Raw genomic sequence first — 57,671 nt, 5'->3', positions numbered from 1 at the left:
TCCTTCGAAGTCGGTGGCTATGACCTCGGCGCTCACGTCCCCTTCGACGATGTTGCAGATTGCAACGTAATGACGGTTGCAGTTCTCCGTGCCCCGGATGTTCTCTTTGGCCATCAGCGACGGGTTGGTCGTGACGCCATCCAGGACGCCCAGCTCGTGCGCCTTGCGGATCTGTTCCAGATTGGCTGTGTCGATGAAAAATTTCATGGTTCGAATAGTTTTAAGGTTCCCTAAAGATAGGAAGAAAATTTCGGAATATGGCAATGTCGGACGAATAAGATCGACGGAAGCAGTCCGACGGCCGGCAATCGGTCGTTTTTCCGGGAGGAGGTCCGGGGCCTGTTGCGACAGCCGGCGGACAGGGGGATGGATGGAATTTCGGGAAAATTTCGTAACTTTGAGATCGGGACACGGTTGAAGCCGTGGAATGTGTGCAATGAACAGCGGAATGTTTACCGGAGATTTTATGCAGGCTATTGGCCGGTGCTTTCACCGGGTGATGGCCCGGGGGCTCGTGTTGGCGGTATTGCTGTCGGGGGCCTGTATCGGGGAGGACGAACCTTCGCCCGGGGCGACTTCGCGGGTGCGGGTCGGAGATATGGCGCCCGATTTCGCGGTCGGGATGTTCGACGGCGGCCAAACCCGGCTTTCCGAACTGCGCGGCAATGTCGTGCTGCTGGTTTTCTTTGCCTCGTGGTGTCCCGAGTGCCGGCGGGAATTGGGGGCTGTTCCGGCCGAAGTGCTGCAACGCTTCGCCGGGCGGAAGTTCGTCTTGCTCGCCGTCTCGCGCGGGGAAAGCCGGGACGAACTGGCGGCGTTCCGGGAAGAGTCCGGGCTCGGATTCCCGATGGGGCTCGATCCCGACGGCGCGATTTACGGATTGTATGCCGGGAGGACCGTGCCCCGCAACTACCTGCTGGATGCCGGGGGACGTGTCGCGGCTCTTTCGGCGGGATACGACGCCGCCGAATTCCGGAACATGTTGGCTCTGGCCGAAAATCTGTTGCCGGAGGAGGGCGAATAGCATCCCGGGGCTGCTTTTTTTGCCAAAAAGACCGGTTTTTCCCTGCCCCTCATTTGGTGAAATCCCAAAAATATTTTTTATATTTGTTAATACATTGTAACGAGACAAGCGCTGTTCCTCTCCCCGGACTAAATTTTACGCTCAGATGATAAGAAAACTCGTCTTTACATTGCTTTGCGCTGCTGTCTGCCGGACGGTGTCGGCACAGGTGGCTGCCCCTTATGCCCCCTCGCCCGAGAACCTTCGGGCCAGGACGGAGTTTCAGGATGCGAAATTCGGTATTTTCCTCCACTGGGGACTCTACTCGATGCTCGGATCGGGCGAATGGGCGATGACTAACAACAACATCAATTATCAGGAGTACGCCAAGCTGGCCAACGCATTTTATCCGCATGACTTCGACGCTGCGGAGTGGGTCTCGGCCTTCAAGGCATCGGGAGCGGGGTATATCTGCTTCACGACGCGCCACCACGACGGATTCTCGATGTGGGACACCGTACAGTCCGACTACAACATCGTGGACGCCTCTCCCTATAAACGGGATATCGTAAAGATGCTGGCCGACGAGTGCTCCCGGCAGGACATCCGCCTGCATCTCTATTATTCGCTGATCGACTGGTATCGTGACGACTATCCGCGCGGGCGGACGGGGTGCGGAACGGGGCGCCCCGGGACGGAGGTCGACTATGCACACTATTACGACTTCATGAAACACCAGCTCACGGAGCTGCTGACGGGCTACGGTCCGGTCGGTGCCGTGTGGTTCGACGGGGTGTGGGACCAGGACCGAAATCCGGATTTCGACTGGAAGCTCCGCGGGCTGTACGACCATATTCATTCCATTCAGCCGGCATGCCTCGTGGGGAACAACCACCACCTCGAGCCGATCGAGGGCGAGGATATCCAGATTTTCGAGCGCGACCTTCCGGGCGAGAATACCGCCGGACTTTCGGGTCAGCGGATTGGCTCCCTGCCGCTCGAGACCTGTCAGACGATGAACGGCATGTGGGGCTATAAGATCACCGATCTCGACTACAAGTCGGCGAAGACGCTGATCCACTACCTCGTGCGGGCTGCGGGCCGTAACGGCAACCTGCTGCTCAATATCGGCCCCCAACCCGACGGAAAGCTGCCTGCGACGGCCGTCGAACGGCTGCGGGAGATGGGCGAATGGCTCGCCCGATACGGCGAGAGCATCTATGGAACGCGTGGCGGGGATATTCCGCCGCACGACTGGGGTGTGACGACGCGCAAGAACGACAAACTCTATGTGCATGTGCTCGATTTGCAGGACGATGCGCTCTATCTGCCGCTCGGACGGAAGATCGCTTCCGCCCGGTGTCTGAACAACGGCGAACGGGTGTCCTATACGACGCACAAGGACCGGGGGGTTGTCCTGGATCTGCGGAACGTTCCGCAGGATACGGATCGGATCATAGAACTTACACTGCGATGAAACGAAGTTTTTACTTATTGGCGGGTCTGCTGCTGCTTGCGGGCCTGCTGCCGGGATGTCATTCCGGCAACGACGGGTATATGCGGCGTGTGGAGGCCGATTTCTTCCAGAAGCGGGAGCTGCTGCCCCGGGGCGATCTGTTCCGGGTGTTCGACGGGACGATGACGCCGCAGGAACGCGAGGCCATGACGTTCCTCTATGCCTATATGCCCGTGGGGGATATTACGGACTATTCGGGCGATTTCTACCTGGAAAACGTGCGCGAGGCGCTGGCTGCCCGGGAGGAGATGCCCTGGGGCAGGACCGTCTCCGACGAATTGTTCCGGCATTTCGTGCTGCCCGTGCGGGTCAACAACGAGCATCTCGACGATGCGCGCCGGGTGTTTCGCGAGGAACTCAAACCCCGTGTCGAGGGGCTGTCGATGTACGACGCTGTGCTGGAAGTGAACCATTGGTGCCACGAAAAGGCCAGCTACCAGCCGTCGGATGCGCGGACCAGCTCGCCGCTGGCCACCGTGCGCACGGCTTACGGCCGCTGCGGGGAGGAGTCGACGCTGCTTGTCGCGGCCCTGCGGTCGGTGGGCATCCCGGCCCGGCAGGTCTACACGCCCCGCTGGGCGCATACCGACGACAACCACGCCTGGGTCGAGGCCTGGGCCGACGGACAGTGGTATTTCCTCGGTGCCTGCGAGCCGGAGCCGGTGCTCAATCTGGGGTGGTTTAACGCCCCGGCCAGCCGCGGGATGCTGATGCACACCAAGGTATTTGGTTATTACGACGGCCCGGAGGAGGTGATGAAAACCACGGCCAACTATACCGAGATCAACGTGATCTCGAACTATGGCGCCTGCGCTCCGCTCACGGTGACGGTCACCGACGCCGCCGGCGACCTCGTGGAGGGAGCGAGCGTGGAGTTCAAGCTGTACAACTACGCCGAGTTCTACACCGTGTCGCGCAAAACGACCGACACCCGGGGGCAGGCCTCGCTGTCGGCGGGTCTGGGCGATATGCTTGTCATGGCCGTCCGCGACGGGCGGTTCGGGGTCCGGAAGGTCTCTTTCGGAAAGGAGGCGGAAGTGACGCTGGTCCTGGATCATGCGATCGGCGATGAATTCTTCTTCCCCGTTGATATCGTTCCCCCGGCGGAGAATGCGTATTTGCCCGAGGTAACGGCCGACCAGCGTGCGGAGAACGACCGCCGCTTCAACCGCGAGGACGAGATCCGCAACGCCTATATTGCAACGTTCCCTGCGCCGGCTGCCGTCGCGGAGTTCGCCCGCTCCGTCGGCATGGAGCCGGACGATGTGGGCGGATTCATCGCCGCTTCGCGCGGCAACCACGCCGAGATCATGGATTTTCTGCGCCGGGCGAGCCGCGAGGGATGTGCCGGGTGTGCCCTGCAATTGCTTGCCACGCTGTCGGCGAAGGATCTGCGCGATGCGCCGTCGGCCGTGCTCGCGGACCATCTTTACCATACGGACCGGGATGCCGATGCCGCAACCGTGCTGGCTCCGCGTGTGGGCGATGAGATGCTCACGCCCTACCGGTCGTTCCTGCAGCGGGAAATTCCGGCTGCCATGGCCTCCGCTTTCCGCGACGACCCGCAGCATCTGGCTGCGTGGTGCCGCGACAGCCTGACCCTGCGTCCGGAACTTTGCACCGTCTCCACGACCATCTCACCCGAAGGCGTGTGGCGCAGCCGGACGGCCGACAAGCGCTCGCGGGCGATCTTCTTCGTAGCCGCAGCCCGTTCGCTCGGCATCCCGGCGTGGATCGACCGCGTGACGGGCAACCTCTTCTACCGCCATGACGGAAAGGATGTATCCGTCGATTTCGACGCGCAGGGGAACCGGGAACTGGAGACCGGGCGGCTGAAATTGAATTATGCGCCGATTCTGCGTCTCGACGATCCGGAGTATTTCCGGCACTTCTCCCTGTCGCGTTTCGGCGGGCAGGCGTTCTCCCTGCTGAACTATCCCGATTTCGGGAAATGGAGTGCGCTGTTCCGGGCTCCGGCCGATCTGGAAACCGGCTATTATATGCTCGTGACGGGCAGCCGGCTCGCCAGCGGCAGTGTGCTGGGCAACGTGTCGTTCTTCAATGTTCGTCCGGATGGGATGACCGAGGCGGATTTGGTGATGCGCGACAATTCGGAGGCGGTCCGCGTGATCGGGAGCTTCGATTCCGAATCGAAATTCACCGATGCCGCCACGGGACTTGAAACCTCGGTGCTCCTGACTGCGGGGCGCGGTTATTTCGTGATCGGACTGCTGGGCGTCGGCCAGGAACCTACGGACCATGCGTTGAAGGACATTGCCGCCAAGGCCGCGGAACTGGAGAAGTGGGGGCGCTCGCTGATCCTGCTCTTCCCCGACGAGGAGGCCTACCGGAAATACACGGCCTCGCCCGTGGCCGGACTGCCGGCGACCGTCGCCTTCGGCATCGACCGTGACGGCTCGGTCCGCAGGCGGATGCTCGACGCGATGCAGCTGCCCGGGAATGTTGCGCTTCCGGTCTTTCTGATCGGCGACACGTTCAACCGTGTCGTGTTCGAATCCCACGGCTATACGATCGGTCTTGGAGACCGTCTCCTGCATACCATAGACCAATTATGACCGGAATTTATGACGACTGAACTTTGTGCCTATACCTGCGATGCGTGCGATATAGCCCGGCGAACGGGCGTCACGCGCATCGAACTCTGCGCTGCGCCTCTCGAAGGGGGTACGACCCCCTCCGTCGGGCTGATCCGCTATGCCCGGAGGCTGCCGGGGCTGCGGCTGAGTGTGATGATACGTCCCCGGGGCGGGGATTTCTGCTATACGGATGCCGAGACGGCGCTGATGGCCGAGGAGATCCGCTTTGCCCGTGTCTGCGGGGCCGACGGGGTGGTCTTGGGGTTGCTGACCCCCGACGGAGCGGTGGACGAGACGCGCACGGCGCAGCTTGTCCGCGAGGCCGAGGGGATGGAGGTGACCTTCCACCGGGCGTTCGACATGACGTGCGATCTCGGGCAGGCGCTCGAAGCGGTTATCCGGACCGGATGCTGCCGGGTGCTCACCTCCGGGGGCTGCAATACGGCGCTGGAGGGTATCGGGACGCTGCGTGCTCTGGCGGCACAGGCGGCCGGACGCATCGAGGTCATGGCGGGGAGTGGCGTCAATCCGTCGAATGCGCGCGTGCTGGCCGCGGCGGGGGTCGATGCCCTGCATTTCAGCGCCCGCCGGGAACGCGAGGGGGCGATGCGCTTCCGCAATCCGCGGGTTTCGATGGGCGGGTGCGCCGGCGTTCCGGAGTACACCGTGACCGATGCCGACGAGACGTTCGTCCGGGAGTTGCTGGCCGCGCTGAAGGCATGACGGTCGGGCCGGAAGGATGTGCGCTGCCCGGAAGGGGATGTCGGTCGGTGGTGGCCCTGCTTTTTTTTATCCTGGCGGTTGGGTCGGAGAGTGTCGTGATGCTTTCATCGGCTTTCCGACGGGCCGGGCGCGGACGGGGCATATCCGTTCCCGGAGCGCGAATGTGTCGCTATACTGCATTTAACCTTGTTTTGCCTTGCGAAACCGTTTCGAAGCGGTTGTTCTTTCGTTTTTTTTGGCCGGTTCGGTGTGTTGGCATGTATTTAGCAGCGTGCGTTTTACAGGGATATTTCGGCTGTTGGGCATGTCGTGTGCGATGACTTTTTTTTCGGGAAGATGACCGGGATAGGATTTTTTTTCTATCTTTGTGACAAAGAGAATCCTTACTCCTCGGCAAAATGCGGGGAGGGAGGGGATTTTGCCTTGATGCCGTTTCCGTGCCAAGTCGATAGAATCCCGAAAACTCGATAGGTTATTTTCTGGAATTCGTTCCGGGTTTCATTAATTAGATTGTATCAACTGTTTTGAGCATGGTGTTCCATACTGCTTGTCATATATCCTATTGCCAAACCGGAAAACCGGTTCATTAAATCTCACCCTATGAAAAAAGTTGTACCTTTCTTTTTGGCCATGCTCTGCATGGCAGGAGTTTCCGTACTGAATTCGTGTTCGGACGATGATTCCAGTTCATCCGGCAATCCCGACATGCCCAAAAGCGGGAATGCTGTGATCTGCAACGATGTCGTGCGGGAAATTAAATCCGCCGTCTACACGGTCGAGACTCCCGGGAACGGCGAGAAGACGGCGGATTCGGCCCCTGTCTATACGATCTACCTCTCGCCGACGGCAGGGCTTGTGGATGTGGACGGTATGCTGATCGCCGAAGATGCCGTCAAGATCACGGTCAAACAACCGGCTGGAGCTGTCGATCTTTCGGTTGCCGGCAACGGAATCTCCTATGGGGAGCTCGACGTGAACTCCTCGAATCTCGGAGAGGCCTCGGTGGCGACTCTCTCGGTCGAATTCCTCTCGGCCCGCGTCGCTCGCATTTCTGCCGAAATCGAAGCCGGCGGGAAAACGCTGAAGGTCACCTATTACGGACTGTGCAAGGATTCCGACGCTTCGGAGGCGGGAGATGCCTCGAACAAGGTGATGCTGGATAAGGCTCCCATCGCGTGGTACCTCAAGAAGGCCCAGGGTGTGGAGTCGCACAACTATTATCTGGCCTTGACGGATGCCGAGTATACCTTGACCAAAGGGCAGGTGACGCTCAAGGAAGCTGGGTATCTTTTCGTGGCCGACCTTTATGCGCTCCCGGGCGAGGATGTCTACTTGCTCCCCGAGGGTGAATACATGGCCAGCCAGCTCAACGAGGATCATACGTTCACGGCGCAATATACCGGTGTGCAGTATACCGACGCCGAGGGCAATAAGAGCCAGCTGTCGCTGGTGCCGGGAGAGCCGGTGAAAGTCGCTCGCAAAGGTGATATCTGGAGTGTTTCGCTTCGTTTCGTCGATACGGACGGTATGGAAAAGGACATTGTCTATGAGGGACAGCTCCGGATCATTGATCAGCCGGAGGGCGGCGGCTTCTCCCTGCCGCAGATCGGTCGCGATGTGGAAGTAATCGGAGCCACTGCCGCCGCAACCTATTACGGCAACATGCTCCAGGCCGGTACGGGTATGATGCAGATCAATATTTTCGACGAAACCTACAACTCGAAAAAGGGTCAGGGCGGTCTCGCTGCTGCGCTCGTCGTATTCAACGATCTGTTCGGCAATCCGAAGGACGCTGCGATCAAACCCCACGAATATATGCCCAACACCTCGTTCCAGTGGGGAACGTGGATGCCCGCCGTGGAGGTTCCGATGGCTGCAATGACATTCCCGCTCGGTACTTATGTTCAGTTGGACGATGGAACCAACTTCGGACAATTCTCCTATGGAAAGGGAGGTACCATCAAGATCGAGGCTGCCGGTAATCATACGGACGAAGATGGTAATGTGGCACCGGCCTACAAGGTCGAGTTCAATCTCACCTCGAAGGACGGCTTTGTCCTCAAGGGATCGTACACCGGAGTCATTCCGATCACCGACGCGTCCAACGACAAGCCCGACGACGACGGCACTTCGACGCTCGAGCGCGACTACGACATGGATCTGACGAAGATCAAAAAGGCACATTTCTATACTTCGGATCAGATCTATATCCAGAACATCGGCTACAAGCCGATCAGTTCCTACAACTGCGGACTGCAGTTTATTAATATAGGTATCGAAAATGTCGGAGACCGCCCCGAAGACTTTACGGATCGCGAGCCGGGTGGCGACATCGTCCGCATGGAGCTCGTCACCGAGCCGGGTAAGGAGAACGTGATCACTCCGGGAACCTATAAGGTAGGCGAACAGCGCTGGCCGGAATTTGTCAAGCCCGGAGTCATGATGCGCGGCATCATGTTGAGTGGCGCCCTGAGCGGCAGTCGATGGATGCACCAGAATTACTCGATGAAGGATAATGGCCAGACGATTTTCGAATACATGGACGGACATGCTTTGATCTACGGCGGTCAGGTTACGATCACAAAAGTCGAGGGCGAGGGCAAGGAGAACTGGTATCGGTTCGAATTTGACGGCATCTGCGTGCGGAAACACCATGTACGCGGAGAGTGGGAAGGTCCTGTCGTAAGCCAGACGGGGCGTGCTGCGGCCGAGAAGGATCATCTCGAACCGCCCAGACTGCTCCGCCGCCTGCCGGCTCCGTCGGTCCCGATGAGCCGCCTGGCCGAAGAACTGCCGAACGTCATGTTCCAAAAGGCCGGAATGACCAAATAACAACAGAAAAACCGGATAGCGCGGGGTTTTTCCCGAACCCCGCGCTATTAAAACAATCGTTATGAAAAATTCGACCCATTACAGATTGCGCACGCTGGCGTGCGCTTTGCTCGCATCGGCAACCATGCTGGGAGCATGCAGTGACGACGATCCTAACGACACTCCCAATCCCGGGGTGAACCCTCCCGAAAAACTGGTCGATCAGATCCAGTACGACGGAGGTGATAAAGTCAACATCAAGTCGGCGATCTATGTCGTGGAAGAAGACGGCAACCATACCTTTTACCTCTCGCCGACCGAGGGGCTGATCAATGCCGCGCAGATGAAGCAGGCCAATGATTATCTGCGTGTTATGGTGAAGGATCCCAAGGGAACCGTGAATACGGCCGTTGAGCCGTTCGAAATCGAATACAAGGATATTTCGGTCAAAAAGACAACGATGACCGATGTCGCGAGCGTGGAACTTGCTGCCGATCTGGTGAGTGAGACCCGGCTCAATCTTTACACCTGTGTCAATCTGAAGAGCGGCAAGATGCTGATCGCCCGCTACCAGAATACCTGTACGGCGGAGCGTGACATCGAGCTGACGAACCAATACGAGATCGACAGCCGGATCACTGCCATCGGAAGTGTTGTCGAGTGGCGCAATGTCCGCGAAGGCAACCGTCGTTTCCATCTCTATGAGAAAGAGGGCCTGACCGCTCCCGAGGAGGGTGCTGCGGGCGTGGAGATTCTGCTTGCCGAGGAGTTGTTCAAAGGGTCGGAAATCGATCTTGCAACGGCCGATCCCGCGAAGGTGCAGATTCGTTGTGGTGAATTCGCGACGGGTGCCGGAACGACCGGAACCCTGACGGTGAAATACAAGACGGATAAATTCGGTACGATCGAGGGCCTTATCATCTCGATCGACGCTTCGAAAGACGGAAAACGCCTGCGTGCCACCTACAAAGGCTTGTTCGCCGGAGGTTATGCGGCCTCCAACACCATTAAGGTGACGACTACGGAGGCCGGCAGTGCAGCCGAGGCTCCGATTGCCGCACTCTTCTCGCAGGATCCGCAGGTCGGCAGCTATGCATTCGCTTTGGGCGACACCGAAACGGCCACAGCTCCGGGTGATCTGGCCAAAGGTCATTGGGGTGCATACGTGCGGGTGTTGGCGGCCAAGTTCGGCGGCGTGATCGACGTTGCAACGCAGACCTCCGATTACAAGTTCTGGCTCTACGACTACAAAGGCTATCAGACCCATTACGGCGAGAATTCCGGTCTGACCGGTAAGATCGAGACCCATCCCAATCCCGCCGGAGGCAAGGAGATTTATCTGCAGGTGAATCTGAAACTGAAAAACGGCATCGGGGTCGAAATCGAATACTACGGAGTGCCGACGCCTGCGACGGCCGACGCGATGAATGAAGAAAAGCTGAAGCCCGTCAAACCGTTTGAGCCCTATATCAAGTTCTTGGACAAGGATAACAAGGAATTGCAGGATTGGACCGTTACGGCGATGGAGGTACGGCATGATCCGACTTATCAGGACAATTATACCGGCGAGAAGTTATCGGGATATTGTTTCTATTTCCGGAATGATCACTCCGAGAGTATCGATGAGGATACTACCACTCCGATGTTTTTCCTGCCGGACAGCTATCTCCAGCATGAAGGTGAGATTGATCTGTCCGCAGAGGGCAAGAATTGCAAATGGAGCTTCAGTTTCAAAAGTTCGCTCCTGGCCTTATATTCACAAGGATACGGGTATTCAGATAAGGATAGGTACTGTATGCGGTGTCCCGAAAAGGCGACCGTGACTGTCAAGAAGGAGGGTAAGGAGTGGACGTTCAAATTCTCGATGGTCGATTGGGGGATATTCAATACATGGAATCCTAGTCCTATCGGAACCAAAAATACCCTGACCATCGAATTCCGGGGCAAGGCTACCAAGTATTCGGGGACGAAGAAAAACGACCTTGCGGCCGATTTCTATGAATAGATCCCGTTTTGGCCGATTCGCGGATCGGATCCACAGATGACACTCCCCCGTCCTCTCCGGATTCCGGAGAGGACGGGCGGAAAAAACAAGTGACGGCTCCAGGCCGGAACTCAAAGACACAAATTTCTTCAATCATTTTTTTACCAGGGTTAAAATGGCGCATTTATGACCAAAAAAATTTTACTATCATTGATGGCTGTTCTCGGACTGTTCCTGTCTGCTCATGCACAGGAACGGGAAATTGCGGGTTCGGTCAAAGATCATGCGGGGGCCGGCATCGTCGGCGCCACCATTCTGGTCGAAGGCACTACGAAGGGTACAACCTCCGGTGCGGACGGCAGTTTCTCGATCAAAGTCGCATCGAACGATGTGCTGGTCGTGTCGTTCATGGGTTATCAGTCCCACAAGATCGAAGTGGGAACGCAGACCCGGATCGATGTCGTGCTGAAAGAGGACACGCAGGCGATCGACGATGTGATCGTTGTGGCGTTCGGTACGGCTAAGAAGGAGGCTTTCACCGGTTCGGCGACTGTCATCAAATCGGACGACATCGCCAAGTCGCAGCAGTCGAACGTGGCGCAGGCTTTGGCCGGAAAAGTCGCGGGCGTGCAGCTGAGCAACACCTCGGGACAGCCGGGACAGAGCCCGACGATCCGTATCCGCGGTTTCAGCTCGCTTAACGCCGGCAACGATCCCCTCTGGATCGTGGACGGCATGCCTTACTCGGGAGACCTGAACAACCTCAACCCGAATGACATTGAGTCGATGACCGTGTTGAAGGACGCCGCCTCCAACTCGCTGTATGGTGCCCGTGGTGCCAACGGTGTGGTGATGATCACCACCAAGAAGGCCAAGTCGCAGGAGGCACACGTGATGATCGACGCCAAGTGGGGTGTCAATTCGCGTGCCGTTCAGGATTATGCCTACATTACCAATCCGGCACAATTCTACGAGATGCATTACAGCGCGCTGAAGAACTACTATATGAATTCGGACATGGGAGCCGGCGAGGCGCATTTGCGCGCCAATGAGACCCTGACGTCGTCGGCGAGCGGCGGCGGTCTGGGCTATATGGTCTATACGCTTCCCTCCGGACAGGAGTTCATCGGCACCAATGGCAAGGTCAATCCTGCCGCGACGCTCGGCCGCCATGTCGTCTACAAGGGCAAGGAGTACTACATCCGTCCCGACAACTGGACCGACGCCGCCTTCCGCTCTTCCCTGCGTCAGGAATACAACGCGTCGATCTCCGGGCAGACCGGGAACGCTTCGCTCTACGCATCGTTCGGCTACCTGAACAACGAAGGTATCGCCTACAACTCGGACATGGACCGTTATACCGCTCACTGGCGCATGGACTACCAGGCCAAGAAGTGGCTCAAATTCGGTGTCAACGCCAACTATGCGCATTTCCGCTACAACCAGATCGACGACAGCGGCGCCGGCAACTCGTCGGGCAACGTGTTCGCCTATACGACGGCCGTCGGCCCGATCTATCCGCTCTATATCCGCGATGGAGCCGGGAATGTCATGTACAATGAAGATGGAATCAAGCTCTACGACTACGGAAACGGAGACAATGCCGGCATGGAGCGCTCGCTCTTCCCCAACGGCAATGCCCTTTCGGATTCGCGTCTCAACAAAAAGGAGGCCGAAGGAAATGCTTTCAACGGTACGGGATATTTCGACGTTACGTTCCTCAAGGACTTCAAGTTCACGTTCAATGCCGGTGTTTCGCTCGACGAAACCCGTTCCACCTCGGTCCTGAATCCCTGGTTCGGACAGTTCGCCAGCGAAAAAGGTTCGGTTTCAAAAGGACATCAGCGGAATTTCGACCTCAACCTGCAGCAGATTCTCAACTATACCAAGCAGGTCGGCCACCACAACCTCAACGTGATGTTGGGTCACGAGTCCTACCAGAACCGCGTGTATGCGCTGTCGGCCTCGAAAAGCAACATGCTGACGCAGGAAAACGACGAGCTTTCCGGTGCGATCATCGACAAGCAGGGCGCCGGATCCCACCGGATCGAGTACAACAACGAGGGTTATTTTGCCCGCGTCATGTACGATTATGCCGGTAAATATTTCGCATCGGCATCCTATCGTCGCGACGCCTCGTCGCGTTTCCATCGCGACCACCGCTGGGGTAATTTCTGGTCGCTGGGCGGCGCATGGATCATTTCGAAGGAGAACTTCATGCAGAACACCTACGAGTGGCTCGACAACCTCAAGCTGAAGGCCTCGATCGGTTCGCAGGGTAACGATAACATCGGTGATTTCCGCTATACGAACACCTACACGATCGAAAATGCCAACGGCAAAGTTTCGACCGTTTTCAACAGCAAAGGTGCCAAGAACATCACTTGGGAGACCAACTCCAACTTCAATGCCGGTCTGGAGTTCAGCTTCCTGCGCGGGACGGTTGCCGGCGGTGTCGAGTACTTCCTCCGCAAGACGACTGACATGCTGCTGTCGTTCCCGGTCGCTCCGTCGCTGGGCTATCCGTCCTACTATGCCAATGTGGGTGACATGCGCAACAGCGGTATCGAAATCGAGTTGAACTTTACGCCGATTCGGCGGGAGCATGTCCAGTGGGACATCAACCTCAACATGACGCACCTGCGCAACAAGATCTCCATGCTGCCTCCCGAACGGCGGACCAAGCAGGTCGAAGGCTACTCGGGTTACGTGTCCGGGAGCACCTTCTTCGGACAGGGACTGCCGATGTACACGTTCTACATGAAAAAATATGCCGGTGTTTCGAATGAGGGTCTCTCGATGTGGTACATGGACCAGGTCGACAAGGAGACCGGAGCCGTGGAGCGCGTGATGACGACGGAATATGCCAAGGCGTCGGACTATCTCTGCGGGGACCCGATTCCCGATCTTTACGGCGGCTTCGGCACGAGCGTCAATTTCTACGGCTTCGACCTGAGCCTGGCCTTTACCTACCAGATCGGCGGTATGGCTTATGACTCGGGATACGCTGCGGCAATGTACTCGCCGGCCAACAAGACGACGGGTATGAACTGGCACAAGGACATGCTCAATGCCTGGTCGGCGGACAATGCGTCGTCGAACATCCCGCGTCTGCAATACGAAGACAAGGATCAGAACAACATGTCGGATCGTTTCCTTATGGACGCCAGCTACCTGAACCTGCAGAACATCAACTTCGGTTACACGCTGCCGTCGAAAATCACCTCGAAGATCGGAATCGAGAAAGTACGTCTCTATCTCTCCTGCGAGAATGTCTGGTACTGGTCCAAGCGTCAGGGATTCGATCCCCGCTACTCCTACAGCGGAGCGACAAGCCAGGCTACCTATTCACCCGTGAGAACGATTTCGGGCGGTATCAACATCCAATTCTAATCGGCCTCATTCACTTTACGACAAACGATATACTATGAAAAAAGCGAAAAACATAACGCTTGCGACGCTGGCAACGCTCTTGCTGGCAAGCAGCTGCATCAAGGAAGCCGAGCCCTATCAAATAGCTACCGAGGAGCAGGTGACCCTCGAAACGCTGATTGAGGGTATTCCGGCCTCGCTCGTACAGGCCGGTTCCGCAGGCTATGCCGAAAAGGGGCAGGCCTGGGACTTCGCCCTGCCGGCTATTCATATCGCTACGGAGTCCATGACGGGCGACATTGCCATAGGCGGCAATATCGGTTACGACTGGTTCGGGCAGTGGGGAACCAACGAAGCACTCGGTGCGGATTATGCCGTGGGTGCGCTCACGTGGGACAACTACTATGCGTGGATCATGGCGGCCAACAACGTCATCAAGCAGATCAACTCTTCGGATTTTGCGTCACTCGACGCGAAGCAGAAGTCCTATCTGGGTTTTGCCTATGCCTATCGGGCCATGTTCTACCTCGATCTGGTGCGTCTGTACGAATTCAAGGAGAACAACTATACCCAAGCCCCCGAGGTCCTCGGACTGGGTGTCCCCATCGTGCTGCCCGAGACCACCGAGGCCCAGGCCAAGAACAATCCCCGCGCCAAGGTCGACGACATCTACGATCAGCTGATTTTCCCCGACCTGGACAAGGCCGAAGAGCTGTTGAGCGGCTTTACGCCCTCCGACAAGTATACGATCAGCCAGGCGCTGGTCTACGGTCTGAAAGCCCGGGCCTGGCTTGAGCGCGGTACGGCCAAGAACGACACAGAAGCCTATGCTTCCGCCGCCGAGTTTGCCCGGATGGCCATTTCGGCCAGCGGCTGCACGCCCCTGACGCAGGAGCAGTGGGAAGATCCCTCGAACGGCTTCAACAGCGTTGCGGCGAACAATGCTTGGATCTGGGGTCTCGCCCTGCCGAGCGAAAGCGTTGCCAACCTGTTTAACTTCACGGCGCACATGAGTACGGAGAATGCGTGGAGCGCCTACGGAAACGACGCCTGCCGCTGCATCAACCGCAACCTTTATAACAGCATCGACCTGCGCGACTTCCGTCGCCATTCGTGGCTCGATCCCGACCGCAGGGATCCGGAGAAGGAGTCTTACGCCTACAAGAGCTGCCGCAAAGAGGGCAAGGCATACTTCGACGAGTTGCCCGATTATGCGAACATCAAGTTCCGTCCGGCACAGGGCGCCTATGAGGATTACAAGGTCGGTGGAGCCGCAGATCATCCTTACATGCGCGTCGAAGAGATGTATTTCATCGAGGCCGAGGCCAAGGCGCATGAAAATCTTAGTGAAGGTGTCCGGCTGCTCAATGACTTCATGAACAAACACCGCATCGTGGGCGGAGGTTACGACTGTACGAACGCCTCGTCGACGATCGAAAATTTCACCAACGAGCTGATGCTTCAGAAGCGCATCGAGTTCTGGGGCGAAGGTATCGTCATGTTCGACATGAAGCGGCTCAACATGTCCTCCCGACGGGGATATGTGGGAACCAACTCCCCGGCCTCGTACCGCCTCAATACGGAAGGACGTGCGCCTTACTGGAACTTCGTGATCACGCGCGGCGAGACGCAGAACAACCCCATCATCGCCACGCAGAACAATCCCGATCCTTCGCAAAAGGTCAAGCCGTGGAACGGTTGATGATCATCTGCGACCAAGCTGTCAAATTTAAAAACAAACTACCGTGAAGACATTCAAGCATATATTACCGTTCCTGCTGGCTCTCCTCGTCCTTGCCGGCTGCGAGGACGACGTGACCTATAAGCAGGGAGCCGCGGAGAATCCCGATTGCTACGGTGTCTACTTCCCCAAGAAGCAGGCTACGAGGACCGATCTGGAATTCGAACCGGGAACTCAGACCGAAGCGATTTATACGGTCAAACGGCGCAATGCCGTGGATCCGATCGTCGTTCCGATTGTCGTGACGTCCAACGTCGAGAATATTTTTGTCGTCGAGCCGATTGCGTTCGAAGCCGGAGAGGACGAGACGACCTTCAAGATCAGTTTCCCCGGGGCTCAAATGGGCACGACCTACACCTGCGACATCAGCATCGAGGATCCGCGCTATGCCTCGGTCTACGCTCCCGACAAGGTGAGCCTTTCGATCTCGCTCGTCCTGGCCAAATGGGAACTGGTCACCGATGAGAAGACCGGAGAGACCAAGGGCCGCTACCGCGACGATATTCTGGGCAACTTCGCGTCGATAAACAACCCCAATGCGAATCCGAATCCCGAAATCCAGCTCGAAATCTACGAGCGTTCGGACAAGAAGGGTTATTACCGCATGAAAGCCTACACGCCGGAGCTGATGAACATCTTCGCCGGAGGTCCCGTCAATCACGAGAACCGCGGTGTCTGGACCTATGTCGACGCCACGGATCCGGAGAAGGTCTATTATCCCTACCAATCGACCGGTCTGACCCTCTTTCCCGAGATGGGCGAATGGTTCATCGCGTCGCAGACGCCGGAGAATTTCGCTATGGACGGGGGTGCTGGTCAGTACGGCACGCTCAAGAACGGTGTGATCACCTTCCCGGCGCAGAGCATCCTGCTCGAGCCGAGCGAGGGCGAGAGTGCCGGAAAGTTCTTCTACGCCAATGCCCACGGCCTGCAGCGGGTGATGCTTCCCGGAGCCCGGGTTTACGACTACTCGGTGGCCCTCACCAAGAGTGAACCCGCTGACGGTGTCGTTAAAATCGGCGCCACGCTCTCCAAGGATACCCGGGAGTTCCGTTACGCGATCTTCGCGGGTAATTTGAGCGACGGCGAGGCGAGCCTCAAGGCACAGGAGATGGCCGATGGCAAGATCGCTGCGGAAAACATCGAGACGATCACTGCTTCGGGAACGATTTCCGTGCAGGATCTGAAAGAAGGCACCGGCAAGTACACGCTTGTAGGTTGCATCTACGGTGCGGGTGAACCCAATCCGGAGGGCGGCGAAACGGCGTCGGAGAATCTGAAGATGCAGGGTTACGCCTTCATTCCGTTCGGGTATGTAGCCAAGGGCGACAAGGTTTCCGTCATCCTTAAGGTCGGGCTCGAAAGCACGAACGAGTTTGCCGGACAGGGTATTACGTCGGATAATTCGGCGAAATTCTGGGCCTATGGCGAGGGTATAGAATCCCTCAAATACGGAGTCTTCAAGACGAAAGACATCAAAAACGTAGACCTGACGACTTTCCTCCAGCAGAATGGCGAGGTCTTCTCGCCGGAACAGCTTGAGGCCATCAACAGCGGACATTACAGCGTCATGCTCACGGGGCTGAACGGCAACACGGAATATACGTTTGCCGGACTGGCTTACAACGGCTATGTCAGCACCCTCGTTAAGGCTACCATCAAGACGACCGGTAAATTCAATCCGGGATTGGAGAGCGAGTTCCTCTACACGGACTTCCTGCCGCAGGACAAACAGCCCAAGAAGGAGTATCTGATCTCGACCCAGTGGAACTACTATGCCATCAATCTTCTGGACAAGAAGCCGATGCGTCGTAAGATCGGTACGGTGACCATCGCAGACGATCCGAAAGACGACAGTTCTGCCGATCTGCTGACCATCACGGGACTTCCCGGAGTCAAGTTCGACAAGGGCGGTCAGATTCCTGCGGTTTACGTTCCCGCGGCTTCTCCGCTTGCAGGAATAACCGGCGCCATCTCCCCGCTTCTTTCGCAGACGCCGATCGGTACCATCAACGGCGAGGAGATTCTCTCCGGCTGCGTCTCGGACGAGAAGCCCGATGCTCTCTATGCGGTCAATTATCCGTTTATTGGAGGTGCCGTGGCCGACGGTTACATCTATTTCGTGCCCACTCCGAACTATATTGAGCAGGGTGCAACGTTCCGTTATCTCTACACGCTGAGTGCGACGGCTCCCTATTCGATCCTTACGGACATGTTGCTTGTCGATCCTGCCAAGGATATGGGCGGCATCCCCGAATTGGCCGAAGAGCGTATCGCCGACCTGCGTCGTATGGCCGCAGAGCTCCGTCAGCCGCGGAATTACGTCGAACGACTCGAATATTCCGCTTCCGCAGACCGCAGCTCCGTCAAACCCCTGCCGACCAACCATGCGAAAGGATTCCTGCCCGCATCGGCCCCCGAAGCGAAGGTGGTAGAGGCTACGGTCGGATTCAGCGAGGCGGTGCAGCATGCAGAAGGTGCGGGGTCGGAACTCCGCTTCCGGAAAACGGCAGCTGCCAAAGTTACGCTCAAATAATATTGGATCGCGAGAGGCCGGTCGTCCGGCAAGTGCCGGCCTCTCCCTTTTTTCCAAGCCAAAAACAACCTGCCGGATTCAAAAATCAGCATGATATATGCATAACAAAACGAAACTCCTGATTTTCGCCTCCCTGCTGCTGGCCGCCTGCTCGACGGATCCCATGCAGGAGATGCCGAACCGCGGGGATTCCGCTACCGAAATTAAGCCTTCGGGCAAAATCTGCAATACGTCGGACGATGCCGTGGCTGGTTCGCTCATCGTGAAATTCGACGAAGAAGCCATTCCCGTTCTCGAACAGTCCGCACTGAATGCGGCCAAGACCCGTTCGGCTCTGACCCGTTCGGGCATCGAATCCGTTGACGGCATCCTGGCCGATCTGAACGTCTCCTCGCTCGAGCGCGTCTTCCCCGAGGCCGGGGAACACGAGGCCCGCACCCGTGCGGCAGGACTCCACAAGTGGTATGTGCTCCACTTCGCATCGGAGGAGGACCTGGACAAGGCGGCCGAGAAACTCGCAGGCGTTGCCGAAATCTCGAAAGTGCAGTTCCGCACCCGTCTCTACCGGGCTTCCGACTGCAAGGCCTATCCCTTTCAGGCAACGGCAAACGCCCAGAGCCGCGCTCTGGTCACGGCGGATTTCAACGACCCGAATCTCTTCTGGCAGTGGCACTACATCAACAACGCCGACCAGGCCGTAGCCACGACATCGGTGGCCGGAGCCGACATCAATGTGGTCGACGCCTGGAAACTCACGGCCGGAAATCCCGATGTCATCGTTGCCATCGTGGACGAGGGCGTGAAATATACCCACCCGGACCTGGCGGCCAACATGTGGACCAATCCGAATCCTTCGCCCGAATACAAGAATCAGGACATTCACGGATGGAACTTCTCAGCCAACGGTCCCATTTCGTGGGGGCAGAAGGGCGATTCGGGCCACGGAACCCACGTTGCGGGTACGGTAGCCGCCGTCAATAACAACGGTGTCGGCGTTTGCGGCGTGGCCGGAGGTACGGGCAACGGAGATGGAGTGCGTCTCATGTCGTGCCAGATCTTCTCGGGAGACCTGCAGGGCGACGCTCTGACGTCGAGCCGTGCCGTGAAATACGCTGCGGATCACGGAGCTTCCATCCTCCAGTGCTCGTGGGGTATCAAGGCGGGAACCTACACGTCGGACAACATGTTCATCAAATATTCGCCGATGGACTATGAGGCGCTCCAGTACTTCGCCGCCCAGAAAAACTGTGCGGCCCTCGACGGCGGACTGATCATTTTTGCCGCCGGCAACGAGTCGACCGCCATGGCCGGCTATCCGGGTGGCTATCGTGATTATGTCTCCGTCACCTCGTTCTCGCCCGACTACCTGCCGGCCAACTATACCAACTACGGCCCCGGATGTAACATCGCGGCTCCCGGCGGTGAAACATCGGGTCTGAGCGGCGGCGAGAAGGCCGGCGTCCTTTCGACGCTCTGCGCCGAAACGAACGGCGGATTGGATTACGGCTACATGCAGGGAACCTCGATGGCCTGCCCGCATGTCTCGGGTGTCGCCGCACTCGGCCTCTCCTATGCCTTGGAGAAAGGAAAGCGCTTCTCGCTCGACGAGTTCAAGACCATGCTGCTTACGTCGGTCAACGAAATCGACTCCCGACTGGGCGAAGGTTCGAAGGCCACGATTGCCGACTTGTCGATTTTCCACGGCAAAATGGGCACCGGTATTACCGACGCCTATCAGTTGCTGATGCAGATCGAGGGAACGCCCTGTCTGCGGGTCGCATTGGGCGAGATCCAGCTCATTCCGCTGACGCAGTTCTTCGGACAGGGTGCCGAGAACCTCACCTACACCGATATTCAGATGTCGGCCGAGGACATGAAGAAACTTGGCATCAAGGCGGCCCCCAAGATGTATAACGGCAAACTGATGATCAAATGTACGAAACCCGGATCGGCCAAAATCAGGGTTTCGGCCGTAGCCGGCGGTACGAAACCCGGAACGGACGTCGTGATGGGCGGCATGGTCATCACCAAGGAATTTGCCGTCATTGTCCGTTCGGCCGGCGCAGCAAACGGAGGTTGGTTATAAAAACAATGCTTGCAATGAAAAAATATCTTTATCATCTGCTCGTTTTTTCCCTGCTCGGCATCTTTGCCGCAAGTTGCTCGGATGACGACAATACCCCCAACATTCATTCGGAAATCGTAGGCCAGTGGCGCCTCACTTCCTGGACGGAGAATGCTCCCGAGGGATTCGAGGTGTACGTCGAATTCTCATCGGAAGCGACGTTCATGCTTTACCAGAAGGTCGAGACGTCGAACTACACCAAATATACCGGACGTTATTCGATCGACGGATCCCGGCTGACCGGCGTGTACGACGACGGCGAAACCTGGGGTAAGGGCTACGATTTCGAACTGACGAATGACGGGAACACCCTGACCATGGTCTCCCGGACCGAACCGGCCGAGACCAGCGTATATTCCCGGACGATCATTCCGGATGATGTGCGCAATGCGGCGACATCCCGCGCCGGCTCTTCGCCGGAAATGAAGCGTATGCTGTAATTTTTGCATCCGCCTCTCCTCAGAATCCGTTCTGCGACAGGACCATTTTTTCGAATTGCCCTATGACTTGATCGGTCGGATGACCGATACGGCATGATACCCGACACGAAGCAATGCGAATGATTCGGCCGCAGAACGGATTTTTTATAATCCGATTACCACCTTTAAAAATTTCGCCCATGAAAAACTTGTATTTCAAAGCTTTATTCTGCCTCTGCGCCCTGTGTCCGCTGATCGCCGGGGGGTGTGACGACAGTGATTCCGAAGTGAATGAAAAGTCATTCGCCATTTCCGTCTCCCAGAATGAAATGGCGGCTTATTACAAGGTTACCGCTCCGACGGCTGCTGAAGCCGGAGAGACGGTGTCCGTAACGGTCGAAGTCACCAGCGAAAGTCACTATCTCGAGTTCGTCTCCGCGAACGGCGTAGCCTGCAAGCAGGTTGCCGGCGACTCCCGGGGCGGGTCGTTCGAATTCGTCATGCCCGAACGGAACGTCTCCTTGGGAATCATCGTCCTGGAGCTGAAGCCCGAGGAGTACCCGATCAACGCTCCCACTTCGAAGGAATATACCGTAACTGTCGCCAAGACAGCCATAGCGGGCGAAGTCGTGGACGTCGAGATCGTCGTGACGAACGGCATGTTCGCCGTTTCGGCCTGTCTGTTCAACGACACTCCCTGTGAATTGGTTTCCAGTGGGACCGTCTCCTGGAAATACCGGTTCACGATGCCGGCCGAGGAGGTGACGCTCACGGTGGCGACCGATCTGGACCGGCACCTCATCACTCTCAAGAAAGGGGAGCATACCAGTCTGCGGATGCTCAACTGCTGCGACGACTGGGAGGCCGTTCCCCCGGTATTCAGCGAATGTATGTACGGCGCGGTCAAATTCATGTGGAGTGCGGATCTGGGCTATGACGGACAGCTGAAGATCACGGGACAGACAACGGGTGCCGATATCGAGTACATGTATCGGACCGACGATCCGGATATGGGTAAATGCTGGTTCTGCGTCATGCCGGACGAGCCGATTCTGATCGAAACGTCGGCCGTTGAGAAAACCGATTACGTCGGCAAGCAGTTCGTCGGAGCATATAAAGGCTTCCAGCTTACGGCTTCGGAGTCGCAGGTTATCCGGGGCAGCTCGTCGGAATTCACAATGGAGCTGAAGTCAAATACTTCGTATTTTGTAAAATCGACGGATGCCAACCACTTTGATTTCGATGGTTGCTATAGATTCGACGACGCGAAGAACTTCTTCGAGTATCTCATCGAGTTCAGCGACAACGGATACGGCGAAAAGGATTTCGGCGCCAGCGGCAACTGGTTTGCAAACGGAGATGCCTTCGTTTACATCAACGACCTGATCGACGACAAACCCGAGAAGGTCAAATACTATTTCACGAGTACCGCCGACTTTGAGTTTGTCAGTGCGGCGAGTGATTCGTACGGTTCCCGTTATCTGGTTGAACTGGACAAGGCCGGCACGAAGAGCTGGTACTATATCGAACGTGCAACCCGGGCTGCACAGCAGGTTGAGTTGGATTTCAAGAAGGGAACGAGCATCGGCGAAGATTCGGAGGCGATCGTTTCCGACAAGACCGCTGCATTGTTCCGCTACTCATACGATTCGGCAAAGAAAACTCCCGTCTTCACTCCGCGCGGCAAAGAGGCGGGCACCTACAAGCCCGCAAGCGGCAGCGGACCGGAACTTACGCTCGACGGATTCGGTGAGGCTGTTTACGGCGAGAAAGAGGGTACCTACACGCTTCGTGGAACGGTTGTTACCTTCGTCTCCGGAGCAGATCGGAGCGAGTTTGCAATCGACCTGCAAAAGCTGACCTATTCGATGGTTTCATCCGGCGGATGGGAAGGTCCCAAAGAATTCTCCGTTTCTCTTGACACGGAGTCGGGTATTGCGATCTTCAATAATAAGCCGACAAGAGGTTCCGTTATGGTCCGGCTTGACTCGGATTTTAGAGGAAACGAAAAGAAAGGATATGCAAAATTCAAGGCTACGGTTTACGACTCCGACTGGTTCCAGGATAAGAATGTGACGGACGAATCGCGTGTATATACCTATGACCCGACATCCCGGATCCTGCTGATTTCCCAGGTGCTTGTCGGTACGGCTGACGGACGTGGAACGGTGCGCACCGACCTGCGTCTCAGGGTTTCCGAAGACCAGAAGACGCTGACCTTCGAGGAGGACACCCTGCTCCGTGCGATTTCGGGAGGCGATCGGACTTATATCAAGCTCAAAGGACTGAAACTGACGGCTGAGTGATGTCGAAGCATTTGTCGGCAACAACCGATCGATGATTTCGCGAGAAAAGCTCTTGCCCTAAAGAGTCTCAACAGAAACATCCGGAATTACGGGATGTTCACCGGGATAGGATGGCACTAAGGCCATCCTATCTTTTTGTGTGCATACTCCCGTGAGAACAGCAATGCCCTGCGCATTGCCCCGGAACGCAATCCCGGCCCCGGTAATTCCCGCGACGATGCACGCTCCGCCCGTTGTTGCCCGTTGTTGTCTGTTGTTGTCTGTTGTTGCCTGTTGTCGCCTGTTGTTGCGTGTTGTCGCGCGGCAGATGTCCGGGAACTGGTTTCAGGAGATGCTCGGGAGGAGTCCGGGAGGTGGTTCCCGGAGATGCTCGGGAGACGTTCGGGAGGTGGTTACGGATGTTTGCTGCGGATTGCTTTCCGGTTCGGGGATTGGGCGAAGGCTTTGCCCGATAGGGATTTACAATGGTTTTGCTTTTCTTTGCGTCCGGGCTCCCACAAAAAAAGGAGCCCTGGAAAAGGCTCCTTTGTGCGGATAAAGGGACTCGAACCCCCACGCCGTAAGGCATCAGATCCTAAGTCTGACGTGGCTACCAATTACACCATATCCGCATCAGTAGGACAAAGGTAGGTAAAAATTTACAAAACACAACCGGGTATGAGCCATTATCCGGCTTTTTTGGTTACTTTTGTAAGTAATTTTTTAGATATGCCGCAACATATTACCCTTGTACTCACGCCGAAGCAGGCCGCCGATGCGACGTTTTACACCTCGCAGGCCGCCCGGCGCATGGGAATCGGCGAGGCCGATATTGCGTTGGTGCGGGTCGTGAAACGGTCGATCGACGCCCGGCAGCGGCAGGTGAAGGTGAACCTGACGCTCGAAGTCTATGTCGACCGGGAGCCGCAGCCCGCGCCGGTGCATTTCGACTACCCGTCGGTTGACGGACGCACGGAGGTTGTGGTCGTGGGATCCGGTCCCGCCGGGCTGTTCGCGGCTCTGCGGCTGATCGAACTGGGCCTGCGTCCCGTGATCCTGGAGCGCGGTCGCGACGTTTCGGCCCGCAAACGCGACATCGCGCAGATCAACCGGAACGGCGCCGTGGACCCCGAATCGAACTATGCCTTCGGGGAGGGCGGAGCCGGAACCTTTTCCGACGGCAAACTCTTCACCCGCAGCAAAAAACGCGGCGACTACAACAAGGCGTTGCAGACGCTGGTGTTCCACGGAGCGACGCCCGAAATTCTCTTCGAGGCCCATCCGCACATCGGGACCGACAAGCTGCCGGGTATCATGCAGCATATCCGGCGGACAATCGTCGCATCCGGCGGCGTGTTCCGCTTCGAGAGCCGTGTTACGGACCTGAAGGTGGAGAAGGGGCGCGTCTGCGGCGTGTGGTGCGGCGATGAATTGATCGAAGGGGCTGCCGTCGTACTGGCCACGGGCCACTCGGCACGCGATATTTACGAACTGCTTCACCGCCGCGGCATTCGCGTCGAGGCCAAGCCCTTTGCGATGGGCGTGCGCATCGAGCATCCGCAGGCGCTGATCGACTCGATCCAATACCATTGCCAGACGCGTGGCGAATACCTTCCGGCTGCCTCCTATTCGCTTGTGAGCCAGGAAAACGGCCGCGGGGTCTACTCGTTCTGCATGTGCCCGGGTGGGTTCATCGTCCCGGCCATGACCGATGCTGCGGAGTCGGTGGTCAACGGCATGTCGCCCAGCGGCCGCACGTCGCCCTATGCCAATTCGGGGCTGGTCACGGAGGTGCGGCTCGCGGATTTCGATCACCTGCGAGCCGAATGGGGCGAGCTGGCGGGATTGAAATTCCAGCAGCAGTTCGAGGAGCTGGCGCGGCAGCGGGGCGGGGAGCATCAGATCGCTCCGGCACAGCGGGTCGCCGATTTTGTGGCGGGTCGTGCGAGCGGGTCGCTGCCCCGGACGTCGTATATTCCCGGCATCACGCCGTCGCGTCTGGACGAGTGGATGCCCGGCTTCATCGCGCAGGGACTGCGGCAGGGTATTGCGACTTTCGGCTGCCGGATGCGCGGATACCTGACCAACGACGCGGTGGTCGTGGGCGTGGAGTCGCGCACCTCGACGCCCGTGCGCGTGCCGCGCGACCCCGGGACGCTGATGCATCCCGAAACGAAGGGTTTGTTTCCCGCAGGCGAGGGGGCCGGCTACGCCGGCGGCATCATTTCTGCGGCGCTCGACGGTGAACGAATCGCCGAGGCGGTAAAAAATTATATTCGATAGCCGATGGAACCAAAAGTCAGCATTATCATTCCGGTCTACAATGTCGAGCCCTATCTTGCAGCCTGCCTGGCGTCGGTGACGGCGCAGACGTACGACGATTTTGAGGCGATAGTCGTTGTCGATGGGGCAACGGACGGGTCGTTGCTGATCGCACGCAGCCATGCGGAGCGGGATGCGCGCATCTCGGTCGTCGCAACTCCGAATCAGGGGGTTGCCCGGGCGCGGAAAGAGGGCCTCGATCGGGCTCGTGGGCGATATGTCTGTTTCCTCGACGGCGATGATATTCTGGAACCCGATATGCTTCGGGAGCTCACCTCGGCAATCTCTCTGAACGGCGGTTATGACATCGTGTGCTGCAATTTCAAACGCATCCGTTCCTCTTTCGAAATCCCGGTTCGGGAACGCCATACGCAGGACATGGAAGGACTGGCGTTTTTGGAGGCTACACTTTGCCATGCTATCTCGGCTACGGTTTGGGCGCGTATATACCGACGTGAAATTTTCGACGAGGAGTTGCGGCATTATCCCCTGCATCTGGGGGAGGATACGCTTATCAATATTCAGATAGGCTGCCAGCAGCCCCGGGTGCATTTTATTGATTATGTGGGCTATGGATACCTGCAGCGGGCGGGTTCGGCCAATCGCAGCCGTCTCGATATCGACTACTGCATCCGGTTCGGTGAGGCCGTGGCGCAGGAGCTGGCCCGTTGTCCGCAGCTCGGTCCGGAGCGCATCGAGTACCTGCTGCTGCTCAGCAAAGTCCGCTGGTATGTCGTCTATCTCGGCAAAAGCCGTAATCCCTGGGTCGGGGATACGGAATATGCCCGGTGGATCCATGTGCAGGCGAAGCGTTTCCGCAAGAACCTGCGGGTATATTTTTCGAGGGCGGACTTGTTGCTGCTGTGCCTCGACCGGTGGAAATGGATGCGTCCGGGCAGGCTCCTGCTTGCTACCTTGATGCGTTGGAACAAGAGCCTGCGCAGGCGTATGGCGCGGTAGGGACGGGGTTGTATGTAGACTGAATTCGAATTATCTATGAGAAAGTATTTGTTATTCGTGACGCTTCCTTATGCGTATCCGATCATGCGGCCGCTGGAGGCGGAGATTCGCCGCCGCGGAGGCTCGGTTGCCTGGTTCATCGAAGCCGGGTGTCCCGTGGAGCTTGAAAAGGATGAGGTTCGCTTGAAAACCGTCCGCGAAGTGATTGATTTCAATCCCGTCGCCGTCTTTGCTCCGGGGAACTATATTCCCGATTTCTTCCCTGGTATCAAGGTCGCTTTGTTTCACGGATATGCCATTCAGAAGCGTATCGAGGCTGTCGACGATCATTTCACCGTGCGCGGCTGGTTCGATATCTACTGTACGCAGGGTCCCAGCAGCACCCCCTATTTCAAGGAGTTGGAGCAGAAGTTCGGCTTTTTCCGGGTCTATGAAACGGGTTGGCCCAAGGCGGACACCTATTTTTCGCCCGAGATCCAGCGCAAACCGCGCAATGAACGCCCGGTGATCCTCTATCCTCCGACCTTCACGCGCAATGTCTGCTCGGCGCCTCATCTGATGGGAGAGATCGAACGCTTGGCCAAGGTCATGCCCTGGGAATGGATCATTACGTTCCATCCGAAACTGACCGATCCGGAGATTGTCAACGGATACAAGCGTATTGCGGCCGAGCATGAGAATGTGACCTTTTTCGAAGGACCGGATAAGATGCCGTTGTTGCAACGTGCCGATGTGATGCTTTGCGACAGTTCCTCGATTATCCTGGAGTTCATGTTTCTCGACAAGCCCGTTGTGACGTTCCACAATTCCCACCCCGGTCCGCATCTGATCGATGTACAGCACCCCGAAGAGGTCGGGCCTGCCATTGAACGGGCTCTGACGCTTCCCGAAGACCTGATGTCGGAGATCAGGGCTTATGCCCTGCACCATGAGCCGCATCGCGACTGTCGTTGTTCGGCCCGCGTGCTGGATGCTGTGGAGGATTTCCTCGCAACGGGGCACAAGGGCTTGAAGCCCAAGCCCTGGAATCTGCTCCGCAAGTGGAAGTTGCGCCGGCAGATGCATTTTTGGCCCATGCTGGATCGGCTGCGTCGGCATAAATAAAAAACACGCTCCGCAGGGGAGCGTGTTGTGCGGAGGCGCGAGCTGACACTCAACTCTCGATCGCCATGATCGATTTTTCTTGTGTGTAGAAATGTTGCTCGGAGGAGGTGAGGTATCGGTTGAGCCCCTTCTCGCAGCGCATGCGGTGGCAGCGGATGCTCTCTTTGTAACGTTGTTCGTTGCTGTTGCAGCCCGAACGTTCCGCCTGGTTGTGATGGAGGTGGAAGGCAATCCCCCGGAATTTCATGCATCGCTGGCGTATTTCGCTGTTGTTGAGCCGTATGCATAATTCGGAGTCCTCGAATCCCCAGCCCTTGAAACTCTCGTCGTAGCCGTTGACCCGAACCAGGTCCTTGCGCCAGAATGCCATATTGCACCCGCGGGGAGCACGGGTCGGGCCGAACGTATGGTAGAGGATCGACATGATCGGAATGCGGACGACATTGTTGCTGCTGCGGATGCCTTTCATTAGCGGGGACAGCGAGGTGATCTCGCCGCTGAGCACCTTGCGGGTCAGCAGTTCGGTGATGATACCCCGGGAGCCGGTGACGAAACATCCCTCCCGGGCAAAAAGCATGTGGTCCTGAATGAAATTACGTTGCAGGATCAGGTCGCCGTCGATCTGGATAATGTATTTTCCCTTGCTGGCGGCAATGGCTTTGTTGCGGATGGCCGCCAGGCGGAAGCCGTTGTCCTCGTGCCAGATATGGCGCACGGGGACCGGTGAGATGGTCTCGAAGTGCTTTACGACGTCGCGGGTGCTCATGCCCGATCCGTCGTCCGCAATCAGGATTTCGGAGGGCATGACCGTTTGTTGCATGACGCTGTCGAGGCAGAGGTAAAGTGCTCGAGGCCAGTTATAGGTGGAAATGATCAACGATACTGTCATCGTACAAAACTGTTGGTTAGGTCAGAGGTTCGAGGATAGGCAATAGCGGATATGCAAAATCTCTGCCGGGTGTTGCGCGGGGAGATTCTGGCTGCAAACAAAATGGCGTAGGTAGAATCATTTTGCAAAAGTAGCAATTTATCCGTTATGATCGTCATATCGCTCTTTTTATACATATAAATGCACGTTCCGGCCGATACTGCATGCGGGTTGCAAAAGTTTTTTCAGAGGTTTTCGAAGGATGGGTTGCGATGCTGCTGATGGCCAGTTGGTTACTCCTTGTTTTGGGTTTTTAATATTAAAAAAACTCAAAAAATTTGGAAATTATTTTAATAAAAACTTGCACGGATGGTTTTTTCGCCTTATCTTTGCAGTGAAGTTTTAAGGTTCATTTAGGTTAGTAGTTTTAGGTTGGTGAGGAAACAGGGAAATACGGACTGAGGTCCGCTTCCAGGTTTCCTTTTTTTGCGTCTTTTCGGAAGGCGCTTTTTTTATGTCTGCTTCCAATGGGTTGCTCCTTTTGCGCGTCCGGAATTTTGCGGTTGTCCGCTTCGGATTTCCGGAGTTTGGCCCGCTTTTCTCTTCATCCATGTTAACCGATTCCGTTTTTTGGGGAAGATCCCGCCGGCAGGGCTTTGGGGGCGTGGTGTCACGTTGAATGTGTTTAGGATTAAATACTTGCGAGAGCTATTACTTAATCGGGTAAGCATCTTTATTGGTCTGCCAATGTTACCAAATTGTTAAATATATTTAATATATTCATAAAATATTTGCGTAATTAAAAAATCCCCCTTATCTTTGCAGTGAAGTTTTAAGGTTCATTTAGGTTAGTAGTTTTAGGTTGGTTGAGGAAATCGGCAGGTTGTAACGGATTCTCCGTTGCTAAGACCAAAGGGGCGGTACTCGTTCTGCGGTCGAATACCTCCGATTGAACCTCATTTTCGGAGGGGGTGGTTCCCCGCCGAAAAAGAAGGTCCTAGTCGTGAGACTCGGACCTTTTTTCGTTTTTGCAGGGTCGGGCAGGCCGGAAGGTCAGAGTCGGGCAAGTTGCGCGCGGCTCACGCTCACCTCGACGCTCCCGAGCGCGTAGCATCCGATGTCGTAGGGATTGTAGTAGAACGTGATGCCCTCGGGTGTGACGAGGAAATTCTCCGTAACTCCGATGTATTCCGGGAAGAATCCCTTCGTCTTCAGCTCTTCGTCGCTCCGGACCCCATACTGTCTGTACAGGTCTTCGCGGATCATCCGGTCGAGTTGCTCCAGCTGCGTTTCTGTGAACAGGTCGGCCGTCGTGATTTCGTAACCGCCAGCCAGCGAATAGTTGTAGCACTCCATGTCGTAGATGCCGTGTGCTCCGCCCGTGTAACTTGTCCGCGTGATCACGTAGCACAGAAGCGTGTCGACGATCGATCCTTCGGATTCGACGGAGATTTCGCCTTCCCATGCCGCGCGGGGTGCGGTCGGACTATTCGCGGGCGGGGTCATGTCGCTGGTAAACTGACGGATTGCGGCCGCGGCAGCCTCTTCGGGCGTTCCGGCGAAATCCTCCAGATCGAAAAAACGGTCGATGTTCGTCCGCTCGATCGCTGCGAGGGCGGGGGAGTCCTGGGCGTTGGCGATCGACGCGAAGCGGTATTCGAAATTGCAGGAGAATCCGTTGCCGCTGACCAGCGAGTCGGTGCTTGCGACGGTGAACTGCAGTTTGACGGGGCGTTTTGTGCAGGATCCGGCCGTCAGTGCGGCGGCGGCCAGGAGGATGAGGATGCGGAATTTCATGATGGTACGTTTTTTGTGTCTCTTTGTAAAGATAGCTTAAAAAGTATTTGTGCGGCAAAAAAACGAAAAAAATCACATATTTTGCCGGAAAATTTTGGAGTTTCAAAAGAAGGCATTATCTTTGCACCACAAAACCGGTGGATTCATCTAAGGGTTAGGATACATGCCTCTCACGCATGACATAGGGGTTCGAATCCCCTATCCACTACCAATCGACGGCTGCACGCAAGTGCGGCCGTTTTTTTGTGGCGTTTCCGCATTGCCGAGGACGGCTGTTTGCCTCGATGGCAGGGAGTTTTCACCGCGGCGGCCGGTCGGGCCGGTCGGGCCGGACAGGTCAGGCTGGGCCGGGCGGGCTTGTCGAAAGCGGAGCTGCGTCGGGGCGAGATTTCCAACGGCGGTGGATCGGACTGCGCCGGGTGGGAGATTTTCAACGGCGGCGGATTGGATCGGACTGGGCCGGGGGGCTTGTCGGAGGCGGAGCTGGCAGTCGGGAGAGTCGGCCGGTAATCCGATTTTAATGCGAAAGGTTATAGAGTCTGGGACGGCGGCAACGATAGGGCCCGGAAAAATGCGGCGGCCGCCTTGTTGAAAGGCGGCCGTCGCGGTGTTGGTTCGTTTAGGTATTAAGGTTGGTGGGATTTATTTTTCGAATTTAGCCTTGAATTTGTCCAGCTGGCGCTTCAGGGCGTCGATGGCTTCGTCGACCGACTCCTCGAAGGCTTTCGACTGGTGGCAGGCCACCAGGTCTTCGCCGGGCATGTGCAACGTGATGGTTGCGAATTTATTTCCTTTTTCGTGGTCCTTATCGAGTTTGAGAATGACCTCGGCTCCGGTCGAGCGTTCCGCAAAGCGGTCCAACTTCGCCATTTTGGCATTCACGAATTCGACGAGCCGTCTGTCGGCGTCGAATTTCACGGATTGAATCTGTACGTTCATAGCCTTACAGTTTATAAAGTTAATCATTTGCCACCCTTTTCGCGGGGATGGGCCTTCGCGTAGATCTCCCGGAGCCTGGCAATGCTGTTGTGCGTGTAGACCTGTGTGGTCTGTAGCGAGGCGTGCCCGAGGAGTTCCTGTATTTCGCGCATGTCGGCACCTCCGTTCAGGAGGTGGGTGGCGAATGTGTGCCGCAGCACGTGCGGGCTTTTCTTGCCCTGCACGCCCGCCCGATCCAGTTCTTCCTGCACCGTGCGGTACACCGCCGTCCGGGATATGCGTTTTCCTTTGTGTGTTAAAAATAGTGCTTTTTCCGGGGAAATGCAAATATTTTGCCTCTCAATTAGCCCGATGTAGCGCAAAATCTTTTCGCGGACAAATTCGAGGATGGGGACAATCCGCTCCTTGTCTCCCTTGCCCCGGATGCGCAGCGACGAACAGTCTGCGGAGAGGTCGTCGCGGTCGATGCCGACCAGTTCGGCCAGGCGCAGGCCGCAGGTGTAGAAGAGGAGTATGATCAGCGAATTGCGCTCGCGGACGAAGTCCTCGCTTTCGTATTCGCATTCGCTGACGATGCCGCTCATGCGGCTTTCGGGGACGAAGGCCGGCAGCCGCCGCGAAGTCCGCAGCGAGGCGATCGGATGCACGACGTCGCGGTCGACGGCTCCCGTGCGGAGCAGCCAGCGGAACAGCGTGCGCAGCGACGATATCTCGCGGTTCATCGAGGCGGCGCTCACGTGGCCCGTTTCGGTGCGGTAGAGAATCCATTCGCGGATGTCGTCCGTGGTGATCCGCCGCGGTTCGAACGTTGCGTCGTCGACCCCCAGCCACGCGAGGAACTGCTCCACGTCGTGGCGGTAGTTGCGGACCGTGAGCGGCGAGTAGCGGCGTTCGGCTTCGAGGTATCGGACAAAATCGGCGATCATACAATACAAAGGTACATAAAAGCCGGATACGGAGCAAGGCCGGGGCCTATGCGGCGCAGCCGGGGCGACGGGGCTCTGAAAAGTGTCGTCGCGGCACCAAAGATAGGGAAAAACCGCTACCTTTGTTCCAAAAAGGAAGCGATATGAAACAGAACTGGAAGCCGGGGACGGTGCTTTATCCGCTGCCGGCGGTGCTGGTGAGCTGCGGCGCGACGCCCGAAGAGTATAACATGCTGACCGTGGCGTGGACCGGGACAATCTGTTCCGATCCGCCGATGTGCTTTATTTCGGTGCGTCCCGAACGCCATTCCCATGCGATTATCAGCCGTACGGGCGAGTTTGTCATCAACCTCACGACGCGTCGTCTGGCGCGCGCCGCGGACTGGTGCGGGGTGCGCTCGGGCCGCGACTACGACAAGTTCCGCGAGATGGGACTGACGGCCGTGCCGTCGGAAAAGGTCGCCGCACCCCTCATCGCCGAATCGCCCGTCAACATCGAATGCCGGGTCCGGCAGGTGCTGCCGCTCGGGACGCACGACATGTTCCTGGCCGACGTGGTCGGCGTTCAGGCCGATGAGGCCTACATCGATCCGGCGACGGGGCGGTTCAGTCTCGAACGGGCCGACCCGATCGTCTACTCTCACGGCGAGTATTTCGCGCTGGGCGAAGCGCTGGGCCACTTCGGCTGGTCGGTGCGCAAAAAGAAAAAGGCTCCGAAAAAACGCGGATAGTCCCGATCCCCCGAAAACAGCCCCACTATGGGATCGGCGCTGTGCGTCGCCTGGGGCGGATCCTCCGACTTTTCCGACTCCTCCGACTCCTTCGGTGGCATACCGGGGGATGACGGCTTTGCCGCCGATGCGCCAGGATCCCGGCCTCAAGGTGCGACTGTGCGGTCGGGAAGCCGGGGAAAACCGACGAAAAGGGGCCGAATCGGCGCCTGTGCGCCTCTTTTTTCGTTGTTGATGCGGAAATCTCGCGAATAATCGCTATCTTGCGTTGCGTAAAATCGGGCCCCACGCAGACGGGAGGCCCGAACCTTTTGCTGACAAGCCGATCAACCGGAAATGGAATGAAGAAACTGCTTTGCGTCTTTGCGGGACTGGCCTTCGCTCTGACGGCTGCCGCGCAGGAGTTCCGAATTACACACGGACCCGACCTGTGCGACCTGTCGCAGGACGGAGTGAGGGCGCTCAACGAGACCGGAATCGACCTGATGCGCTGCGGCCACGGCCCCCTCTATCCGTTCCCTCCCGCCGGGGAGCGGAACGCGAGGTCCCCGATCGTGGCCAACGACAACCGGAGCCACGTGCGCTGCGCTGTCGCCGACGGCCTGATCCGCATCAGGATCGTCGGGGCGCGTGACAAGACGATCCATACCCACGAATTTTTGCTGAAACCACAATTTTAAACATAACCTGAATTAAAATGAAGAAACTCCTTTTTTCGTTGTGCGCCGTCGGTCTGTCGTGCGCGGCCTTCGGAGCAGGACCCGAGGTCAACATCGTTCCCAAACCCCTCTCGGTAGCCCCCGCCGAGGGGACGTTCACCGTAACCGCGTCGACGGTGATCGGTGTCGGCAAGAGTGGCGAACTGCGCCGCTCGGCCCGGATTTTCGCCGGGGAGATCGCTCCCGTCGTCGGCGGGGTGATGAAAACCGCTTCCGAGGGTGACGTCCGCCTGGAGGTCGACGGCTCGTTGGAGGCCGAGGCCTATACGCTGGCCGTGACGCCTTCGGGTGTCGAGGTGCGCGGAGGAACGCCGCAGGGCGTCTTCCACGGCCTGCAGAGCCTGAGCCAGCTGATCATCGACGGCAACGGCGTCGTGCCCGCCGTGACGGTCAGCGACAAGCCCTGTTTCTCCTACCGCGGGTGCATGCTCGATTCCAGCCGTCACTTCTGGACGGTGGACGAGGTCAAGGAGTATATCGACATCCTCGCCATGCACAAGATCAACACGTTCCACTGGCACCTGACCGACGATCAGGGCTGGCGTATCGAGATCAAGAAATACCCCGAGCTGACGCGTGTGGGATCGGTGCGCAACGAGACGCTCATCGGTCACTATAACGCCTCGAGCGAGTATGACAAGACCCCCTACGGCGGCTATTATACGCAGAAGCAGATCCGCGATATCGTGAAATATGCCGCCGACCGCTATGTCACGGTGATTCCCGAAATCGAACTCCCGGGGCATGCCGTTGCGGCGCTGGCCTCCTATCCGTGGCTGGGCTGCAAGGGCGAGGGCTACGAGGTGCGCCGCCGCTGGGCCATCAGCGACGAGGTTTACTGCCCGGGCAAGGAGACGACCTTCGAGTTTCTGCAGAATGTCTTCGCCGAGGTGCTCGAACTCTTTCCCTCGGAGTTCATCCACATCGGTGGCGACGAGTGCCCGAAAGTGAGCTGGGAAGAGTGCCCGCTGTGTCAGGAGCGCATCCGCACCGAGGGTCTGAAGGACGAGTTCGAGCTGCAGAGCTACACGGTGCGCCGCATCGAGAAGTGGCTCCGCGCACATGGCCGGAAACTCATCGGCTGGGACGAGATCCTCGAGGGCGGCGTTTCGCCCACGGCTACCGTCATGTCGTGGCGCGGCTCGAAGGGCGGCATCGAGGCGGCCCAGGCCGGGAACCATGTCGTCATGACGCCCAACGACCACTGCTATCTGGACTACTACCAGACCAAGAATCCCGTGGAGGAGCCGATGGCCATCGGCGGTTATCTCCCGATGCGCAAGGTCTACGAGCTGGATCCCTACGACCAGCTTAAGCCCGAGGAGCGCGCCTACATCCTCGGCGTGCAGTGCAACCTGTGGACCGAGTATGTCGCCACGTTCCCGCATCTGAAACACATGCTGCTGCCGCGTCTGGCCGCCCTCGCCGAGGTGGGCTGGTCCTACGACCGCAAGGATTTCGACGACTTCAAGCACCGCATGAACTCCCTGCGCAAATGCTATGATGCAGCAGGAGTTAACTGCGCCTCCTATTTCTTCGACGGCAAGGACGAATAAGCATCCGATCCGTAAAAACATCCCCGTAATGCCACGGCGCATTACGGGGATGTTTCCGTTGTATCCGGACTGTGTCCCGTCCTCAGTTTCGGGCCGGCGTCTGCCCGACGACCTCGATCCATTCGCCCTTGCGGAGCGCCCGCACCGAGTTGTCGTACATCGCCTCGCAGTAGACGGAGGGGAGGTAGTAGCAGCCCTTGTAGGTCGCCGTGAGTTTGATCGGGATCTCCTTGCTTTCGCCGCTCCGGAGGTCGAAGTAGCTCAAAACCCGGTCGTCGCGGATGTCCTGATGGGTGAGCGCTGAAAGATCCCGTTCGGAGGTGATCTCCCAGCCTGCCGGGACAATGTGCGTCAGGGCCAGATCGGTGTAACGATCGCAGCTGCTGGTGTTTGTGATCTTCACGATGGCGTAGAAGTCCGTTGACACGGCCACCGACCGCGGGTCGAGCGGCGCGCCGTTCATGTCCCGGTAGCGGACGTCGAGCTTCAGACCGCTTGCGGCTTCCGCTTCCTCGCCCTTGTCGGGCGTGTAGCTCTGGCTCACGACCAGATAGAGATTGCCCGTGCCGGTGTTTTTCACTTCGGTTGCGGCGTTGAGCGGCTTGGTGACGATCGAACGGGTGCTCCGGATCGCCTCCCGGCCGACCCGGGCGTCGATCCCCGACTGTTTTGTGGCGGCGAAATTCGCCAGCGTGTTGAGCATCCAGGCCGTCGACTGAGTGCTTAGCCACTTGTCCTTCTTCAGGATGTCGGACATTTTGAGGGCCGTGCGGAATGCCGCTTCGTGCTCTCCGAGCAGCGTCTGCGTCATCAACACGATCGCCATCTGCCGTTCGGGACTGTTGTAGGTCCCGTCGTAGGGGTCGGCCTTCGGGGCTGTCGTGACGGCGGTCTCTGCGATCAGTTTTTCGGCCACCTTCCGGTTGCCGTCGAGGGCATAGGCCGCGGCCAGCAGCCATTGGGTGTCGCTGCCGGCCTGCGCCGACCGCTCCCGCAGGCGGTTCATGGCTCCCCGGTCGGGCGTGCCGCCCAGCGCGAGGACGTATTGGGCATAGGCCTGAGTCAGCGGATTGTCGGCGGTGTTGTCGCGCAGGTATTTGAGCGCGCGGTCGCGTGTCGTGCGGTCGACGGCATAGCCGTATTTCTCGGCCTCGGTCATGAAATGGACCGCATAGACCGTGCCCCATTCCGAAGGCGAGGTCCCGCCGCTCCAGTAGGCGAATGCGCCGTTGGAGAGCTGATAGCTGCCCAGCCGCGACAGGACGCTCTTGACATTGCGGTCGATGTCCTGCAACATCCCTTCGTCGCAGGCGGCGATGGCCGGCAGGTAGAGTTGCGGGAAGGCTCCCGAGGTGATCTGCTCGATGCAGCCGTGGGGGTAGCGTACGAGGTATTCGAGGCGGCGCGAAAGATCGATCGGAGGGATCGACGAGAGTTCCAGACGGGCAGTCCCGGAGTCTTTCAGGGGCTTGACGGAGGCCGTTTCTCCCGGCTGGAGGATGCGGTCTTCCGAGTTTGTGATGCAGGGATTCGGCTCCCGCACGTCGATCTCGATCTCCGAGGCGGAGTTGTCGCCCGAAGAGGCTGCCGTGACGCGGACCTTGCCGATGCCGGTCTTCCGGCCCGTCTTGAGGCGGAAGGTGACGACCTGTTCGCCCTCCTTGTCGAGGACAACGCTTCGCAGCTTCGGCCCGACTACGGAGAATGCCTCGTTCACATTCACCCGGACGTCGGTTTTGCCGACCCCCTTTTCGAGGGCGAAAACCGTGACCGGGAGTTCGATCTCCTCGTCGGTGGAGACCACGCGGGGCAGGGTAGCCTGTACCAGAAGCGGTTTTTTCACGGCGACCTGCTTCGCTGCGGAGCCGAAGGCGCGGCCGTTGGACGCTATGACCATCACGCGCACCGACCCGAAGTAGGGCGGCAGTGCGATCTTGTGGGTGTTGGTTTTTCCGGCGCCCAGTTTCTCGGCACCGAGGAACCGCACGACGGGTTTGAACCGCTGTGCGCGGAGCGCTCCGGTGTTCGGCAGCTCGGCGTCGCCTCCGATGGCGAACAGCTGTTCGATACGGCCGCCGTAGGCCCCGATGACGTGGTCGAACAGGTCCCACGTGCGGACTCCCAGTGCTTCGGTGGCGTTGAAATAGAGATAGGGGTCGGGGGTCTTGAAACGCGTCAGCCCCAGCAGCCCCTCGTCGACCAGCGCCAGTACGTAGCTCATCCGCCGGCCGTTCTGCTCGCGGACCCGGATCGTGATTTCCGACTCGGGTTTTACGGATTCGGGCATCTCGATCACGGGCGCAAGGCGCGTGCCGGCATCCTCGACCGGGAGCCGCAGAACGCCGAACAGCCGGATCGGTGCGTCATTGAGCGTGTTGGCGTGGGGCTGGACGAGGCTCACCGAAACGTAGACGTTCGGGGCCATGCCCTCACTGATGGGGATCTCGAAAGAGGTTTGTCGGTCGGTGCACGCTATCCAGTGGCTTTCGCGGACGAAGCTGCCGCTCTCGACGCTCACCAGAGCCCGGGCCCCCGGGGACGAAGGGATGGTGATCTTCGCCCTGTCGCCCGGCACGTATTTGTCCTTGTCGCGCGAGATGGCCAGACGCGTCGCCGCGTCGGTCACCGAGGAGATGGCACCCGGATAATCGGACGACGACACGCGGACGACGCACGTCGCCGAGTGTGCCTGCCCTTTCCCTGTCACGCGGATGAGGTAGCAACCGTAATCGCCCGGGCTCCAGTGCATCGTGACCTGCCCCGTGCCGTTCGAGAGGGTGGCCCGAAGGGTTTTGTACTGTGCGTTGAGGGCGCTTTTGGCGTAGTGGGCCCGGGAGGCCGGCGACGAGGCGTCCCACCACCAGAAGGACTGCATCCGGTAGACCGTCACGTTCGCCTCCTCCGTACCCTTCACGGGGTGTCCCCGGGCGTCGAGCAGGACGAGCCGCAGCACATGGTCGCGTTTGCTGTCGAGGTACTCCTCGCCCCAGGCACTTTGCCGGGTGGTTACGCCGATCCCGAAATAGGCGTCGTAGGGCGAGACGGCCGCGATCTGCTGGTCGACGCTGAAATCGCCGCTCTTTTCGAAAACCTTGACGGTGAATTTGCCGTTCAGCATTCCCGGGCTCAATCCTTCCAGCGAGGAGAGCCCGTCGGTGGTCAGCTGCAGCGTACCTCCGGCGTCGGTCATCCCGGAGACGATCTCCCGCTCCTCGGGTGCGAACTGTTTCGTGTCGTCGTCGAACGAATAGTCGGGATAGGCCTTGAAGCGCGTTGGGGTCTGCGACAGCTGTGCCTGGAGTGTGACCTTCGATCCCGCAGCCGGTGCGCCGTGCAGCCATCGGGCCGTCAGACGGCCGGTGAACTGTTTTGCGGCGACGGACGATCCGTCGCCAAGGTGCATCTCGATCTTCATCCGGTTGGGCTTGACGGCGTCGACGCGGATGTTTTTCTCGAACGTCACCCCGCCGAAGGTCGCCTTTGCGCGCCAGATGCCCGTGGGGGAGGAGGGTTTCGTCTGCAATCGGAACGTATGGATTCCGTCCGTGGAGCCGCTGCTGACCATCGACTGGACCAACTGTCCGTTGGGGTTGTAGAACTCCAGCGATGCCGGGTGCTTCTCCGGCAGCGGGGTGTCCGATGCGACGATCAGCGTGAGGAAGATCTCGTCCCCCGGGCGCCAGACGCCCCGTTCGCCGAACAGGTAGCCCTTGATCCCCTTCGTGTCGGTCGTGCCGCCCGCATCGAAATTGCTCAATGAAAGTGCCCCTCCCTGTTCTACCCGGACGAACGACACGTCGCCGTCGGCCTCGGCCAGAACCATGTAGGGTTCGTCGCCGCACTTCAGCACGGCGCGCCCCTCGGAGTCGGTGAGGGCTTGGGCCAGCTGCTGGTTCTGGCGGTCATAGGCCCGGACCTTGCAGTTGTTTTTCGGGCGGGCCGAGACCAGGTCGGTGGTGTAGACCACCAGCTCCCCGTCGCCGTTGCTCTTGCAGATGATGCCGATGTCGGACTGCAGGACGACCTTCGACCGTTCGGCGTAGGTCCGGTAGTCGCCGAAACAGTAGTCGTAATCGTTGTACTCGACCGCAATGAGCGGGTCGACGCCCTTGATTTCGAGCAGGTACATCGACTTCCGGCTGTCGGTGATCAGGCGGCTGAGGTCGAGCGAATAGCTGTTGGTGCGGTCGAGCTGCGCCGAGCCCCCGCCCCCGAGATCGAAGGTCGTGTCGCGGACGACGCGGGAGACATACTCCATGTCGGAGAAATAGGTGTCGCCGTAGTAGTTCCGTTGGAAGAATTGCAGCAGGTTGTTGGCGAAGATCTTCTGCACGCGCACCCGGGCCCGGGCGAAGTTCACCGATTCGAACAGCAGGCTCATGCGGTTGGACGAGGGCAGGATGGAGCCGTTGCTCGTGAAGCGGATTGCGGGGGTCTGCGAGGGCAGCGACGCGGTGAAGGAGCAGCTTTCGTCGAGGCGCTTTCCCGCCTTGTTCTGCACCTCGCGGCTGATTTCGACCTCGTAATTGCCCGTGAGTTGCGTTTCGGGGTAGATGTAGAGGCGGTTCCGGTCGACCGAGGTCCGGAATTTCGGTGCGAAGCGGATCAGGTTTCTGAAATCCTGATTGGGCTTGAGCGGTTCGGAGAAGGTGACAACCACGGCCAGCGGTTCGGTCTGTACGCTGTGGCCCAGTACGATGTATTCGCCCTTGCGGGGGACTTCGATCGCGATGCTCCGCTTCGGGTCGAGGTCGAATGCGAGGTCCAGCGTGTAGTCTTTGTCGCTGTGGATCGGGATGTTTTCGATCCGGTATTTGTGGATGGTGCCGTCGCCCGAATGGGTCCACGTCACTTCGGGATTCGGAAGGCCCTCGATGTCGAACCGCTGCTCCACGTAGCCGGCATCGGCGTAATCCGACGAGACCGCCTCGCCGACCAGCACGTAATGGTTCCTGTCGTCGCTCTGCTGCAGCCAGCAGGGGGTGTAGGTGAAACGCAGTTTTGGCGTCGCGAATTCGAACCTGGCGATGCCTTTGGCCTTTCCGCCGGTGAGTTTCGAGGCGTTGAGCGTCACCTTGTAGCGGGTGTCGCTCTTCAGGGGCGATTTCGGGACGATGTGCAGCATCCGTGGGCCCTGTCGGCAAACGGCGACATCGGCCGACGGGGTGAACGATACGGCTTCCTCCAGTCCCTCTTCCGCCAGTTCGACGCCCTCGCGGAGGGTCACCTGGATCGGCATCCGAACGCCCGACAGACCGTTGGTCGATGACTCGACGATGTCGCTTGCCGGGCGGCTGCATGCGGCGGACAGCAGGATGATGAGGGCGAACAATGCGGTGCGGAATGGTTTCATGGTGCGTTTTTTTAGGTAACTTTGCGTTGGAGAGGGAGTATCCTCTGTCAAAGATACATAAAAAATATGGCAAAGAGGGGTTCGGAAAGGCTATTTTACGTCGTGTTTACGGGGCTTGCGCTGTTGTTTGCCGCGGGGCTTTTCCTCGCCCTGCCGCGGACGCTTTTCGACGAGCCGTTCTCCGCGACGGTGTGGAGCCGCGACGGACGGCTGCTCTCGGCGAAGGTCGCTCCCGACGGGCAGTGGCGTTTCTTCCCGACGGACAGCGTGCCCGCGAAGTTCCGCGTTGCGATCACGACCTATGAGGACAAGCGTTTCGACCGTCATTTCGGGGTCGATCCGCTGGCTCTGGCGCGTGCCGTGAGGCAAAACATCGCGGCGGGGAGGGTTGAGAGCGGCGCCAGCACGATCACGATGCAGACCATCCGTTTGAGCCGCGGCGGAAAACCCCGGACCCTGGGCGAAAAGGTCGTCGAAGCGGTGTTGGCGCTGCGGCTCGAAATGCGCTGCACGAAGGACGAGATCCTGGCTCTGTATGCCGCCCATGCGCCCTTCGGCGGCAATGTCGTGGGGCTGGAGAGCGCTTCGTGGTACTATTTCGGCCGCAGTGCGCAGGATCTTTCGTGGGCCGAGAGCGCCCTGCTCGCCGTGCTGCCTAACGCACCTTCGCTGATCCACATGAAGCGCAACCGCGAACGGCTGCGCCGGAAGCGCGACAGGTTGCTCGACCGCATCCGGAACGGCGGGCACATCGACTCCCTGACGTGTGCCCTGGCCAAGCAGGAGCCGCTGCCCGAAGCTCCCGAACCGATGCCGATGGAGGCGATGCATCTGCTGGGCAAGATGCGCATGGGGGCCCTGCACACAACGCTCGATGCCGACCTTCAGCGGCGGGTGAACGCGCTGGCGAGGCGTTACAACGCGCAGTACCGGGGCAATCGGATCAACAACCTGGCTGTCGTGGTGATGGATGTGCGGAACGGGGAGGTGCTGGCCTATACCGGCAACGTCTACGATCCCGGGGACCGGAGTGCGGGGACCGGTGTCGACGTCATTCCCGCGCGGCGCAGCAGCGGCAGTGTGCTCAAGCCGATTCTCTACGCTGGGATGCTCGATGACGGCACGGCACTTCCGACGATGCTTTTCCCCGATGTGCCGACCTATTACAGGGATTTCACGCCCCAGAACTACAACCGCACCTTCGACGGTGCGGTCCCTGCCGACCGGGTGGTCGAGCGTTCGCTCAACGTTCCGTCGGTGCGGATGCTCGACAAATACGGCCGGGAGAATTTTCTGTCGCTGGTGCGGGGACTGGGTTTTCGCACGATCGACCGCAGTGCCGACCATTACGGGCTCTCGCTGATTCTGGGCGGCGCGGAGATCACGCTGTGGGATCTCACGGCCGCCTACATGCTGATGGCGGCCAAACTCGGCGGGCAGGAGACGATCCGCCGTCCGCACTACGACGCGGCGTCGTCCGCTGCGGGCATTGCGGCCGATGACATTCCCCTGTCGCGGGGTGCGCTGTGGCTGATGTTCGAGGCGATCAGCCGCGTCACGCGCCCCGAGGAGGAGGGCGAGTGGCAGTATTTCGCCTCGTCGCGGAAGATCGGCTGGAAGACCGGAACGAGCTACGGCAACCGCGACGCATGGGCCGTCGGGGCGACCCCCGACTACGCCGTGGGCGTCTGGGTCGGAAACTGTTCGGGCGAAGGACGCCCGCTGATGACGGGCGTGGGCTATGCTGCACCGGTGCTGTTCGAGGTCTTCGGTCTGCTGTTCGGGAGCGAATGGTTCGCAGCGCCTTACGGCGACCTGGAACCCGCCGTGGTCTGCCGTCAAAGCGGATTTCTGGCCTCGCAGGTGTGCCCCGATCGCGATACGCTGCTGATTCCGCGGAGCGCGGCTCCGGGCGAGGTCTGCTCCTGTCACCGGATCGTCAATTTGAGTCCCGATCTGAAATACCGTGTGACGACCGACTGCTGCGATCCGTCCCGTATCGTCCGCAAGGCGATGTTCGTTCTGCCGCCTGCGCAGGAGTGGTACTATCGGAAACAGCATCCGGACTACCGCCCGCTGCCGCTGCTCCATCCCGGGCTGTCGGGCCGCGGGGCGGGAAATGACCCCATCGAGATCATCTATCCGCAGGCGGGGCGTGTGCTGGTGGCCCCGAAGTCGCTCGAGGGGCAGCCGCAAAGTCTCGTCTTCACGGCCGTGCATCGCGATCGCAATGCCGTGTTGTACTGGCACCTCGACAACCGCTATCTCGGCACAACTTCGCTGGAGCACAAAATTTCGGTCCGTCCCGCTCCCGGGCCCCACCGCTTGACGGTGATCGACGAACACGGAGCCTCGCGAAGCGTCGCGTTCAGCTGCCGGTAGGGTGGGTGTGCGGCGCAGGGCGGCTTCGTCCGGCGGATGTTTGCCGGCAATCGGGCCTTCCGGTGTCGACAACGCCGCCGCAAGGAACAGGATCCTGCGGCGGCGTTCGTCTCTTTCCTCCGGGGCGGGTGCAGTCGGGACGGATGCTATTTCACCCCGAAGCGGTAGACGCAGACCTGCGTGTATTCTTCGCCCGGGCGCAGTACGGTCGAGGGGAAGTTGTCGTGGTTGGGGCTGTCGGGACAGCGCTGCGTTTCGAGGGCCAGCGACTCGCGGTAGCGCAGCGGTTTGCCGTATTTGCCGTTCACTTTGCCGTCGAAGAAGTTGCCGCTGTAGAACTGCATGGCAGGTTGGTCGGTCAGCACCTCGATCGTGCGGCCCGAGACGGGTTCCAGGACCGTGGCTGACAGCTCGATGTCCGCTGCGGTCTTGCGGTCGAGGATCCAGTTGTGGTCGTAGCCTGCGCCGTTACGCAGCTGCTCGTTGTCGGCGCCGATGCGTTCGCCGATGGTGTGCGGTTGGCGGAAGTCGAAGGGCGTGCCCGTGACGTCGGCAATCTCTCCGGTGGGAATCAGCACCGAGTCGACCGGAGTGATGTGGCTGGCGTTGATGGTCAGGATATGGTCGAGGATCGTGCCGTTGCCCTCGCCCTTGAGATTGAAGAAGGGATGGTGCGAGAGGTTCACCACGGTCGGCTTGTCGGTCGTGGCTCTGTAATCGATGCGGAACTCGTTTTCGGGCGTGAGCGAGTAGGTCATCTCGATCTGCAGGTTGCCCGGAAAGCCCTCCTGTCCGTCGGCGTGGAGGTATTTCATCACCAGACGCTCTTCCGAGGCCGAAACCACGTCCCAGACCACGCGGTCCAGACCCTCGAGTCCGCCGTGAAGCGTCTGGCCGTTGTCGTTGGTCGGCAGGTTGTATTCCGTGCCGTCGAGCGTGAAGCGGCCCTTGGCGATGCGGTTGGCGTAGGGGCCTACGACCGCACCAAGGAAGCGTTCGCCGGCATTGTTGATGTAGCGGTCGATCGTTTCGTAGCCGAGTACGATGTCTTCGTAGTTGCCCGTGCGGTCGGGAGTCCAGAGCGATACGACGCGGGCGCCGTAGTTGGTGACCTGCATGGTTACCTCGCCTGCGTGGAGTGTGTAGATTCCGACAGGCTTGCCGTCGACCTCCGTCTGGAAGGCTTCGTTGCCGAAGAGGGTGATTTTCGGGTCCTGGCTTCCGCATGCGGTCAGCAGCAGGGTGCACAATGTAATGAAATTTCTTTTCATGGGTCGGGTTTTGTGTCTAAATTACAAATTTAATGATTTTGGGCGTTTTGTGTCCGGATTTTGCCGTTTTTTTGGCTCGGGTGTGCTGCGGCGCAGGGCGCAGGCAGGGGAAAGCTTCCGGGATGAACAAGGAGCAGGGCAGCCCGCAAGCGCTGCCCTGCTCCTTGTTGTCCGGCGGTTGCTCAATAGCGGAATATATTGGCCCGGCGGATGTCGTCGGTTGATTTCGAGGCGAAGCCCAGCCATAGCGAGCCGTTCTTCATCTTGATTCCTTCGGCCTCCATGTAGCCGGTGGAGGTGATGCCGGCCGTCGAGAGTGTCTGGATGTCGGCGATGGCTCCGATCCCGGTGCGGGGATGGGTCTGTGTGCCCGTCCGGTCGAGCAGCGTCACATAGGCTGCCGAGGGCTTTTTTCCGTCGTTGTCGTTGCCGGTCCCTTCGTAGAAGTAAATGATCCCATTCGTGCAGTCGAAGCCTTGGAAGTCGTAGTATCCGAGGTCGTTGCCCGATTTCCCGCTGTTCACCGTGAACCGTCCGACAGGGGTGAGCTGATCCAGTTTCCGGACCTTGATCGTCCGCGTTTCGGTTGTCTCCTGCGTGCCGTCCTCACCGCCCGAAGTCACCGTCAGCGAGATCTCTCTCTCGGGAAGCGCCATGGCCTCATGCAGCCGGTAGATGTGGAATTCGCGGAGGCCCGTCGTTGAAGATGTGATGGCCAGCATGTCGCTGGCGACATCGACCGCCGGATGCACGTTGCGCTTGCCTTCGAGATAGAACGTCTCTCCGGTGCAATGGTCGAACGTCTTGCCCGCCTCGTATCTGATGCGCGAAACCGTCTGACTCTGGCTGTAACTGCCGTTGTCAAGCTTGTTGCCATTGCTGCCGATCCAGATGTAGCGGTCGCTGCCCTGCTCTTCGACGGCCATGTTTGTGCCGTGGCCGAACCAGCGCAGGGTCATGTGATCCGCCGGCGCCTGGTTGGCGGCGCCCCGGATTATGTGGAGCTTGTGGGCATCCGTGCCGGCAATTTGCACGTAGTAGATCTCGCCCTTGGAGTCTACGTCGAAGCACTGCATGACGGAATTCCGGATGAGTTGCACGCCTTTGCTGTACACGATTTCGTCCGTCAGACCGGCTTTCAGTTTCTCGAAAACGGCCTCGTTGGAGACCGAAGCCGATATGTGGGCGTAGACCCCGTTGGGAGCTGTCACTGTAATCGGAGCATTGCCGATTCCGATTCCGGTGACGATGCCCTGTGCGTCGACACAAACGGCGTTTTCGTTGCCCGAATGCCAGACAAGATGCTGCGGGTTGGCCGTCAGGTCGTACCAGTCGGTTTGTGAGACCCCTTTCCCGGGGAGGATGACCTTGATGCGGAGCTGTTCCGAACCGCTGACGCTGAGTCCGACCGTTGGTTTCTCGAAGAGGATGCTCAATACGTCGGGTTCTTCCGTGTCGTCGGAACACGAGGAGAGGATGGGGGTTGTTGCCAGCAGGAACAATCCCAAAAACAGGGATGTGATTCTCATTGGGCGGTATTTTCGGAATGTATTCATAAGAGGTGATTTATCGCTTTACTACTTTGATGTCGTCCAGCCACATGCGTTTCTCGATGGTGGCGATCGAGATCCGGCTTTGGGCGGTGGCTCCCTTGATGACGACCGTGTGGTCGGTCCAGGCGAAGCGTCCGTTCCGGTCGCGTCCCGAATCGTCGTTGTACAACGTCAGTTCCACCGATCCGTCCTCGAACGTCCCGCCGCCCGATAGGCTGACCATAAAATCCTTGCGGTCCTGATTTCCGTAGAGCGTGTAGACGACGGGATCATCCTGGATCCGCGCGGGTTCCGTGTAGGGGCAGGCCCGGAACGTGAGCACCACATCAGCCGTCGCATCCCCGAGTTTGGTCAGGTGGGGGAGTATGAGGTTGCCGGGAGCCGAGCCGGTGCCGAATTTGAGGTGTCCGCATACTTCGTAGATTTTCTTGCTGTTGGCTGTGTCCCAGTCTCCGTCGCCCCAGCGTGCCGCGAGGTAGGCGGCATTAGCCGTGCCGATCGTGTTGAAGGTGTCGTTGGCGTTTTTCGACGGCTCCGCCACGACCGTCGTGGCATCGTCGGCAAAGACGCTTCCCGGGATCTCCATCGTCTCCGCGAGCTTCTGGGCTGCCGACGAAGGGCAGATTCCGAAGGCGGCGCCAATGGAATAGCCGCCCCACCAGAAATCGTCGAAGTCCTTATGAAGCAGAACCTTGTCGTCCGATGCGGGCATCGGCAGCGTCTTGCCCGATCCGATCCCGAATTCGGAGTCGGCATAGACTCCTTCGCCGAGGATCTTCACGCGGCAGTAGTAGGTTTTGTCGGTTTGCAGGTTGCCGAAGACGAAGCGGTTGTAGGGATAGTTGGCATAGAAACCCGAGCCCTTGACCGGCTCTTTGCACTCGACGGTGCGGATCGCCTCGCCCGATTCGGTCTCCGATAGCTCGATGATGAACTTGCGTGGATAGGTGTCGTCGCGGTTCCATTCGAAGACCAGCAGGCCGCGCGACGCCTCGTAGAGCGACACCTGCGGGGCGGGGATCGCCTCCGGGTCGAGTGTGCGGCAGGGCAGGAAGACCGAGAAGTCGGAGTTGAATTCTGGCTTCGACTGGCAGTTGGCCCTGACGCGGAATTTGTAGTCGGTATGCGGCTCGAGCTCTTCGAACGTGCATTCGTTGTCCATGACCACGGCGCTCTTCACGGCATCGGTGCCGTTGTCGGCCTTGTGGAGCTCGACGGTGTAGGAGGAAGCGTCGTCGTTCCGATCCCAGGAGAACCCGAGCGACGAGGGCAGTTGCCCGGTGCAGGAGAGGTTGGTCGGCGTTTCGAGTTTCGAGGTGACCTCCACGGGTTTGGCCTGGGAGACATAGATCCGGAAGTTGTCGATGAAGAAGCGGTTGTTGCCGGCTTTCGTGCCGCTGATCTTGATGCGGGTTTGGCTGGTTGCCCCGGTCACCTTGAAGACGGAGCTCTGCCAAGTCCGTTTGGGCATGCCCGTTGCCAACCGGGTTTCGGGCATCGTTCCGGCATACTCGGCCGTCACGACAATGTCGTCCTCCTCGCCGTTCCAACGGCACCAGTCGAACTGAACGAAGATATCCTGCGGCTCGCTCAAGCCGAGAGCCTGGAAATTCAACGCCGGGGCCATGATCCAGCCCAATGCCGATCCGGTGCCTATCTTGGGATATCCCGGGTGCTCGTACACTTTCGATCCGTCCCATTCGGCCAGTCCGCGGGCGGCCGTGAATGCGGGATTCATGCCCGCATTGAAAAAGTCGCCGCTGCCGTCCTGTCCCGATGTCGCAACTTCAGTTGCCGGCGTGTCGGGACTGTTGTTGAGGCTCTGATTTCCCGGCCAGACACCGGGCTTGTCGGCCACGTAGTCCCCGCCCCAAATCAGTTTGTCGAAGGTCATCTCATAGACGATGTTCTCCGAGGAAACGAAACTTTGCGCCGTCAGGATCACGGGTTCGGGCCGGTTCGAGAGCGTGAGGGTCATCCGGAAGTTGATGTAGCCCATCGAACGGGGCGTGCCACTCAACGCTACGAGCACTTCCCCGTCGCCTTCCTGGAGTTTCCTGTCTTGCGCCGGTTCGCATTTGATGCCGGATGCCCCCTCGCCGTCGAGTTCGACCTCGATGTCCATCAACTCCGTGCCCAGGGCTTTTTCATAGGGGATGGCCAGGCTGGAGCCGGCGATTTTCTCGCCTTCGAGCAGCGTTCCCTGCAGGTAGGCCTCTTTCAGGGCGAAGAGACCGTTGTCCTGGTGGATGAAGACCTTCAGATCCTGGCCTGCGGCATGGATCACGACCTCCCCCGAGCGTTTTTCTCCCGTGTTGCGGTCGACGGTGACATTCACATATTGATAGTTGTATCCGTCGCCGACCCCTTGTGCGGGATCCATGTGTATCCACTCCTCTTCGGAGGAGACTCTCCAGCTGCCGTCTGTACGGACGGTGAACGATTGGGTCGAGAGGCTGTAGGGAAATTCGAGATTGTCCGTATCCCGGGTAACGGAGATATCCGGATCGTTGGTGCAGCCGGGAGGCAGAAGGAGCAGTGCTGCAAGCAACGGAGCGGACAGTATAGACGCAAGTTTCATGTTTTTACTGTTTTTGGGATGGAGCAAAGCAACATGCCGCAACGGGTTTCGCGGGTTGCGGGGTTTGCCGTATTGTCTGATGGGGAAAACTTGCACGGCAAAGGTAGCCATTGTTTTTGTATGTGCAAACTTTTTGGAATGTATTTTTATTTTTAGTATGTTTTTATTTTTCTATTTGTTAAAATATGATTAAAAAAGAAAGATTGAGGTTTGTTTTTTGGGGTTTCTGTGTATATTTGCAAAAAGAGAAGAAACTTTTTTATGAATTAGTAGCAATAATTAATGTATCGGAGCATGTGAACCGAGGTTTGCCGTTGTTGTCGTAGGGTACTTGCACTTTTCCTTTCGGGCGTTCCCCAAACGCGCCCGACGGAGATCCCGAAAAGGAGGAATTACAACCAACAAACCTTTTTTATATGAAACATTGTTCCTATGAAAACAAGCCGGGCGAACGGCTGGCCGGCTGCAGAAGGCTTTTGTTGCTTCTGTTGTGTGTGGTGCTTTCGTCCTCGGCTCTGGCCCGGACGCACGAACTGAAAGGCGTGGTGCGCGATGTGGCGGGAGAGCCTGTCCTCGGAGCGACGGTCGTCGTAGAGGGAACCCCGCGCGGTGTCACAACTGATGTGAACGGAGCCTTTGCGATCGCTGTATCCGAAGGCGAGACGCTGCTGGTTCAGTTCGTCGGCTATACGCCGCAGAAAATCCGCATCGAAAGCCAGACGATGCTCGATATCACGTTGGCAGAGGCGGCCAATCAGCTGGAAGAGGTCGTCGTTGTCGGATACGGCACGATGAAGAAACGCGATGTTGTGGGTGCCGTGGAGCAGGTCTCGGGCGAGATTTTCGAGATGCGCGCCAATCCCAGCCCTGTTCGGTCGCTGCAGGGGCAGGTTGCGGGACTCAATATCTCCATGAGCGACGGTAAGGCTTCGCGCGGTGCTGCCATCAAGATCCGCGGAGCCGTCGGCAGCATCGGCGCCGGAGGCGATGCTCTGGTGCTGGTGGATGGTGTCGAGGGAGACCTCACGACCGTGAATCCCGACGACATCAAGAGCATCTCGGTGCTGAAAGATGCCTCCTCCACGGCCGTATACGGAGCCCGCGGCGCCTTCGGTGTCGTGCTCGTCACTACGAAGGATCCCGTCCGGGGCAAGGTGCGCATCAATTACAATGGCTCGTTCTCCATTCTCAACCGCACGGTCGAGCCGCAGGTCGAAACCAACGGTCTGCGCTGGTTCAACTCCTATCTGGAATCCTATGTCGGCTACTTCGAAAAGGATCCCGCGTCGATCAACAACATTTTCCCCTACAATGCGGCCTGGGCCGCCGAGCTGGCGCGGCGCGATGCCGATCCCTCTTTCGAGAAATGGCGCGTGAATGCCGACGGGCAATATGAATATTTCGGTAATACCGACTGGCACGACGTCATTTACCGCGACTACACCACCGGGCATCAGCACAATCTGAGCATCTCGGGAGGCAACGACGGGGCGGATTACTACCTGTCGGGACGCTTCTTCGGGCAGGACGATATCTACAACGCTGGCAACGGCAAGTTCAAGCAGTACAACGTGCGGGCCAAGGGAAGTCTGAAGCTGTTCCGGTGGATGCGCATCGAGAACAGCACCGATTTCGTCCGTCGGACCAACCGTCAGCCGCGCGTGAGTGCGGGAAACCGCATGCTGACGATCAACCGCATGCTCGAACACCAGGGATACCCGATTACGCTGGTCAAGAACCCCGACGGCACGTGGACAAATACGGCGGCTTATATCGGATGGGCCGGCTTCGTCGAGGGCGATACCTATCAGGACAACTTCAAGTTCGACCTGAAGAACACCACCACCCTGACCATCGACCTGATCAAGGATGTTCTCACCTTCCGGGGCGACTTTACCTATCTCTACAACCACTCCGAGCAGGATCGTGTCAATAGCCAGCACTCCTATTCGACCGGACCGGGCATCACGGCCGTGCGTGAGGAGTACAGCGACTACGAGAACCGCACCTACAATACGAACTACTATGCCTCGAACGCCACGCTGACCTACTCGCCCCGTCTGGGCGACAATCACTCGCTGACGGTGCTGGCCGGCTGGAACGTTGAGGAGAAGCAGTATATGAAGACTCTGGCCAAGCGGACGGGGCTGCTCGACTCCTCGAAGCCCAACTTCTCGCTGATGGACGGCACGGACATCACGCTGAAGGACAACGGCAGTTACGAATGGGGCTTTGCCGGAGCGTTCTTCCGTGTAAACTACGGCTACAAGGGCAAATACCTCGTCGAGCTGAGCGGCCGTTACGACGGTTCGTCGAAGTTCCCCAGCAACCAGGTGTGGGGATTCTTCCCCTCGGCCTCGGCCGGATGGCGGATCTCCGAGGAGGGATTTATGGAAGGAGCTCGCCACTGGCTCGACAACCTGAAGGTGCGCTTCTCGGTCGGCAGTGCCGGAAACGGCGCCGTGGATCCTTACGAGTATCTCTCGATCATGTCGATCAACAAGAGTTCCGTGCTGATGGACGGCTCCTACTTCTCCTACACCTCGGCTCCGGGTATGCAGCCCAAGAGCCTGACCTGGGAGACTGCGACGACCTACGACGTGGGGCTCGATCTGGACCTGTTCCGCGGGCGGCTCAACTTCACGGCCGACCTCTACCGTCGCAAGACCACCGACATGTTCACGCCGGGCGATGAGATCCCGGCCGTCGCCGGGTATGCGGCCCCGCGCGGCAACTACGCCAGCATGAAGACCGACGGCTGGGAGTTGAGCCTCGGCTGGCGCGATAGCTTCAAGGTCGCCGGCAAGGACTTCAACTACAACGTGAAGGTTTCGGCCTGGGACAGCACGAGCAAGATTACCAAGTACACGAGCAAGAAGGGGCTGCTCCCGACGCTCTACACGGCCAACTACTACGAAGGGATGACCATCGGCGAGATCTGGGGCTACCACGTCTCGGGGCTCTTTGCCACGGATGCCGAGGCTGCCGACTGGGGCCCGCGTCAGATGGCGAGCTTCACCAACAACAGCAGCGAGACCTATCTGGCCGGCGACCTGAAATTCGCCGACCTGGACAACTCCGGACAAGTGGATAACGGCAACGGCACCATCTACAACCACGGCGACCTGCGCAAGATCGGCAATACGACGCCGCGTTACTGCTACGGTATCAACGTGGGATTCAACTGGAACGGCATCGGTTTGAGCATGTTCTGGCAGGGTGTCGGACAGCGCGACTGGTTCCCGGCCAAGGAGTCCTCCTACTTCTGGGGTCAGTACGGACGTTCGTACGGCTTTGCGCTGCCGTGGCAGGACGAGAACAACCGCTGGACCGAGGAGAACCGGAATTCGAAAGCCTACTGGCCCCGTCTGCGCGGTTACATCGCCGAGAAAACCAAGGGTATCATGTCCTCGTCGAACGACCGCTACATCCAGGATGCGTCGTACATCCGGTTGAAGAACCTGACCGTCGACTACACCTTCCCGAAGAAGATCTCGCGCAAGATCGGCATGGAGTCGCTCAAAATCTACTTCTCGGGCGACAACCTGCTGACATTCACTCCGCTGAAAAAACATGCCGCGAACTTTGATCCGGAAGTGATCGGCTCCGGAGATCAGGACTTCCTGTCGTCGCCAGGCAAGGAGGGCGACGGTTACGGCTATCCCATGATGCGGAGCTTCACCCTCGGAATTAACCTCACCTTCTAAATCGTACAAGATCATGAAAAACCGCAAAATCATATCGCTGTTGCTGCTCACTCTCGGATTCACGTCGTGTGCCGATTTTTTCGAGCGCGAGCCCTTTTCGCAGGTGGGAGCCGATACGTTCTTCCGTTCGGAGAAGAACGTGGAGCTCTTCGTCAACGGACTGCTGCAAAAGAACATGCCGGGCTATGAGACGCTGACCTACGGAGACCAGTATTCCGATCTGATGGCTGTCAACAGCACTTCGGACTACCTCAAAACGGAGTGGAGCCCCGAGAAGCAGTCCGGATGGGATGTCGGCAACTGGTCGAATATCTATAACGTCAACTACTTCCTGTCGCGGCTTCCGGAGGCGGCTTCGGATGTGAACAACGAAGCGAAGATGAAACACTACGAGGGCGTGGGGCGCTTCTGGCGGGCGTGGCTCTACTACGCGAAGGTCCAGACGTTCGGCCCGGTGCCTTGGTACGACAAACCCATCGACCCGGAGGACGAGCAGGAGCTCTACAAGGGGCGCGACAGCCGTGAGTTCGTCATGGAGAAGATCCTCGAGGATTTGAACTTCGCTTCGACCCACTGTCTGACAGACAAGGCCTATGTCAATAACTCGCAGATCAACCGCTGGGTCGCCCTGGCTCTGAAAGCGCGCATCTGCCTCTATGAGGGCACCTATCGCAAATACCACACGGAGCTGGGATTGGAATCCTCGGCCGGGCAGTGGCTCCGGGAGGCTGTTGCGGCATGCGAAATACTGATGAACGAGAGTCCCTATTCGCTCGTGCATAGTCCGGCAAATCTGAAAACGCAGTGGCGCAAGTTGTTCACCAGCGAAGATGTCGATTATCAGGAGATCATCTTTGCAAACGAGTTCAGCGAAGAGCTGCTTCGCTTCCATTCCGCGACGTGGAAATTCACTTCGGGGTCGTACGGGGCCCGCTGGTCGCTTTCGAAAGCGTTTGTCAATACCTATCTGATGCGTGACGGATCGCGCTTCACCGACCGCAGCGGCTATAACAAAGTGGAGTTTGCCGAGGAGGTCCGCGACCGCGACTACCGGCTGATGCAGTCGATCATCACGCCCGGTTACTCGAAGAAGGTCGCCGGGACGGATACACCTACGGCTCCTGATTTTTCGCTGACGCTCACGGGGTATCAGGTCATCAAGTGGTCGCTCGACGATGCCAGGTACGAAGGGACGAACAACAGCACCAACTCGCTGTCAGTGTTCCGCTTTGCCGAGGTGCTGCTCAATTATGCCGAGGCGAAGGCCGAGTTGGGTGAATTCGGCGAGGCCGAGTGGAACCGGACGGTCAAGCTGCTGCGCGAGCGGGCCGGAGTCAACGCCAAGGTGCCGCTGTCGGCAGATCCTTACCTGGTTGCGTACTACGACAATCAGTCGACCGACAAGTGGATTCTCGAAATCCGCCGGGAACGGGCGATCGAGCTGCTGCTCGAAAATCTGCGCTATGAGGATCTGATGCGCTGGAAGTTGGGCAAGTTGCTCGAAAAGGAGTGGGATGGGATCTACATTCCCGAGAAGGAGAAGGCCTATGACCTGAACGGCGACGGTATCAACGATGTCTGTGTGACGGAAGGCAAGCCGGGGACGGAAAAGGGGGTGGTCTACATCGACCTGACAAAGGGACAGTATACGCTCAACGAAGATAATTGTCTGGTTTATAACGAGCCCCGCATGTGGGCGGACCGCAAATACCTGCATCCCATTCCGAAGACGGCCTGTGTGATCAATCCGGCGCTTGGACAGAACGACGGCTGGGGCGAGTGAGGCGTGGACGTGTAGCTCCCCGGCATCTTTTTCGGCATCTGCGCGGTCGATCGGCTCTCCCTGCTCTCCCTGAACGAGGGGCAGCAGGGGTGGCCCGATCTGGCCCCGGGGCGTGCCTTGATTGAAACCTTGGCTTTGGGAAATTCCGGCTGTGCCGGGATCGGGGAAATGGAACGCAGTCCGCCGGTTGGGAAAATCGAATGCGAGAAGAGCCGATAAGAGGCTGTCGCCGATTTTCCCAACCGGCGGACTGCGCTTCAATCGGATGCTGCTTGCGGGGCGAATGTTTCGTTTCCCCGCAGGTTGGGGAACGGCTCCTTCCCGGTTTTCGGACTGTGGAAATTACGGAGGGGCGGCGGATCTGGAGAACCGGGGAAAAGCAAAACCCCGTTAAACATCTGTTCAACGGGGTTTTCAGTGCCCAGGACAGGAATCGAACCTGCACGCCTTGCGGCACACGCACCTGAAACGTGCGCGTCTACCTATTCCGCCACCTGGGCATTTCTGGAATTGTGGTGTGCAAAAGTAATACTTTTTTCTGAAACACCAACTCTTTTTTCGAAAAAAAATCTACTTGCTGAAGAACTTATGCTGAAACAGAAGCAGATAGACGACCGCTACCGAGATGTAGGCATCGGCCAGATTGAAGATTGCACCGAAGAAATAGTTGTTGCTGTCGACCAGAAACCGCAGCAGACGGGGGACGCCGTTCCATTGGAACAGCGGGAAATAGAACATGTCGACCACTTTGCCCATCATGAATCCGGCGTAGTGTCCCCCGAAGTGAGCCACCGTGTAGGGCGTCGATTCGGAGAAGATCAATCCGTAGAATGCGCTGTCGAGGATGTTGCCCATGGCGCCGGCGAAGATCAGCGCCAGGCCGACGATCACCCCCTTGGGCGTGTCCTTGCGTTTGGTGCAGAGGTTGTGCATCAGCCAGCCGATGAATCCGACCATGACGATCCGGAAGATGCCCAGCAGCAGCTTGCCCCAGTCGAAGTCGCCGCGCGAGGCGATGTGCATGCCGAAGGCCGCGCCGTTGTTCTCGATGAACCGCAGCTGGAACCAGTCGGGGAAGACGACGATCGACTCGTCGAGGTGCATGTGGGTTTTGATCCAGATTTTGAGCGCCTGGTCTGCGATGAGCAGCAGCACGATGAGCAGCGATATTTTCTTGAAATTCATAAGCGTAGTGGTATTCGGTTGCAAAAATAGTAAAAAATCTCTTTTTTCGGGTCCCCGGGGCGATTTTACCTCCCGGGTCATGCACTTTGGCAGAAAAATCATATCTTTGGAAAATTGAAATCTTGGACGAGTCATGAAAAAATTGCTACTTCTCTGTGGACTGTTGGCGCTATTCGGCTGCACGGACGAACCGATGGATTCTGCCGGCAGCAGTGGCGATCCGAAGGCCCGGGTGCTGGGATCTCCGACTTCGCGGCTGGCGCTGCGGGGGAGCCTCTGCGTCAAGTTGTCGCCCGAAATGGCGCAGACCGTTGCCGCGGCCCAGGCGCAGCTGCCCGTGGCGCGGGGCGGTGTCGCCACCCGTTCGGGAGTGGGCGACATCGATGCGGTCCTGCGTGAAATCGACGCCGGACGTTTCGAACGCGTCGTTGCATACAACCCCGAGTGGGAAGCGCTTTACGATGAGACGGGCATCAACCGCTGGTATGCGATCGCCTTCGACGACGAGGCGAAGCTCTCCGAGGTCGGTGCGCGTCTGGCGGCATTGCCCGGGATTGCGGTCGTGGAGTACGGGATCGATCCCCGCTATATCCGTCCGATGAGCGAAGGCCCTGCCATCCCGGCTTCCGAGCGGATGTTTGCCTCCGTGGGCGAAAAAACCCGCGCCGCAAAGGCCATGAACGACCCGATGTTGCCTTATCAGTGGAATTACGACAATCCGGGCGGAAGTCATTACCCGGATGTCGTCGTCAAACCGAAGGCGGGAGCCGATATCGACCTGCTGGATGCCTGGCAGTTATGCACGGGCGGCGAGGAGATTGTCGTGGCGGTGATCGACGAACCCGTGCAGACGACCCATCCCGACCTGCGGGCAAATATCTGGTCGCATCCGAAGAATTCGCAGGAACACGGCTATAATTTCTGGGACGACACCCCGGAACTCAACTGGAAGTCGGTCGGCGGGGATGCGCGCAATCCGCAATATGCGGACCACGGAACGCATGTCGCAGGGGTCATCGCCGCCGTGAACAACAACGGACGGGGTGTTTGCGGCATTGCCGGCGGGCGGAGCAACCGCGGCGGTGTGCGGATCATGTCGTGTCAGATCATGGGCCACAGCACAACCGGCGGCAAGGGAAACCCGGCGGTCAAGGCTCTGGAATACGCCTGGACCAACGGCGCGATCATTGCCCAGAACAGTTGGGGGTATAGCCTCGATGCGGAGGACGGCACTAAGATCACCCCCGAGGAGTTCGAGCAGGAGTGGAATAGTAATTATGGCATCATGCGCGATGCCATCGATACCTTTGTCCGCGGGGCGGGGAGCCGGAATCCGAACTCCCCGCTGCAGGGCGGGCTTGTGGTTTTCGCCGCCGGCAACGAGGGAGACATCTATGGCGATGCCCGGATCTATCCGGCCGCCTACGACCCGGTCATCGCCGTCGGGGCGATGGACTGGAGCTTCCGCCCGGCCTATTATACCGACTACGGGGCGTGGGTCGACATCACGGCCCCGGGCGGCGACCTCTATTCCGGGAAGGCGGTTCGGGCTTCTTCCGGAGGGGATGCGGTCTTTTACAGCGATGCGCAGATCCTGAGCACGATCCTCTGCGACGATGCGATCGCTTATCAGGACGGCCGCAAGAGCAGCGGGATGTATGGCTACGGATTCATGCAGGGGACCTCGATGGCGTGTCCGCATGTTTCGGGCGTTGCAGCCTTGGGGCTTGCCTATGCGGCGCAGAACGGAAAGAAATATACGCCTGCCGAATTCAAGGCCCTGCTGTTGAGTTCCGTTTACGGCATCGACGGCCACTTCTCCGGGGCGAAGGCCGGGACGTTGGGGCCCATTGCCGATCTGGGGGTCTACAAGAATAAAATGGGAGGAGGCTGTATCGATGCCCTGAAGCTGCTGTTTGCCATCAAGGGAACTCCCGCCATCTATGTGCGGACCGGAGAGCCGGTGACTGTGGACTTCGCGCGTTATTTCGGAGGAGAGCAGGGGCGGGTGGCACTCACTGCTGCGTCGCTCGCATCGCCGGGTAACCTGGGGCTCTCCTCTTCGAAGGCGGTGGTCGATGGGACGAAGATCACTTTCGACTGTCCCGAACCGGGAACTTCCATGCTTCGGTTCGATGCCGTGGCGGGCGACACGAAGTTCGTGCGCGAATTTGCCATCGTTTCCCGGGCCGGACTGGCTGCCAACGGCGGGTGGCTTTGAGCCCCTCCCCTCTACGGCGTGGCTTAAGACGGGTGTGGGCGGGATGTCATTTTCAGCCTATATTAATATATATAGGTATAATCGGCTTTATCGGGTAAAATTGAAGATTTTTTGAAAAAAGATGCGAAAATATTTGCAGGTTCAAAAAAAGTCGCTACCTTTGCATCCGCGTTTGAGAAATAACGGTTCTTACAAATAAGTCGAGGGTTTACAATAAAGGAGCTTGAGGCGGTTTTGTGATCTGAATTTCAAAAAGATGCAAAGTTCTTGAAAAAGTTTTTGGAGATTTGAAAAAGATTACTTATCTTTGCAATCCCCTTTCACTAATATCTCGCAAGAGACGGTGAAAAAAAAATCTTTAAAAAAGATTTGGTGGATTGAAAAATAATACTTATCTTTGCAATCCCTTTCGCAACCAAATGCGAAGCTTTTTTAAACTGGTTCTTTGAATTACTGGTTATATTTTGAGAGAAAAATTGTAGTATTTATCTGTCAATTTCCTTTTAAAAGGATAAACGAATAGTCAGGACTCTAACAATACATTTATTTTTTACAATGGAGAGTTTGATCCTGGCTCAGGATGAACGCTAGCGGCAGGCCT

Annotated in this window: 32 protein-coding genes and 3 tRNA genes (1 of these 35 running past the window's edge); 23 read left to right on the top strand and 12 right to left on the bottom strand. The window is 58.3% G+C overall.

The window, feature by feature from the left end:
• Nucleotides 1-207: the 5' end (the start) of a fructose-6-phosphate aldolase gene (gene fsa, locus QZ460_RS04130; protein ID WP_290540331.1), read on the bottom strand. Its footprint begins 447 nt before the window's first position; the window shows 207 of its 654 coding nt (coding positions 1-207); its start codon is at nucleotides 205-207; its stop codon lies beyond the left edge, outside the window.
• Nucleotides 208-466: 259 nt separating this feature from the next.
• Here fsa and QZ460_RS04125 point away from each other — a divergent pair, with 259 nt between their 5' ends.
• From QZ460_RS04125 to QZ460_RS04070, 12 genes are all read left to right on the top strand, one after another.
• Nucleotides 467-1,024, top strand: coding sequence for a peroxiredoxin (locus QZ460_RS04125; protein ID WP_290540330.1), 558 nt, complete (start codon nucleotides 467-469; stop codon nucleotides 1,022-1,024).
• A gap of 145 nt (nucleotides 1,025-1,169) precedes the next feature.
• Nucleotides 1,170-2,480: an alpha-L-fucosidase gene (locus tag QZ460_RS04120; protein ID WP_290540329.1), complete on the top strand. Its 1,311-nt coding sequence runs from the start codon at nucleotides 1,170-1,172 to the stop codon at nucleotides 2,478-2,480.
• Nucleotides 2,477-5,095 carry a transglutaminase domain-containing protein gene (locus tag QZ460_RS04115; RefSeq protein ID WP_290540328.1) on the top strand — a complete coding sequence of 873 codons (2,619 nt, stop codon included), beginning with the start codon at nucleotides 2,477-2,479 and terminating at the stop codon, nucleotides 5,093-5,095. Before QZ460_RS04120 ends, QZ460_RS04115 begins: the two co-directional genes overlap by 4 nt.
• A gap of 9 nt (nucleotides 5,096-5,104) precedes the next feature.
• A complete protein-coding gene (locus tag QZ460_RS04110) occupies nucleotides 5,105-5,839 on the top strand; it encodes a copper homeostasis protein CutC (RefSeq protein WP_290540327.1) in 735 nt (244 codons plus the stop codon).
• A gap of 600 nt (nucleotides 5,840-6,439) precedes the next feature.
• Nucleotides 6,440-8,671 (top strand): hypothetical protein, encoded by a 2,232-nt coding sequence (locus QZ460_RS04105; RefSeq protein WP_290540326.1) that lies wholly within the window; start codon nucleotides 6,440-6,442, stop codon nucleotides 8,669-8,671.
• Between the two features lie 61 nt (nucleotides 8,672-8,732).
• Nucleotides 8,733-10,655 (top strand): hypothetical protein, encoded by a 1,923-nt coding sequence (locus QZ460_RS04100; RefSeq protein WP_290540325.1) that lies wholly within the window; start codon nucleotides 8,733-8,735, stop codon nucleotides 10,653-10,655.
• A 192-nt stretch (nucleotides 10,656-10,847) separates the two neighbouring features.
• Nucleotides 10,848-14,027, top strand: a complete 3,180-nt coding sequence (locus tag QZ460_RS04095) for a TonB-dependent receptor (protein ID WP_290540450.1) — start codon at nucleotides 10,848-10,850, stop codon at nucleotides 14,025-14,027.
• A gap of 34 nt (nucleotides 14,028-14,061) precedes the next feature.
• The gene (locus QZ460_RS04090) at nucleotides 14,062-15,708 is read left to right on the top strand and encodes a RagB/SusD family nutrient uptake outer membrane protein (protein WP_290540324.1); all 1,647 of its coding nucleotides are present in this window, start codon (nucleotides 14,062-14,064) and stop codon (nucleotides 15,706-15,708) included.
• Between the two features lie 43 nt (nucleotides 15,709-15,751).
• The gene (locus QZ460_RS04085) at nucleotides 15,752-18,283 is read left to right on the top strand and encodes a hypothetical protein (RefSeq protein ID WP_290540323.1); all 2,532 of its coding nucleotides are present in this window, start codon (nucleotides 15,752-15,754) and stop codon (nucleotides 18,281-18,283) included.
• Nucleotides 18,284-18,380: 97 nt separating this feature from the next.
• The gene (locus QZ460_RS04080) at nucleotides 18,381-20,369 is read left to right on the top strand and encodes a S8 family serine peptidase (protein ID WP_290540322.1); all 1,989 of its coding nucleotides are present in this window, start codon (nucleotides 18,381-18,383) and stop codon (nucleotides 20,367-20,369) included.
• 14 nt (nucleotides 20,370-20,383) lie between these two features.
• The gene (locus QZ460_RS04075; protein ID WP_290540321.1) at nucleotides 20,384-20,848 is read left to right on the top strand and encodes a lipocalin family protein; all 465 of its coding nucleotides are present in this window, start codon (nucleotides 20,384-20,386) and stop codon (nucleotides 20,846-20,848) included.
• A gap of 179 nt (nucleotides 20,849-21,027) precedes the next feature.
• Nucleotides 21,028-23,133 (top strand): hypothetical protein, encoded by a 2,106-nt coding sequence (locus QZ460_RS04070; protein ID WP_290540320.1) that lies wholly within the window; start codon nucleotides 21,028-21,030, stop codon nucleotides 23,131-23,133.
• 529 nt (nucleotides 23,134-23,662) lie between these two features.
• Here QZ460_RS04070 and QZ460_RS04065 read toward each other — a convergent pair.
• Nucleotides 23,663-23,744: transfer RNA gene (locus QZ460_RS04065), tRNA-Leu, on the bottom strand.
• 97 nt (nucleotides 23,745-23,841) lie between these two features.
• Between QZ460_RS04065 and QZ460_RS04060 the strand changes: the two genes are divergently transcribed.
• Genes QZ460_RS04060 through QZ460_RS04050 form a run of 3 tightly spaced genes read left to right on the top strand, consistent with a single transcriptional unit; the run spans nucleotide 23,842 to nucleotide 27,498 of the window.
• Nucleotides 23,842-25,395, top strand: coding sequence for an NAD(P)/FAD-dependent oxidoreductase (locus QZ460_RS04060; protein WP_290540319.1), 1,554 nt, complete (start codon nucleotides 23,842-23,844; stop codon nucleotides 25,393-25,395).
• Nucleotides 25,396-25,398: 3 nt separating this feature from the next.
• Nucleotides 25,399-26,394, top strand: coding sequence for a glycosyltransferase (locus QZ460_RS04055; protein WP_290540318.1), 996 nt, complete (start codon nucleotides 25,399-25,401; stop codon nucleotides 26,392-26,394).
• Between the two features lie 36 nt (nucleotides 26,395-26,430).
• Nucleotides 26,431-27,498, top strand: coding sequence for a CDP-glycerol glycerophosphotransferase family protein (locus QZ460_RS04050; protein WP_290540317.1), 1,068 nt, complete (start codon nucleotides 26,431-26,433; stop codon nucleotides 27,496-27,498).
• A 49-nt stretch (nucleotides 27,499-27,547) separates the two neighbouring features.
• Here the strand turns inward: QZ460_RS04050 and QZ460_RS04045 are convergent, their stop codons facing one another.
• A complete protein-coding gene (locus QZ460_RS04045; protein WP_290540316.1) occupies nucleotides 27,548-28,387 on the bottom strand; it encodes a glycosyltransferase family 2 protein in 840 nt (279 codons plus the stop codon).
• Between the two features lie 1,032 nt (nucleotides 28,388-29,419).
• The gene (locus tag QZ460_RS04040) at nucleotides 29,420-30,163 is read right to left on the bottom strand and encodes an RsiV family protein (RefSeq protein WP_290540315.1); all 744 of its coding nucleotides are present in this window, start codon (nucleotides 30,161-30,163) and stop codon (nucleotides 29,420-29,422) included.
• 136 nt (nucleotides 30,164-30,299) lie between these two features.
• Here QZ460_RS04040 and QZ460_RS04035 point away from each other — a divergent pair.
• Nucleotides 30,300-30,374, top strand: a tRNA-Glu gene (locus QZ460_RS04035).
• Between the two features lie 431 nt (nucleotides 30,375-30,805).
• Here the strand turns inward: QZ460_RS04035 and raiA are convergent.
• Nucleotides 30,806-31,102: a ribosome-associated translation inhibitor RaiA gene (raiA, locus tag QZ460_RS04030; protein WP_290540314.1), complete on the bottom strand. Its 297-nt coding sequence runs from the start codon at nucleotides 31,100-31,102 to the stop codon at nucleotides 30,806-30,808.
• A 23-nt stretch (nucleotides 31,103-31,125) separates the two neighbouring features.
• A complete protein-coding gene (locus tag QZ460_RS04025; protein ID WP_290540313.1) occupies nucleotides 31,126-32,028 on the bottom strand; it encodes a tyrosine-type recombinase/integrase in 903 nt (300 codons plus the stop codon).
• Nucleotides 32,029-32,171: 143 nt separating this feature from the next.
• Between QZ460_RS04025 and QZ460_RS04020 the strand changes: the two genes are divergently transcribed.
• The 3 genes from QZ460_RS04020 (at nucleotide 32,172) to QZ460_RS04010 (ending at nucleotide 35,034) form a co-directional block, all read left to right on the top strand.
• Nucleotides 32,172-32,759: a flavin reductase family protein gene (locus tag QZ460_RS04020; RefSeq protein ID WP_290540312.1), complete on the top strand. Its 588-nt coding sequence runs from the start codon at nucleotides 32,172-32,174 to the stop codon at nucleotides 32,757-32,759.
• A 341-nt stretch (nucleotides 32,760-33,100) separates the two neighbouring features.
• Complete coding sequence (locus tag QZ460_RS04015) at nucleotides 33,101-33,439, top strand: hypothetical protein (RefSeq protein WP_290540311.1); 339 nt, start codon at nucleotides 33,101-33,103, stop codon at nucleotides 33,437-33,439.
• Between the two features lie 17 nt (nucleotides 33,440-33,456).
• Entirely contained in the window at nucleotides 33,457-35,034 is a 1,578-nt protein-coding gene (locus QZ460_RS04010) for a beta-N-acetylhexosaminidase (protein WP_290540310.1), read from the top strand.
• An 82-nt stretch (nucleotides 35,035-35,116) separates the two neighbouring features.
• Here the strand turns inward: QZ460_RS04010 and QZ460_RS04005 are convergent, their stop codons facing one another.
• Nucleotides 35,117-40,387, bottom strand: a complete 5,271-nt coding sequence (locus tag QZ460_RS04005; protein ID WP_290540309.1) for an MG2 domain-containing protein — start codon at nucleotides 40,385-40,387, stop codon at nucleotides 35,117-35,119.
• 66 nt (nucleotides 40,388-40,453) lie between these two features.
• Here QZ460_RS04005 and pbpC point away from each other — a divergent pair, with 66 nt between their 5' ends.
• Complete coding sequence (gene pbpC / locus QZ460_RS04000; RefSeq protein WP_290540308.1) at nucleotides 40,454-42,769, top strand: penicillin-binding protein 1C; 2,316 nt, start codon at nucleotides 40,454-40,456, stop codon at nucleotides 42,767-42,769.
• Nucleotides 42,770-42,915: 146 nt separating this feature from the next.
• Here pbpC and QZ460_RS03995 read toward each other — a convergent pair whose 3' ends face one another.
• The 3 genes from QZ460_RS03995 to QZ460_RS03985 form a co-directional block, all read right to left on the bottom strand.
• Nucleotides 42,916-44,040 carry an aldose epimerase family protein gene (locus QZ460_RS03995; RefSeq protein ID WP_290540307.1) on the bottom strand — a complete coding sequence of 375 codons (1,125 nt, stop codon included), beginning with the start codon at nucleotides 44,038-44,040 and terminating at the stop codon, nucleotides 42,916-42,918.
• Between the two features lie 182 nt (nucleotides 44,041-44,222).
• Nucleotides 44,223-45,569, bottom strand: coding sequence for a hypothetical protein (locus QZ460_RS03990; RefSeq protein ID WP_290540306.1), 1,347 nt, complete (start codon nucleotides 45,567-45,569; stop codon nucleotides 44,223-44,225).
• Nucleotides 45,570-45,606: 37 nt separating this feature from the next.
• Nucleotides 45,607-48,174: a fibronectin type III domain-containing protein gene (locus QZ460_RS03985; RefSeq protein WP_290540305.1), complete on the bottom strand. Its 2,568-nt coding sequence runs from the start codon at nucleotides 48,172-48,174 to the stop codon at nucleotides 45,607-45,609.
• A 416-nt stretch (nucleotides 48,175-48,590) separates the two neighbouring features.
• On the opposite strand from QZ460_RS03985, the gene QZ460_RS03980 reads away from it, so the two are divergent.
• Complete coding sequence (locus QZ460_RS03980) at nucleotides 48,591-51,881, top strand: TonB-dependent receptor (RefSeq protein ID WP_290540304.1); 3,291 nt, start codon at nucleotides 48,591-48,593, stop codon at nucleotides 51,879-51,881.
• A 13-nt stretch (nucleotides 51,882-51,894) separates the two neighbouring features.
• On the top strand, nucleotides 51,895-53,664 hold the full coding sequence (locus QZ460_RS03975) for a RagB/SusD family nutrient uptake outer membrane protein (protein ID WP_290540303.1): 1,770 nt from the start codon (nucleotides 51,895-51,897) through the stop codon (nucleotides 53,662-53,664).
• 418 nt (nucleotides 53,665-54,082) lie between these two features.
• Here the strand turns inward: QZ460_RS03975 and QZ460_RS03970 are convergent.
• Both QZ460_RS03970 and QZ460_RS03965 read right to left on the bottom strand, forming a co-directional pair.
• Nucleotides 54,083-54,164: transfer RNA gene (locus QZ460_RS03970), tRNA-Leu, on the bottom strand.
• 70 nt (nucleotides 54,165-54,234) lie between these two features.
• Nucleotides 54,235-54,849: a lipoprotein signal peptidase gene (locus tag QZ460_RS03965; RefSeq protein WP_290540302.1), complete on the bottom strand. Its 615-nt coding sequence runs from the start codon at nucleotides 54,847-54,849 to the stop codon at nucleotides 54,235-54,237.
• A gap of 133 nt (nucleotides 54,850-54,982) precedes the next feature.
• On the opposite strand from QZ460_RS03965, the gene QZ460_RS03960 reads away from it, so the two are divergent.
• A complete protein-coding gene (locus tag QZ460_RS03960; RefSeq protein WP_290540301.1) occupies nucleotides 54,983-57,070 on the top strand; it encodes a S8 family serine peptidase in 2,088 nt (695 codons plus the stop codon).
• Nucleotides 57,071-57,671: the final 601 nt, after the last annotated feature.

Origin of the sequence: Alistipes sp. (assembly GCF_020026455.1) — a bacterium.
GTDB lineage: Bacteria > Bacteroidota > Bacteroidia > Bacteroidales > Rikenellaceae > Alistipes.
Note: the sequence above shows the minus strand (reverse complement) of the source record. Positions and strands in the feature narration are given on the sequence as shown.

Excerpts from the sequence above, each read along its gene's own strand:
- QZ460_RS03985 (WP_290540305.1), bottom strand. The coding sequence starts at position 48,174 with ATGAAACTTGCGTCTATACTGTCCGCTCCGTTGCTTGCAGCACTGCTC.
- QZ460_RS04125 (WP_290540330.1), top strand. The coding sequence starts at position 467 with ATGCAGGCTATTGGCCGGTGCTTTCACCGGGTGATGGCCCGGGGGCTC.
- QZ460_RS03960 (WP_290540301.1), top strand. The coding sequence starts at position 54,983 with ATGAAAAAATTGCTACTTCTCTGTGGACTGTTGGCGCTATTCGGCTGC.
- QZ460_RS03990 (WP_290540306.1), bottom strand. The coding sequence starts at position 45,569 with ATGAGAATCACATCCCTGTTTTTGGGATTGTTCCTGCTGGCAACAACC.
- QZ460_RS04050 (WP_290540317.1), top strand. The coding sequence starts at position 26,431 with ATGAGAAAGTATTTGTTATTCGTGACGCTTCCTTATGCGTATCCGATC.
- QZ460_RS04090 (WP_290540324.1), top strand. The coding sequence starts at position 14,062 with ATGAAAAAAGCGAAAAACATAACGCTTGCGACGCTGGCAACGCTCTTG.
- QZ460_RS03975 (WP_290540303.1), top strand. The coding sequence starts at position 51,895 with ATGAAAAACCGCAAAATCATATCGCTGTTGCTGCTCACTCTCGGATTC.
- QZ460_RS04075 (WP_290540321.1), top strand. The coding sequence starts at position 20,384 with ATGAAAAAATATCTTTATCATCTGCTCGTTTTTTCCCTGCTCGGCATC.
- QZ460_RS04100 (WP_290540325.1), top strand. The coding sequence starts at position 8,733 with ATGAAAAATTCGACCCATTACAGATTGCGCACGCTGGCGTGCGCTTTG.
- QZ460_RS03980 (WP_290540304.1), top strand. The coding sequence starts at position 48,591 with ATGAAACATTGTTCCTATGAAAACAAGCCGGGCGAACGGCTGGCCGGC.
- QZ460_RS04005 (WP_290540309.1), bottom strand. The coding sequence starts at position 40,387 with ATGAAACCATTCCGCACCGCATTGTTCGCCCTCATCATCCTGCTGTCC.
- QZ460_RS04055 (WP_290540318.1), top strand. The coding sequence starts at position 25,399 with ATGGAACCAAAAGTCAGCATTATCATTCCGGTCTACAATGTCGAGCCC.
- QZ460_RS04060 (WP_290540319.1), top strand. The coding sequence starts at position 23,842 with ATGCCGCAACATATTACCCTTGTACTCACGCCGAAGCAGGCCGCCGAT.
- QZ460_RS04015 (WP_290540311.1), top strand. The coding sequence starts at position 33,101 with ATGAAGAAACTGCTTTGCGTCTTTGCGGGACTGGCCTTCGCTCTGACG.
- QZ460_RS04110 (WP_290540327.1), top strand. The coding sequence starts at position 5,105 with ATGACGACTGAACTTTGTGCCTATACCTGCGATGCGTGCGATATAGCC.
- QZ460_RS04020 (WP_290540312.1), top strand. The coding sequence starts at position 32,172 with ATGAAACAGAACTGGAAGCCGGGGACGGTGCTTTATCCGCTGCCGGCG.
- QZ460_RS03965 (WP_290540302.1), bottom strand. The coding sequence starts at position 54,849 with ATGAATTTCAAGAAAATATCGCTGCTCATCGTGCTGCTGCTCATCGCA.
- QZ460_RS04080 (WP_290540322.1), top strand. The coding sequence starts at position 18,381 with ATGCATAACAAAACGAAACTCCTGATTTTCGCCTCCCTGCTGCTGGCC.
- QZ460_RS04010 (WP_290540310.1), top strand. The coding sequence starts at position 33,457 with ATGAAGAAACTCCTTTTTTCGTTGTGCGCCGTCGGTCTGTCGTGCGCG.
- QZ460_RS03995 (WP_290540307.1), bottom strand. The coding sequence starts at position 44,040 with ATGAAAAGAAATTTCATTACATTGTGCACCCTGCTGCTGACCGCATGC.
- QZ460_RS04040 (WP_290540315.1), bottom strand. The coding sequence starts at position 30,163 with ATGAAATTCCGCATCCTCATCCTCCTGGCCGCCGCCGCACTGACGGCC.
- QZ460_RS04120 (WP_290540329.1), top strand. The coding sequence starts at position 1,170 with ATGATAAGAAAACTCGTCTTTACATTGCTTTGCGCTGCTGTCTGCCGG.
- QZ460_RS04070 (WP_290540320.1), top strand. The coding sequence starts at position 21,028 with ATGAAAAACTTGTATTTCAAAGCTTTATTCTGCCTCTGCGCCCTGTGT.
- QZ460_RS04025 (WP_290540313.1), bottom strand. The coding sequence starts at position 32,028 with ATGATCGCCGATTTTGTCCGATACCTCGAAGCCGAACGCCGCTACTCG.
- QZ460_RS04045 (WP_290540316.1), bottom strand. The coding sequence starts at position 28,387 with ATGACAGTATCGTTGATCATTTCCACCTATAACTGGCCTCGAGCACTT.
- pbpC (WP_290540308.1), top strand. The coding sequence starts at position 40,454 with ATGGCAAAGAGGGGTTCGGAAAGGCTATTTTACGTCGTGTTTACGGGG.
- QZ460_RS04115 (WP_290540328.1), top strand. The coding sequence starts at position 2,477 with ATGAAACGAAGTTTTTACTTATTGGCGGGTCTGCTGCTGCTTGCGGGC.
- QZ460_RS04095 (WP_290540450.1), top strand. The coding sequence starts at position 10,848 with ATGGCTGTTCTCGGACTGTTCCTGTCTGCTCATGCACAGGAACGGGAA.
- QZ460_RS04105 (WP_290540326.1), top strand. The coding sequence starts at position 6,440 with ATGAAAAAAGTTGTACCTTTCTTTTTGGCCATGCTCTGCATGGCAGGA.
- raiA (WP_290540314.1), bottom strand. The coding sequence starts at position 31,102 with ATGAACGTACAGATTCAATCCGTGAAATTCGACGCCGACAGACGGCTC.